Here is a 57,010-nt window from a genome sequence, read left to right as displayed (position 1 = left end):
GGCACGAAGAAGCGGCCTTGCGGTGCCATCACGTGGACCGTGTCGCCCGGCTTGAGGTGCTCGTTGATCCAGTTGGAGAACACGCCCCCGCGCACCTTGCGCACGCCCACGCGCAGTTCGCCGTCGTCGACGCCGGCGCAGATCGAATACGACCGCCGCAGGTCCTGGCCGTCGATCTCCTTGCGCAACGTGAGGTACTGGCCCTGCGTGAAGCCGAACACCGGCTGCAACTCGGGCGGCACCTCGAACGCGACGACCACCGCCTCCTGCGTGTCAGGCTGGATGGAGCGGACTCTGAGCTGGTGGAAGAGCGGTGTGCTCATTGGCGATCCAGGAAGACGGACTCCCAAACACAGAAGTCGCAGAAGCGCACAGAAGTCACGGAAGAATCCATCTTGGAAATTCTTCTGTGACTTCTGCGCTTCTTCTGTGACTTCTGCGTTTGGGAGTTCATATCGGTTTGAAATACTCGAACGGTTCTCGGCAGGCGAGGCACCGGTACAGCGCCTTGCAGGCCGTCGAGCCGAAAGCAGACGTGCGCTCGGTGTGCGAGCTGCCGCAGTGGGGGCAGGCAATGGGGGGGTCGCGACGGACGATGCGGATGGGGACGCCGCCTTCGGGCAGGGTGGCGTGCGGCGGCGCGATGCCGTACTCGCGCAGCTTGCGCTTGCCGTCCTCGGTGATCCAGTCGGTCGTCCAGGCAGGCGCGCGGCGCAGCGTGGCGCGTGCGGGGCCGAGGCCTTCGGCTTGCAGCGCACCCAGCACGCTCTGCTCGATCACTTCGGTCGCCGGGCAGCCGGAATAGGTCGGCGTCAGCACCACCTCCAGTTCCTCGCCGTGGTCGATCACGTCGCGCACGATGCCCAGGTCGCGCACCGACAGCGCGGGCACCTCGGGATCGAGCACCGTGCCCAGCACTTCCCAGGCGCGGTCGACGCGCGGCGCGGCCATGGCGCTCACCACACGCCGCCGGGGTAGGCGCGCTGCAGGTGCTGCATCTCGGAGAGGATGAAGCCCATGTGCTCGCTGTGCACGCCGCGCTTGCCCGTCGAGCGGAACGGCGTCGCCTTCGGCACCTCGAGGCCCGCTTCGCCGAGCAGCGCGGCCATCTCGGCGTCCCACGCATCGGCCAGGTCGCCCCAGCGCGGGCCCAGGCCGGTGTGCGACGCGTGCTCGTCGACCGCGTCCTCGTCGAACAGCTCGGCGCCGTAGCGCCACAGCTGGTCGAGGGCGGCCTGCAGCCGGCGCAGCGATTCGTCGGTGCCCTGCCCCAGGCGCACGACCCAGTCGAACGCGTGCTGCTGGTGGTAGCGCACTTCCTTCACCGCCTTGCCGGCGATGGCCGCCAGCTCCGCGTCGGAGGACGTGCGCAGCTGCTCCCAGAGCAGCTTGAAGAAGCTGGACATCATCGCGTTGCGCAGCACGGTCACCGCGAAGTCGCCCCGCGGCAGCTCCACCAGCGTCACGTTGCGAAAGTCGCGCTCCTCGCGCAGGAACGCCAGCTGGTCCTCGTCGTGGCCAGCCCCTTCGAGCTCGCCCGCGCGCGTGAGCACCGCGCGCGCCTGCCCGAGCAGGTCGAGCGCCATGTTGGCCAGCGCGATGTCCTCTTCCAGTTGCGGGGCGTGGCCGGTCCACTCGGCCAGGCGCTGCGCGTGGATCAGCGCGGTGTCGCCGATGCGCAGCAGGTACTGGACGGCGGGGTCCTGCTTGACGGTGATGCTCGCGACGGCCATTACATGTGGTCCACGGAAGGCGGCAGCTTGAAGAACGTCGGGTGGCGGTACACCTTGTCCTCGGCCGGGTCGAAGTACATGTCCTTGTCGCCGGGGTCGCTGGCCACGATGTGGTCCGACCGCACGACCCACACGCTGGTGCCTTCCTGCCGCCGCGTGTAGACGTCGCGCGCCATCTGGATGGCCATCTTCGCGTCCGCGGCATGCAAGCTGCCGCAATGCTTGTGGTCCAGCCCGCTCTTGCTGCGGACGAACACTTCCCACAGCGGCCACTCGCGTCCTTCGGACGCCGTGGCCTGCGGCCGCGCTGGGCTCGACCCCTCTCCAACCCTCCCCTCACCAGGGGAGGGCTTTCCTTTGGTCGACGACGTCATGCAGCCTCCTTCATCGGTTCCTGCTTCGCGGCATAAGCCAGCGCAGCCTCGCGCACCCACGCGCCGTCGTCCCACGCCTGCACGCGTTCGGCCAGGCGTTCCTTGTTGCAGGGGCCGTGGCCGTTGACGACGTTCCAGAACTCGGTCCAGTCGATGGCGCCGAAGTCGTGGTGCCCGCGCTCCTCGTTCCACCGCAGCTCGGGGTCGGGCAGCGTCACGCCCAGCACCTTGGCCTGTTCGGCGGTCGCGTCGATGAAGCGCTGGCGCAGTTCGTCGTTGGACACGCGCTTGATGCCCCAGCGCATCGACTGCGCGCTGTTGGGCGACTGGTCGTCGGGCGGGCCGAACATCATGATCGACGGCCACCACCAGCGGTTGACCGCGTCCTGCACCATCGCGCGCTGCGCGTCGGTGCCCTTGTCCATCATCGTCAGCAGCGACTCGAAGCCCTGGCGCTGGTGGAAGCTCTCCTCGCGGCAGATGCGGATCATCGCGCGCGCATACGGCCCGTACGAGCAGCGGCAAATCGGCACCTGGTTCATGATCGCCGCGCCGTCCACCAGCCAGCCGATCACGCCGACGTCGGCCCAGGTGAGCGTCGGGTAGTTGAAGATCGAGCTGTACTTCGCCTTGCCGGTGTGCAGCGCATGCAGCATCTCGTCGCGCGAGGTGCCCAGCGTCTCCGCGGCGGAATACAGGTAGAGGCCGTGGCCGCCCTCGTCCTGCACCTTGGCCAGCAGGATCGCCTTGCGCTTGAGCGTCGGCGCTCGCGAGATCCAGTTGCCTTCGGGCAGCATGCCGACGATCTCGGAATGCGCGTGCTGGCTGATCTGCCGCACCAGCGTCTTGCGGTAGTGCTCGGGCATCCAGTCCTTGGGCTCGACGAACTCGCCCGCGTCGATGCGGGCGTCGAAGCGCTCCTGCAGTTGCACTTCCTGGGCCGAGCGCACCGGCTTGGCGGCCTCGCCCTTCATGGTGTCCATCGCCTGCGTGTACATGCGGTCTCCTGCGGGCCGGTTTATTGCCGACCGATTGGTCGATCATAGGCCAAGCCGCGCCCCTGCGGCAAGCGCGACGGCAGCCGATCAGAACAGCAGGTTGGGGAGCGCGAGCGTGATGGCCGGCACGTAGGTGACCACCACCAGGAAGCCCAGCAGCACCATCATCCACGGCAGCGCGGCGCGCGCCACGGCCGTGATGGGCATGCCTGTGATGCCCGACGCGACGAACAGGTTGAGCCCCACCGGCGGCGTCACCATGCCGATCTCCAGGTTCACCACCATGATGATCCCGAGGTGGACGGCGTCGATGCCCAGTTGCTGCGCGATCGGGAACAGGATCGGCGCCAGGATCAGGATGATCCCGGTCGGCTCCATGAACATGCCGGCCACCAGCAGCAGCAGGTTCACCACCAGCAGGAACTGCCAGGCCGGCATGCCCCAGCCCACGATCGTTTCGGCGATGGCCTGCGGGATGCGCTCCGTGGTCAGCACGTGCGCGAACAGCAGCGCATTGGCGATGATGAACATCAGCATCACCGTCACCCGGCCCGAATCCAGCAGCACGCCCGGCACGGCGGACAGCTTCAGGTCACGGTAGACGAACACGGCGACGAAGAAGGCGTAGACCGCCGCCACCGCGGCGGCCTCGGTGGGCGTGAACACGCCGCCGTAGATGCCGCCCAGGATGATCACCACCAGCAGCAGGCCCCACAGCGAGTCACGGCCGGCGCGCAGCACTTCCGGCAGGCTGGCGCGCGGCTGGCGCGGGATGTCGAGCGTGCGCGCGCGGATGGCGATGGCCACCATCAGCAGCAACCCGAGCAGGATGCCGGGCACCACGCCGGCCATGAACAGCTGGCCGACCGACGTCTCGGTGGCGGCGCCGTAGACCACCATCACGATCGACGGCGGGATCAGGATGCCCAGCGTGCCGGCGTTGCAGATCACGCCGGTGGCGAAGTCCTCGCGATAGCCCGCGCGCACCATGCCGGCGATGACGATCGAGCCGACCGCCGCGACGGTCGCGGGCGACGACCCCGACACCGCGGCGAACAGCATGCAGGCGAACACCGAGGCCATCGCCAGGCCGCCGCGGAAGTGCCCGAGCAGGGCGTTGGCGAAGCGGATCATCCGGCGGGCGACGCCGCCGGTGGTCATGAACGAGCCGCCGAGGATGAAGAACGGGATCGCCAGCAGCGTGTACGCCTCCGACGTCTCGTACAGCTTGAGCGACAGCGACGCAAGCGAGTCGTGGGCGAACACCAGGATCGTCAGCAGCGACGACAGCCCCAGCGCCACCGCGACCGGCAGCCCCAGCGCCATGAAGATGAACAGCAGCAGGAACAGGGCGGCGATCGTCACTCGGCCAGCCCCGTCGTGCCGGTTTCCTTCAGCTTCAACGCGTCCTGGCTCTCGTCGCTGATCATGTGCACCGCTTCACCGCGCGCCGCCGCCACGAGGACCTGCGTGAACCGGAATGCCAGCAGCAGGAACCCCGCGGGCAGGATGGCGCGCGGCCACCACTGCGGGATGGGCACGTCCTGCATGAGGATGCCGACCTCGTGCATCTTCAGCACGTACTGCAATCCGCCCCAGGCGAGGACCAGCGAGTAGCCGATGCACAGCGCCGCGGCGACGCAGCCAACCACGCGCGCCGCGCCCGGCCGCAGGTTGCGCACCAGCAGGTCGACACCGATGTGGGTGCCGATGCGCACGCCGTAGGCCATGCCGACGAAGATCAGCCACGCGAACATGACGCCGATGACTTCGAGCGCCCACACGAAGCTGTAGTTGAAGACGTAGCGGGCGACGACCTGCGCGAAGGCGAGCAGCGTCATGCCCGCCATGAGCACGACGACGACGGCTTCCTCGAACCGGTCCAGCCAGCGCATGGGGCGCTCAGGCCGCCTTGCGTGCCGCGTCGACCAGGTCCTTGCCGATCTCGCCCTCGAACTTCTTCCAGACCGGCTCCATCGCCTTGCGCCACGCGGCCACGTCGTCCTTGGACAGCTTCTGGATCCTGGCCTTGCCGGCGGACTCGATCTTCTTGCGGTCGTCCTCGTTGAACTCGCCGGCCAGCTTGTTGCCGTGGGCGGTCGCCTCGGCCATCGCCTCGGACAGCCCCTTGCGAATGTCCGCGGGCAGGCCGTCCCACCACTTGGCGTTGGTCACGACCATGTAGTCGATGACACCGTGGTTGGTTTCGGCGATGGTCTTCTGCACCTCGAAGAACTTCTGCGAGTAGATGTTGGACCAGGTGTTCTCCTGGCCGTCGACCACGCCGGTCTGCAGCGCCTGGTAGACCTCGGAGAAGGCCATCTTCTGCGGATTCGCGCCCATCGCGCGGAACTGCGCCTCCAGGACGTCCGACTGCTGGATGCGGAACTTCAGGCCCTTGACGTCCTCGGGCCGCAACAGCTTGTCGCGGTTGGTGGACAGCTGCTTCAGGCCGTTGTGCCAGTAGGCCAGGCCGAGCAGGTTGCGCGCCTTCATGCTTTCCAGCAGCGCCTTGCCCTTGTCGCTGGCCTGGAAGCTGTCGACGGCCTTGACGTCGTCGAACAGGAACGGCAGGTCGAACAGCTGCACCTTCTTGGTGTAGCGGTCGAACTTGGACAGCGACGGCGCGATGAACTGCACGTCGCCGAGCAGAACTGCCTCGAGCTCCTTGGCGTCGCCGAACAGCTGCGAGCTCGGGAAGACCTGCACCTGCACCTTGCCGCCCAGCTTCTTCTCGGCGAGTTCCTTGAACTTGATGGCGGCCTGGCCCTTGGGCGTCTTCTCGGCCACCACGTGGCTGAACTTGATCACCTGCGGCGACTGCGCCGCGGCGAAGCGTGGCAGGCCGATGGCGGCGGCGAGGGAGACGCCGCTGACGAGGACTTGCCGGCGGGAGGATCGTGCTTGGACCATGGAGATCTCCTTGTGCGCGCGCAACCCCTGCGCGCCTTGGTGCATTGGCCCAAACATTGTCGGCCGCTGCCCGCGCCGGTGCGCTTCCTCTAGGGTTTGTCCCGGGGCGGACCTTCCCGGTACAGTCCCGGGCACCCATGAGCGCTGACGCCTTTCGCATTCGCCCCCTGCCCGCCGACGAAGTGGCCCGGCGCATCCCCGACCTGTCCGCGGTCCTGGTCGACTGCGTCGAAGGCGGCGCCTCGGTGAGCTTCATGCTGCCGATCGCCGCGGAGCGCGCCGACGGGTTCTGGCGCGCCGTGGCGGGCGGCGCGGCGGCGGGCGAGCGGCTCGTGCTGGTGGCCGAGGACGACGCCGGGATCGCCGGCACCGTGCAACTCGTGCTGGCCCAGCCCGAGAACCAGCCGCACCGCGCCGACGTGGCGAAGATGCTGGTGCACCGGCGCGCGAGGCGCCAGGGCATCGCGCAACGCCTGCTGGCGGCGGTGGAGGAGCAAGCCCGTGCGCACGGCAAGACGGTGCTGGTGCTCGACACGGTGACCGGCAGCGCCGCGGAGCGGTTGTATGCGCGCTGCGGCTGGCAGCGCGTCGGCCAGATCCCGAACTACGCGCTGATGCCCGATGGCGCGTTGTGCTCCACGACGTACTTCCACAAGCAGCTGGCTTGAACGCGGAAGGAGGCGGCTTCCCTGCCCCGCCTCCAGCAGCTAAGCTGCGACGACAACCAAGGAGACAACGATGCGCCACCTGATCGCCGCCCTCTCGCTCGCCGCCATCACCCTGCTGCCCGCCGCGCACGCGCAGGTTGCCCCGAAGAAGACCGACCACGGCCCGCGCGTGGACGCGATGATGTGGGTGGGCAACAGCTTCTTCTATTACAACAACTCGCTGCACAACCACTTCGGCAAGCTGTCGGAGTCGCTGGGTGACAAGCCGGCCGTGCGCGGGACGTCGGTGACGGTCAGCGGCTCCGGCCTGGACTGGCACGACATGGAATCGCTGGTGCGGCCGAACGGCATCGGCCGCTATTCGTTCGTCGGCGACAACCAGATCCGCTTCAACCCGCCGGGCAAGCAGTACGACACCGTCGTGATGATGGACTGCAGCCAGTGCCCCGTCCACCCGCAGCTGCAGCAGTCGTTCCACGAGACGGTGAAGAAGGACGCCGACATCCTGCGCAAGCAGGGCATCCGCCCGGTGCTGTTCATGTCGTGGGCCTACAAGGACAAGCCCGAGATGACCCGCCAGCTGGCCGACGCGTACACCAAGGCCGGCAACGACAACGACGTGCTCGTCATCCCCGCGGGCCTCGCCTTCGCCAAGGCGATCGAGCGCAAGCCGGACCTCGAGCTGTACGTCGCCGACAAGCGCCACCCCAGCCTCGCAGGCACCTACCTGGCCGCCTGCGCCAGCTACGCCGCGCTGATGCGCAAGACCCCGGTCGGCGCGACGTACACGGCCGGCCTGCCGCCCGAGACCGCCAAGCTGCTGCAGCAGGCCGCGTGGGACGCGGTGCAGGACTACTACACGGCGAAATGAAGGACCTGCGAGCTTTCGTGATCGGGGCCGCGGCCCTCGCGTTCGCGGTCGGCGCGGCGGCCCAGGCGGCCGGCCAACCCAAGCGGCCGGCGTCCGCGGCGGCGTCGACGCCACCCCTGGTCTTCGCCGACGAGAACGACCCGACGCTGCCCCGGCGCGGCAGCGAGGAAGACTGCCGCGCGTGGCGCGCCGAGTACGCGAAGAGCCAGGCCTGCTTCGCGCCCTACCGCACTGCCACGGGCGGCCTCAAGGCCGAAGCGTTCCTCGCGTGCGGCCCCGAAGTGCTGGACCCGTCGGCATCGGCGGAGTGCGGCATTCGCCGCGCCCGCTAGTCGCCCGCAGGCCGGCGCGCGCGCCGCGCCGGCTGCTTCCCGCGCGGCACCGCCAGCGGCAGCCGCGACTCGGACTTCACCTCCTTCAGCACCACGCTCGAGCGCACGTGCGTCACGCCCGGCAGCTTGAACATGGTGTCGTGCAGGAAGGATTCGTAGCGCTTGATGTCCGGCACCAGCACCTTGATCACGTAGTCGGCCTGGCCCGTGGTGGCATAGCAGCTGACGATGGCCGGCTCCGCGGCGACGGCCTGCTCGAAGCGGCGCACGTCGTCCTCGTTGTGCCGCGTGAGGTTGACCTCGGCGAGCACGCACAGCGACAGGCCGACCCGCTCGCGGTCGACCAGCGCCGTGTAGCCCTGGATGATCCCGGCGGCTTCCAGCTCCTTCACCCGCTTCCAGCACGGCGTGCTGGACAGGCCGACGGCGGCCGCCAGCTGCTGCACCGTCTGGCGCGAGTCGCGCTGCAGTTCGGCGAGCAGCAGCACGTCGTGGCGGTCGAGGTCGTTCATTCTTCGGATCCAGCATTTGGAAGAATTCCATTCTCCCGCATGTCGAGTGGGGCAGGAACCGAGAACCAATTTTTTCCGCGCCGCGCAGACACTTCATTCCCATGGAGACGACCACCCTCGCGCGCCCCGATTACCAGCTCGGCGACAGCCTCTGGGCCGGCAGCGGCGCCATCTTCCTGACCGGCACCCAGGCCCTCGTGCGGCTGCTGCTCATGCAGCGCCAGCGCGACGCGGCCGCGGGGCTGGACACGCAGGGCTTCATCAGCGGCTACCGCGGCTCGCCGCTCGGCATGGTCGACCAGGCCGTGTGGAAGGCCGGCAAGAAGTTCGACGAAGCGGGCATCCGCTTCCTGCCGGCGATCAACGAGGAGCTGGGCGCGACTGCGGTGCTGGGCACGCAGCGGGTCGAGGCCGATCCGGAGCGCACCTGCGACGGCGTGTTCGCCATGTGGTACGGCAAGGGGCCCGGCGTCGATCGCGCCGGTGACGCCCTCAAGCACGGCAACGCGTATGGCGCGTCGCCCCATGGCGGCGTGCTGATGGTGGCGGGTGACGACCACGGCTGCGTGTCCTCGTCGATGCCGCACCAGAGCGACCAGGCCTTCCAGTCCTGGCATGCGCCCATCGTGTCGCCGGGCAGCGTCGCCGAGTACCTGGAATTCGGCCTGTACGGCTGGCAGCTCTCGCGCTTCTCGGGCAACTGGGTCGGCTTCACGGCGCTCAGCGAAGTGGTCGAAAGCGCTTCGACCGTCGACCTGGACCTGGTGAACGCCCGCGTGGCCGCTTGGCAGGGCGGCGACACCGTGCGCGAACTCACCGGCTACGCACCTCCCGCTGGCGGCTTGCACTACCGCTGGCCGGACCTGCCGTCCCTGGTGATCGAGCAGCGCCTGCATGCCAAGCTGGACGCGGTGCGCGCTTTCGCCCGTATCAACAGCGTCGACCGGCACGTGGTGTCCAGCGACCACGCGACGGTGGGCATCGTCACCGCCGGCAAGGCGCACTACGACTTCATGGAAGTGCTGCGCCGGCTGGACATCTCGCCGGAGACGCTCGCGCAGCACGGCGTGCGCATCTACAAGCTGGGCCTGACCTACCCGATCGAGCCCACCCGCATGCGTGAATTCGCGCGCGGGTTGCGCGAGGTGCTGGTGATCGAGGAGAAGGGGCCGGTCGTCGAGGACCAGCTGCGCTCGATGTTCTACAACGAGGCGCAACGGCCGGTGATCGTCGGCAAGCAGGACGAGCAGGGGCGCGCGCTGGTGCCCGCGATCGGCGAGCTGCGTCCTTCGCGCCTGATCGAGCTGGTGGCGAACTGGCTGGTGCGGCACTTCGCCGACCTGGACCGGCGCCACCTGGTGCGCGACTTCACGCTGCCCGAGCTGCTGTCCAACGCCAGCGACAGCGTCAAGCGCCAGCCGTACTTCTGCGCCGGCTGCCCGCACAACACCAGCACCAGGGTGCCGGAGGGCTCGCATGCGCAGGCGGGCATCGGCTGCCACTTCATGGCCAGCTGGATGGACCGCGACACCGAAGGCCTGATCCAGATGGGCGGCGAAGGCGTGGACTGGGTGTCGCACGCGATGTTCACCAAGGTGCCGCACGTGTTCCAGAACCTGGGCGACGGCACCTACTACCACTCGGGCTACCTCGCCATCCGGCAGGCCGTCGCGGCGCGCAGCACGATCACCTACAAGATCCTGTTCAACGACGCGGTCGCGATGACCGGCGGGCAGCCGGTCGACGGGATCATCAGCGTCGATGGCATCGCGCGCCAGGTCGAGGCCGAAGGCGTGAAGCAGGTCGTCGTGCTGTCCGACGACATCGCCAAGTACGACGGCGTGAAGGACCGCTTCCCTGCCGGCACCGAGTTCCACGACCGCGACCAGCTCGACGCCGTGCAACGCCGCCTGCGCGAGATGCCGGGCGTCACGGTCCTGATCTACGAACAGACCTGCGCCGCCGAGAAGCGCCGCCGCCGCAAGAAGGGGCAGCTGGTCGATCCCGCGCGCCGCCTGTTCATCAACGACCGCGTGTGCGAAGGCTGCGGTGACTGCAGCGTGCAGAGCAACTGCGTCGCCGTGCTGCCGCTGGAAACGCCGCTCGGCCGCAAGCGCAAGATCGACCAGAGCAGCTGCAACAAGGACTACTCCTGCGCGAAAGGGTTCTGCCCGAGCTTCGTGGGGGTGACGGGCGCGACAGTCCGGAAAGGCGTCGGAGCGCTCACGAACAAGGCTTTGGACTTCCAGCGCCGAGTTGATGGCCTCCCCACCCCCGCTCCGCACACCTGGACCGCGCCCTACGACCTGCTCGTCACCGGCGTCGGTGGCACCGGCGTCGTCACGGTCGGCGCGCTGATCACGATGGCGGCGCACCTCGAAGGCAAGAGCGCCAGCGTGCTGGACTTCATGGGCTTCGCGCAGAAGGGCGGCTCGGTGCTGTCGTTCGTGCGGCTGGCCGACGTGCCCTCGCGCCTGAACCAGGTGCGCATCGACACCCAGCAAGCCGACGCGATCCTCGCCTGCGACCTCGTCGTCGGCGCGTCGCCCGACGCCCTGGCGACGGTGCGCCACGGCCGCACGCGCATCCTCGCCAACACGCACGAAGTGCCGGTGGCCGAGAGCCTGCGCAATCCGGACGCGAGCCTGAAGGTGCCGCAGCTGCTGGAGAAACTGCGCTTCGCCGCCGGCGCCGATCGCGTCGAGACGCTCGACGCGCAGGAGCTCGCCGAGGCCTTCGTCGGCGACTCGATCGTGTCCAACATCCTGGCGCTCGGCTTTGCCTGGCAGCGCGGGCTGGTGCCCGTCGGCGCCGCGGCCTTGCAGCGGGCGATCGAGCTCAATGGCGTCGCTGTCGACAGCAACAAGCTCGCGTTCTCGCTGGGCCGGCTCGCGGCGGCGGATCCGCAGGCGATCGCGCAACTGCTGCAAGGCCCGCAAGCCCCGCACGACGCCCCCGCGGCCGACACGCTCGAGGCCATCGTGGTGCGCGGCGTGCAGCACCTCACCGGCTACCAGGACGCGGCCTATGCGCGCCGCTACGCCGACTTCGTCGCCCGGGTGCGCACCCGCGAAGCGTCGATGGCCGCCGATCCGTCGCTGCCGTTCACGCGCGCCGTTGCGCGCTCCCTGCTCAAGCTGATGGCCTACAAGGACGAGTACGAGGTCGCGCGCCTGTACACCGACGGCGAGTTCCTGCGCACGCTGGAACAGCAGTTCGAAGGCGATGCGCAGCTGGAGTTCTACATGGCGCCGCCACTGCTCTCCCGCGGCAAGGACGGGCAACCACCGCGCAAGATGCGCCTGGGCGGCTGGCTGCTGCCGATGCTGCGCGTGCTCGCGCACGGCAAGAGGTTGCGCGGCTCGGTGCTCGACGTGTTCGGCTACACCGAGGAACGGCGGCTGGAGCGCTCGCTGGTGCGCGAGTACCGGCGCCGCATCGAGTCGCTGCTGCCCGCGCTCGCCGCGGACCGGCTGCCGATCGCGACGGAGATCGCCGCCGTGCCGCTGTCGATGCGCGGCTTCGGCCACGTCAAGCTCGCCAACGTCGCGCTCGCCCGTGCCCGCGAAGCGGAACTGCTGCACCGGTTCGATCCCGCGCAGTACCCGCGGCCTCCCGGCCCGCCGCAGGCCGGCCAACTGCGCGGCATCCGAGTCAGCGCCGCGGCCTGACGGCTGCATGTGGCGGCCCGCCGACGCGGCCGTGCCGCACTCGGTTTTCTGCCGAGGCATTCGACAACATCCTGTTACAGTCAGGGCGCAGCGAGACATGACGTGCCACCTTTGCGGCGCGTCCCCCTGCACCCTAGATGTCCACCGACCGCCAGGCCTACGATCCGAACCAGCGGCAACCCGCGGGCGTGCTGGCCTCATGGATCGAGCAGCTGCTGCAGAAGATGGCGGCGCCGCACACCGAGTGCCTGCTGAAGGTCGCGGTCGACCTCGGCGCCCGCGCCTACGACCGCCACGCCAACCAGCTCGCCGACGGCCTGCGCTCGCTCGAGACCTCGGTGCGTGACCTCGATTACGGCGTCGTCGTGGAACGCGAGAGCAGCGACGTCGCGGCCTTCCAGAAGGGCTGGTCCACCGCCGCGCGCGCCGCCAGGAAGTCCACCCTGCTCGGCCTGGAACTCGCGACCTGGTTGCAGAACCACGACCCCGGCGTGCGCCGCGCGATCGTCGAATTGCGCATGGAGCAGCAGCGGCTGCACGACGTGCTCCAGCACGGCGAAGGCTGGCTGGCGGACCTGTGGGCCGACCTGCGCCAGCGCCGCCCCGCCGAGGGCGACCCCGCCGGCATGGAGAAGTTGCGCGGCCTGGCGCACACCGCCGACACGCTGGGCACGCGCATGCGGCGCATGCGTGCGGCCGGCCGCGCGGTCGAGGAAGCTTGCGTGCTCGCCGAGCAGGTGCTCGCGCTGCGCCGCGCGCTGGTGCAGGAGATCGACGAGATCCTCACGCCGCGCCACGCCGCCTGGGAGCAGGCCGTGCTCAAGCTGCTGGACAACGCACAGGACAGCAACTGGTCGGTCGACATCGAGCCCGCGCAGCAGCAGGACGCGCAATTGCGCGCGGACTTGCAGCGGTGCATCGCGGGCTGCGACAAGCTGCGCCAGGAAGAGCGGGCCCTGCAGCGCTGCCTGGCGACCACCTGCGAGCAGTTGCGGGCCGCCTGAGCCGCAATCACCTGTTTGGGGGAGCGGCACGGGGCGCCGACCTCCCTAAGCTGCGCAGCGTGGAACAGATCGCCGGCCCCGTCTTCGGTTACTACCTCGCCTGCTACACGGTCGAGACCGGCGACGGCCACTTCGGCTACGCGCGCCTGTACGCCACCTGCCCGCGCGGCGTCTGGGACGACGACAAGCCGCTGCGCAAGATCGTCGCCGGGCCGTTCGGCGACGAGACCGCAGCCATGCAGGGCATCCTGGCCCGCAGCGAGCGCAAGCTCGCGCGCCGCGCCGCGCTCCGCAGCGACTGGGCAATGCTCGACTCGCAGCTGTCAGCGCTGCGCTGACACCCCCCATCGATCCGCCCAAGCCGGGCATCGGAGCCTTCGCCGGCGCCATATCGTACACATGTATATGATCTAGCGGCTGATGAAAACCGACCTGTCCGCCCGCTTCGGCTTCCTCGTGCGGGAGACCGCCACCCTCTATGGCCAGCAGTTCGACCGCCGCGCGCGCGAGGAGCTCGGCCTGTCGCAGGCCCAGGTGCGGCTGCTGTGGAAGCTGGCGAACCACGGCGACGAGCCGCCATCGCAGGCCGAATTGGCGCAATCGCTGGGCATCACGCCGATGGCCGTGGCCACCATGTGCGACCGCCTGGCCCTCGCCGGCTGGGTGGAGCGCCGTCCGCACGCGAGCGATCGCCGCGTCAACCAGTTGCACATCCTTCCGAAGGCGCGCGATGCGCTGGCGCATGCCGTGCAGATCGGTGACGAGCTGACGGCCGGCGTGCTGCGCGGGTTCAGCGCCGCCGAGCGCAAGCAGTTGCTCGCGCTGCTGGCGCGTGCGCGTGAAGGGCTGCTGGAGGCCGAGACGAAGGAGTCCACGTCGTGAGCCCGGTGCCCACCCCCGCCGCCGCGCAGGCCCACCGCGGCATGATCACCGTGTCGATCATGCTGGCGACGGTCATGCAGGCGCTCGACACCACGATCGCCAACGTCGCGCTCCCGCACATGCAGGGCAGCCTGCAGGCGTCGCAGGACCAGATCACCTGGGTGCTGACGTCCTACATCGTGGCCTCGGCGATCACGCTGCCGCTGACCGGCTGGCTGTGCTCGCTGTGGGGCCGGCGCAAGGTGTTCATCGTGTCCGTCATCGGCTTCACGGCCGCGTCCGCGCTGTGCGGGCTGGCGACGTCGCTGGGCGGCATCGTCGCGGCGCGGTTGCTGCAGGGCGTGTTCGGTGCCGCCCTGGTGCCGCTGTCGCAGGCCGTGCTGCTGGACATCAACCCGCGCGAGAAGGTCGGCCAGGCGATGGCCATCTGGGGCGCCGGCATCATGGTCGGCCCCATCCTCGGCCCGATGCTGGGCGGCTGGCTGACCGAGAACTTCGACTGGCGCTGGGTGTTCTTCATCAACGTGCCGGTGGGCGCGTTCGCCCTTTGGGGCATCGTGCGCTTCCTGCCGGAGAACAAGCCACGCACTTCGCCGCTCGACCTGTTCGGGCTCGTCACGCTGAGCCTGGCCATCGGCATGCTGCAGATGTTCCTGGACCGCGGCGAGCTGCTGGACTGGTTCGATTCGTGGGAGATCCGGCTGGAGGCGGCCGCGGCGATCGTCGCCTTCGCGTTCTTCGCCGTGCACACCGCCACGGTGCAAGGCCCGTCGTTCCTCGATCGCGACCTGCTCAGGGACCGCAACTTCGTCACCGGCTCCGCCTTCGGCTTTATCGTCGGCATGGTGCTGTACGGCACGATGGCGCTGCTGCCGATGTTCCTGCAAGGGCTGATGGGGTACCCGGTGGTCTACACCGGCATCGTCACCGCGCCTCGCGGCATCGGCACCATGCTGGCGATGATCGCCGTCGGCCGGCTGGTGCAGCGCGTGGACCTGCGTCTGATCATGGCCACGGGCTTCGCGCTCACCGCGTTCGCGCTCTGGCAGATGACGCACATCACGCTGGAGATGGACAGCCACCTGATCGTCGTCTCGGGCTTCATCCAGGGCCTGGGCATCGGCTTCACGTTCGTGCCCTTGTCGACCGCAGCGTTCGCGACCCTGGCCCCGCGCCTGCGCAACGAGGGCACGCCCATCTACAGCCTGGTGCGCAACATCGGCGGCGCGGTCGGCATCTCGATCGTGCAGGCGCTGCTGTCGCGCGGCGAAGCGCAGGCGCACGCGCAACTCGCGGCGCTGGTCGCGCCGGGCAACCAGGGGCTCGTCAACCTGCCGCCGGCCCTCGACCCCGCCACGCCGACCGGCCTGGCAATGCTCAACGGCCTCGTGACGAAACAGGCCGCGCTGGTCGCCTACGTCAACGACTTCTGGATCATGATGGCCATCACGCTGCTGACGATCCCGCTGCTGCTGCTGATCCGGCGCGCGCGCAGGACGGCCGATGGCGGTCCATCCGACGTGCCGCACTGAGACATCGGCTCTGCAGGCCAGGCACACCCGCAAGGGCCGACCTGGTGCATCACCGTTCGCGTCCCGCGCGACTGAGTAGGAGGGTCACGGGCTCCAGCAGGTACTGCAGCGGGGTTCGGTCCTCGCCCCGGATGAACACCTCGGCCGGCATGCCCGCCTGCAAGGTCAGTCGCCCGGCCTCCTGCAGCGAAGCAGGATCCGCTTCGACCAGGACCACGTAGTAAGGCTGCTGGGTGGTGCGGTCGACATTGCGGTCGGCGGAGACGTAGAAGACCTTGCCCTCCACCATGGGCGTCGTCAACGTGTTGAACGCGGTCAGCCGCATCCGGGCCACCTGACCGTGGCGCACACGGTTGATGTCCTCGGGGCGGATCTGCGCTTCCACGACGAGGCGCGGATCGGCTGGCACGATGTCCGCGACGGGCTCGCGCGGGCTGATGACGCTGCCGGGACTCGGGTAACGCAGGTTCATCACCTCGCCCGCCACCGGAGCCACGATCACCTGGCGCCTGGACGCGTCGGTCGACTTGCGCAGTTCCTGCTGGATTTCGGACAGCCGCACGGCCGCGACTTTCAGTTGGTCGCTCGCCTGCTGGCGGTAATCGCTTTCCAGCCCCTTCAGCCGCAGCTCGACGTCCACCATGCGCTGCTCGGCCCGCGCCAACTCGGAATGGCGCTCCTCGAGCTTCACCCCGTAGTCAGCGACAGTGGCTTCCAGCTGCGAAATCCGGGCACCGGAGATGAAGCCGTCCTTGAGCAACTGGCGATTGCGCTCCAGTTCCGCACGCTGGTGGCCCATGGACGACCTGGCCTGCTCGATCTGCGCCTTGAGCGAGGCGATCTCCCGCGAGATCTTGTCGCCCTGGCTGCGCAGCAGGGCGGTCTGGCCGCGCAGGGCGTCCCGCCGCGCGTTGAAAAGCGCGCGTTCCTTGACGATCTGCTCTGCCACGCGCGAATCGGTCGTGCCTGCCTGGACAAGGTCGGCAGGAAACACCGGCGTCCCGGCGCCGGCTTGCTCCGCTTCCAGCCGCGCGATGCCGGCCTGCTCGGTGAACTGCCGCAAGCCGAGGCGGTTGACGTCGGCATCCACGCCCACGTCGCCCAGCACCAGCAGCGGTTCGCCCTGCTTCACCCGCTGTCCGTCCCGGACCTTCACTTCCCGCACGATCCCGCCCTCGGCGTGCTGCACGCTGCGCCGGTCCAGGTCGACCTTCACGTGCGCCTGTGCGATGACCGCCGAAGACAGCGGCGCGAACGCCAACCAGCCGAGCAGCGGCAACAGGCCCAGCGCCAGGACCAGCGAGCCGCGCCGGGCCAGCCGGCGCGCTTCGTCGAATTGCGGCGCCAGGATCGGGTCCTGGCCGCCATCCAGCACTGCGGCGCTCATGCTCCCCTCCCCACGGCGCCGGCCGGGATCGGCATGGCCACCACGTTGTTGCCGGACGGCATTTGCGCCCTGGCCTGCATGGCCTTGAGCACCTCCCCCGTCGCTCCGTAGTGGACGGTCTTGCCCGCTTCGATGACCAGCATCTTGTCGACGTGCTGGACCAGCGTCGTGCGATGCGTGACCACCACGACGCTCACCTGCCCGCGCAGCGCCTTCAGCGCCTCGGCCAACGCATGTTCGCCGGCGCCGTCCAGGTTCGAGTTGGGCTCGTCCAGGATCAGCAGGCGCGGAGCGCCGTAGAGCGCTCGGGCGAGCGCGATGCGCTGGCGCTGGCCCGGTGACAGCAGCGCGGACGTGGGTTCGACGTAGGTGTCGTAGCCCTGCGGCAGCGCCTGGATCATCTCGTGCACACCGGCGCGCTGCGCGGCCTCCACCACCGCGTCCGCCGCGACTTCGCCCAGCCGGGCAATGTTTTCCGCCACGGTGCCGGGGAAGAGCTCGACGTCCTGCGGCACGTAGCCCAGCCAGGTACCCACGTGCTCACGCGGCCATTGGGACATGTCCGAGCCATCGAGGCGAACGACGCCGGCCGTGGGCTGCCATACGCCCGTGAGCAGGCGCAGCAGGGTCGACTTGCCGGCGCCACTGGGCCCGATGATGGCCAACGATTCGCCGGCGGCGAGTTGCAGCGAGACCCCGGCCAGCAGCACGCGTTCGGAGTTCGGCGCACGGTACACCAGGTTGTGGGCCAGCAGCTCCCCGCGCGGGGCTGGAAGCGGCATGCGTGGCGGCTCTTGCGCTGCCGCGTCCAGAAGATCGGCCAGGCGGCGGAACGCGGCGCGGCCTTCCGCCAGCAGCTTCCAGCTCCCGACGATCTGTTCCACCGGGGACAGCGCGCGGCCGAGCAGGATGGTGCAGGCGATGGTCACGCCCGGCGAGGCCTGGACGGTGATGACCAGCCACGCCCCGACGGCCAGCATGACGATCTGCACGGCCTGGCGCAGCGTGCGGGTCAGGGCCGCCATCGCCGCGATCTTGCGGGCGGTCGGCCCCTGGAGCTGGACCACTTCTCCGCTCTTGGCGCGCCAGCGCGCGATCAGGCTGTCGGTCATGCCGAGGGTGTGCGCGACCTCCGCGTTGGCCAGCGAGGTTTCCAGGTAGCGCGTCGCGCCGGCCCCGGACTTCTGCAGGGCTTCGATCTCCCGCCGCGTGACCTTGTCGTTCACGACCGCCAGCACCAGCATCAGGACCGCGGCGGCCAGGGCCGTCCATCCGAGCCAGGCATGCGCGACCCAGATCAGGGCCACGTACACCACCAGCCAGGGTGCATCGAACAGGGCCAGGAGCCCGTGCGCGGAGAACAGCATCTTGAGGGTGTTGACGTCGCGCAAGCCCTCGCTCGGGCCGCGCCCGCCCCGCTGCGCTCCCTGGGCCACCATGAGCTTGGTGACGATCGGTGAAAGCGCCTCGGAGACGATGTTGCCGGCCACGGCCTGCAGACGCGAGCGAACCTGGTCGAGTGCAAACAGGATCAGCAAGCCGATGCCCGCGCCGAGCATCAGCACCACGAGCGTGTCGGTGCTTCGGCTGACCAGGACCCGGTCGAACACCTGCAGCATGAAGATCGCGGGGATCAGCAGGAGCAGGTTGATGCAGAAGGAGAAGCCCGCCACGTGCAGCAGCGGTTGCTTGAGGAGTCGGAGCAGGGAATGCATGGCTTGCCTGGAGCGATCAGTGGCCGCGCCAGTCAGGCCAGCGGATAGGGCGTGATGTGCCCCATGAGCGTCCCGGGGTCCACGCCCGTCACCCCCTGGAGCAGGACCAGGTCGTGGAATTCGCCATGGCCGGTGGGATCGATGCTGACCATGGTTCCTCCTGCGGACTCGGTCACGTGGACGAACTGCGACAGGTCGGAGCCCGCGCTGTATCCGTTCAGCAGCGCGCCGATCGCCAGTACGTCGCCGTGCTCTCCGGCCGTGAAGTCCGTGATCGTGTCCACCGCGCCCAGCTCGCCGGCGTGCCACACGAAGGTGTCGCTGCCGGCGCCGCCGGTGAGGAAATCGGCGCCGCTCGTGCCCGCGATGACGTCGTCCGTGGACCCAGCCGTGTTCACGGCCGCGCCGGTGCCGGGCGTCGTGGGAGCGGTGTCAGGTGCAGCTGCCGCAACGGGAGCGTCCTTTGGCGCTGCGACCTGCTCGTTCGAGGCAGCTTGCCCGGCAGCGTTCCCGAGGGAAACCTGCGCGGTGGGCGCGCCGTCGGACGCGGCCGCCGTGCCGGTGGTGCCGCTCACGGTGCTGGTTGCGTCGGCGCTCGCGGTGCCCGTGCTGCTCGTGCTGCTCGTGCCCGCCGTGCCGTCCGTGCTGCTTGCAATGCTTGCGCCGCCCGTGGCGACGGTGGCGTCCGTGCTGCCGATGCCGCCGGTGCCGGACGGGTCGACGGCCACGGTGGCGCTGCCACTCGCTTCCACGGTGCCCGTGTTGGCCGTCGTTGTCTGGTCGCCAGCGGGCACCGTGCTGCCTGGGCTGGCCGCGACCACGGGTGTCGCAGTGTCGATGCCGATGACGTTGGAGCTGCTCTCTGGCGTAGTCACCTGCGCGCCATCCTGCGACAAGCTCGCATCCGACACCGGGACGGACACTGCGGCGGCCGGCGCGCTCGTTGCGACGCCGCTGTCCGGGGCAGGACTCGGCGGGAGGCCCGCCTCGATGGCGATGGTCGATGTGCCGCTTTCCAGGCTGGCCGCACTGGTTGGCGAGCCGGCCGGCGCGACCGGGGCACCGCTGGGCAGCAACGCGCCGGCTTGCGCGACGGGCGGATCGGAAGCGCCGTCGCTGGCACCAGTGGGCGCCACGGAGGGGGCGGGGGCGGGCGTCGAGGTCACCGGTGGTTCACCCGTCAGCGTTTCAGGCGAACTGCCGGATGCCAGCGGAACCGCATCAGCGTGGTCGGCGCTGTCGGCCGAACCCGTCGATGCGCTTGCGATGCCGGACAGCGGGACCTCCGGGTTGGTCGCGGGCGTGGCGCCGGCGTCGCTCACCGGGGCCGGGCCGGCGCCGGTGGCTGTGGCCGTGCCGGAGTTGACGCCCGTCGCCTGATCGTCGACGGATTGATCGCCGGGAAGCGTGCTGCTCGCGTCGACGACAGGCGTGGAGCTCGCAGCGTCGTTGCCGATGACCTCGGGGCTGCTGTCTGGCGTGGCGACCCGAGCTGCATCCTGCGGCTGCAGGCTCGCATCCGACGCCTGGAGCGGCGGCTGGGGCGCAGTGGGGCTCGTCTCGGCCCCGCCGCTGCTGCTCGTGGCACTGCCCGCCGGCAGGTCCGCGTCGGTCGCGGGGGTCGACGTGCCGGTCTCGACGCTGTCCGGCTGGGCGTCGGCCACGACGACGGGAGCGCCCGGATCCTGAGCATCGGCCTCCGAGGCCGCGGTGGTCGTTCCAGAAGCCGAGTCCTCGCTGGTCGTCGAACTCGCTGGCAGCCCCTTGTCAGCGATGGACACCCCGGTGATGCCAGTGGCGTCGCCAATGATGATGTTGTGGCTGTTGTCGGACGTGGCGACCTGCGTCGCAGCGCCCGACTCGGGGCTCACGACCGGCGCGGGGAGCGCCGTTTCTGCAGCCGTGGCGTCCAGCGCGTTGGCCCCGACGATGTCCACCGGGCCGGGGGGCGGCAAAGGCGCTTCGCTTGCGAGTGCCAAGGCGGCGGTGTCCGCGCTGGAGGGCTGCTCGTTCCAAACGGAACTCGAGGCGCTCGGGTCCTCGGCCTGGACGCCCAACAGCGCGGTCATGGAATCAGGAGATTCGCCGTCGCTGGTCGTCGAGTCCGTTGCAATCGGCTGGTCACCGGTGGGAACCAGCAAGTCGTCCTGCATGGCCAAGGCGGCGAATGCGAGGTTGACTGTTGTCGCGGTCAAGTTGTTGGACGGGTCCCGCCTGACCTCGACGCTGGCACCGCCACCGAGGTTGCCCGCCAGGTCGGTGTAGCTGCCGCTCGCCACGGACACCGTCAGGGGGCTGTTGCCTCCGGCGTTCCTGGTAACCAGCAGCGTGTAGGTGTCCGCGTCGACTTTCGTGAAGTTGGCTGCGGTAGCCGTTCCGGAATTGATGGTCACGTCCGCAAAGGTGAACCCGGAAACCGCCTCGCTGAACTGGAAGGTGACCGTCGTGGTATTGCCGCTGGGCACGTTCGGAGGGTTGGCGGTCATGTCGAGCGTCGGCGGCGTGGTGTCCGCGACGTCGTCGTTCAGGATCGTGCCGGTGGCGACGGCGGTGCCCAGGCTGATGGCCTGGCCATTGGTCGTTCCGCCGGTCAGGGTCATCACCACGGTCTCGTTCGGTTCGACGACCGTGTCCACCGTGGGGTCGACCGTCACCGTCGCGCTGGTGGCGCCCGCCGCGATGACGACCGAACCCGTGGTCGATGGCGTGTAGTCGCCCGGGTTCGTGGCCGTTCCGGACAACGTGAAGTTCACGGTCGTGGCGAACGCCGACGCCCGATTGAGCGAGACGGTGTAGGTCATCACCCCGCTCGCATCCTCGTTCATCGATGCGGGGGACACCGCCACCGACGCTGTGGGGACGGCGTCGTCGTTGGTGATCGTTCCGGTGGCGGACGAATTCGTGCCGCTCAAGCCGATGGCCTGGGAGTTGGTGGTGCCGCCGGTGAGCGCCAGCACGACCGTTTCGTTGGCTTCGTAGGTGGTATCGGCCGTCGGGTCGATCGTGACGGTGCCGGTGGTGTTGCCGGCGGCAATCACGATGGAGCCCGTGGGCGCCGCGTAGTCGGTTCCCGAGGTGGCCGTGCCGCCCATCGTGTAGTTCACCGTGGTGGCGAATGCGGAGGCGTGGTCGAGCGTGACGTTGTAGGTCAAGTTGGTCGCGCCGTCCTCCGTTACCGCATTGGGAGGCGGAATGGTCACGGATGCCGTGGGCACGGCGTCGTCGTTGGTGATCGTTCCCGTGGCGGAGGAGTTCGTGGCGCTGATGCCGATCGCCTGCGAGTTGGTGCTGCCGCCCGTGAGGCTCAGCACGACGGTCTCGTTGGCTTCGTAGGTGGTATCAGCCGTCGGGTCAATCGTGACGGTGCCGGTGGTGTCGCCGGCGGCAATCACGATGGAGCCCGTGGGCGCCGCGTAGTCGGTTCCCGAAGTCGCGGTTCCGCCCGTCGTGTAGTTCACGGTGGTCGCGAACGCCGAGGCATGGTCCAGGGTGACCGTGTAGGTCAGGTTGGTCGCACCGTCTTCCAGCACTGAAGCCGGGGACACCGCTACCGAGGCGGTGGGCACGGCGTCGTCGTTCGTGATCGTTCCCGTGGCGGACGCATTGGTGGCGCTCAGGCCGATCGCCTGGGAGTTGGTGCTGCCGCCGGTGAGGGCGAGCACGACCGTTTCGTTGGCTTCGTACGTGGTGTCTGCCGCCGGGTCGATGGTGATCGTGCCGGTGGTATCGCCGGCGGCGATCACGATGGAGCCGGTGGGCGCTGCGTAGTCGGTTCCCGACGTGGCCGTGCCGCCCATGGCGTAGTTCACCGTGGTGTCGAACGCCGAGGCGTGGTCCAGCGAGACGGTGTAGGTCAGGTTGGTGGCGCCGTCTTCCAGCACTGAAGCCGGGGCCACCGCTACCGAGGCGGTGGGCACGGCGTCGTCGTTCGTGATCGTTCCCGTGGCGGACGCATTGGTGGCGCTCAGGCCGATCGCCTGGGAGTTGGTGCTGCCGCCGGTGAGGGTGAGGACGACGGTTTCGTCGGCTTCGTAGGTGCCATCGGCCGTCGGGTCGATCCTGATGGTGCCCGTCGTGTCGCCCGCGGCAATCACGATGGAGCCGGTGGGCGCCGCGTAGTCGGATCCCGCGGTCGCCGTACCGCCCATGGTGTAGTTCACCGTGGTGTCGAACGCCGAGGCATGGTCCAGCGTGACGGTGTAGGCCAGGTTGGTGGCCCCGTCTTCCTGCACCGAAGCCGGGGCAACGGCCACGGAGGCAGTGGGCAAGGACGTCCCGGTGACGGTGATCGTCACGTCCTGCGTGACGGTGTCGCCGCTTTGGTCGTCGATCGTGATGCGGTGGACTTCCGTCGCGACCTGGCCATAGGCCAGTTGGTGTGCTGCAGTGTTGTCGATGTCATAGGTCCAATTGACGACACCACCGGTGCCCGTGCCGGTCGTGTCCGATGTTTCCAGCGTCGTGAACGTGCCGAGAGGCGTGCCGTAACTGCTCGACAAGACCGCCGAGGTGACCACGTGGTCGTCGGCCAGGTCGACGTCCGTGAAGTTCACCGTCCCGACGGCTTGCGCGGTGCCGTTCTCTTCGACCGCGCCCGTAGCGACTGCACCGCTGACCAGGACCTCGTCGTTCGTGCCGGTGATCGTGACGGTCACGTCCTGCGTCGTGGTGTCGCCGTTCTGGTCGTTGACGGTGATGGTGTGCACTTCGTGCACCGCCTGGCCGTTGGCCAGCGCCTGGGCCGCATCGTTGTCGATGGCGTAGCTCCAGCTGACCACACCGCCGGTGCCGCTGCCGGTGGTGTCGGCGGTCTTCTCCGCCGTGAAGGTCCCCATCGAGGCGGCGTAGTCGCTGGAAGTCTGGGCGGAGGTGACCAGGTGCACGTCCGTGAGGTCCGCGTCGGTGAAGTTCATGCTGCCGCTGGCGCTGGCCGTGCCGTCCTCGGCGACGGCGCCCGTGGCGACCGCGCCGGACACCAGCACGTCGTCGTTGACGCCGGTGATGGTGACCGTCACGTCCTGGGTGGTGGTGTCGCCGTTCTGGTCGTTGACGGTGATGGTGTGCACTTCGTGCACCGCCTGGCCGTTGGCCAGCGCCTGGGCCGCATCGTTGTCGATGGCGTAGCTCCAGCTGACCACACCCCCGGTGCCGCTGCCGGTGGTGTCGGCGGTCTTCTCCGCCGTGAACGTGCCCATCGAGGCGGTGTAGTCGCTGGACGTCTGGGCCGACGTCACCAGGTGGACGTCGGTGAGGTCCACGTCGGTGAAGTTCACCGTGCCGCTGGCGCTGGCCGTGCCGTCCTCGGCGACGGCGCCGGTGTCGACCGCGCCGGAGACCAGCACTTCGTCGTTGGTCCCCGTGATGGTGACGGTCACGTCCTGGGTGGTGGTATCGCCGTTCTGGTCATCCAGCGTGACGGTGTAGGTCTCGGTGACGGACTGGTTCGCGGCCAGGGACTGCGCGGACGTGTCGTCGAGGGTGTAGGTCCAGCGCACGGAACCCGTGGCGGCGTCGGCGGCCTCGCTCACCGCGCCCAGCGCGAACGTGCCCAACGCGGTGGTGTTGCCTGCAGCCGCGACAAAGGCGGCCTGGTGGGTGTCGCTCAGGTCCACATCGGAAAAATCGATCGCGCCGCTTGCCACGTGGCCGGCCGGGGTGTCCTCGAACACGGTGCCCGCGGTGACGCTGGAGGCCGAGACCAGCACTTCGTCGTTGGTGCCGGTGACCGTGATTGCGACGTTCGAGTTGCTGGTGCCACCGTGACCGTCGCTGATGCTGTAGCTCACGACGACGTCCGCGGACTCACCGTCAGCCAGGTAGTTGTACGCAGTACCGGGGTTGTAGGTGACGCCGGCCCCGTCGGTGGTCGCACTGCCTAGCCCTGTCGTCACGCTGGCGCTCGTCACGGTCAGCGAGTCGCTGGTGTCCGGGTCGGTGTCGTTGGCCACCACGTTGACGGTGACGCTGTTGTCCTCGTCCGTCGAGCTGGTGTCGGCCACGGCCGTGGGGCCGTCGTTGGTGCCGGTGATCGTGATTGCGACGTTCGAGTTGCTGGTGCCACCGTGACCGTCGCTGATGCTGTAGCTCACGACGACGTCCGCGGACTCACCGTCAGCCAGATAGTTGTACGCAGAGCCGGGGTTGAAGGTGACGCTGGCCCCGTCGGTCGTCGCGCTGCCCAGGCCCGTCGTCACGCTGGCGCTCGTCACGGTCAGCGAGTCGCTGGTGTCCGGGTCGGTGTCGTTGGCGAGCACGTTGACGGTGACGCTGTTGTCCTCGTCCGTCGAGCTGGTATCGGCCACGGCCGTGGGGCCGTCGTTGGTGCCGGTGATCGTGATTGCGACGTTCGAGTTGCTGGTGCCACCTTGACCGTCGCTGATGGCGTAGCTAACGACGACGTCCGCGGTCTCGCCCACAGCGAGGTAGTTGTACGCAGTACCGGGGTTGAAGGTGACGCCGGCCCCGTCGGTCGTCGCGCTGCCCAGGCCGGTCGCCACGCTGGCGGCCGTCACGGTCAGCGAGTCGCTGGTGTCCGGGTCGGTGTCGTTGGCGAGCACGTTGACGGTGACGCTGTTGTCCTCGTCCGTCGAGCTGGTGTCGGCCACGGCCGTGGGACCGTCGTTGGTGCCGGTGATGGTGACCGTCACGGTCGAGTTCGATTGCGCCCCGTGCTCGTCCTGCATGACGTAGGTGAGCGCCACCGTGGTCGTCTCGCCCACCGCAAGTTGGTTGAAAGCCGTGCCCGGGTCGAAGACGACCTTGCCATCCACGATGTTCGCCGAGCCCCGGCCGTCCGGCGCCGTGACGGACAGCAGGGTGAAGCTGTGACTCGCATCCGCATCGACGTCGTTGGCCAGCACGTCGATGGTCACCGCGTGATCCTCCGTGGTCGTGGCGGAGTCGGCCTTCGCGCTCGGCCCGTCGTTCTGCCCCTGGAGGTTCAGGTTGACGGTGGCCCAGCTGACAGCGCCGTTTGCCATCTGGATCGCGTAGCGGAAGCTATCCAGGTACGCGTCACCCTGGTCCAGGGCGTTCAGGTCCACGCCGGCCCCGAGCTTGTATTCGATCTTTCCAGCGTTGATCCGAATGAGGTTGCCCTCCGCCGTGGACTCCCACGCGGTCACCAGGCCGGGGTCGCGCGTCAGCAGGTCCGCCAGGACATCGCCGTTGTCGATCGAATAGAGGGTCTTGGCCTTGCCGCCCAAGTCGTTGGCCATGACGTCCAGCACGAGGACGTTGCCGGCGCTGAGCTGGTCCTCCAGGAAGGCATAGCTGTCGTCACCGGCTTGCGGCGTGTTCGCGAAGGAAATCGGATTGATCGGCATGGCGGCCACCTGGGATGAAGGTGACCGCAGGGTGGCGGCGATCCGCCGGCTTCGCATTCCACGAAGCTACCGAACCGCATGCTGCCCTTGTCCGGGGCCGGGCGGGACAAATGTCCCGATCAGTTGGGAGCGGCCCGCCGGCCCGGCGGACCGGCCCTCAGATATGCAGCGCGTGTCCCAGCGCCCGCAGCGCCGATTCCTGCACCGCCTCGCCCAGCGTCGGGTGCGCGTGGATGATGCCGCCGACGTCTTCCAGCCGCGCGCCCATCTCGATGGCATAGGTGAACGCGGCGCTGAGCTCCGACACGCCCTGCCCCACGGCCTGCCAGCCCACGACCTGGTGGGTGTCCTTGCGGGCCACCACGCGCACGAAGCCCTCGGCGCCTTCCATGCTGAGCGCACGGCCGTTGGCGGCGAACGGGAACTGCGACACGAGCACGTCGAGGCCCTTGGCTTGCGCTTCCGAAGGCGTCATGCCGGCCACCACCAGCTCGGGGTCGGTGAAGCACACGGCCGGAATCGCCATCGGCGCGAAGCGGCGCTTCTTGCCGGCCACGATCTCCGCGACCATCTCGCCCTGCGCCATCGCGCGGTGCGCCAGCATCGGCTCGCCGGCCAGGTCGCCGATGGCCCACACGTTGCGCATCGAGGTGCGGCACTGCTCGTCGATCTTCACGGCGCGGCCGGCCATGTCCAGCTGCAGCGACTCCAGGCCGAAGCCCTCGGTGCGAGGCTTGCGGCCGACGGCCACCAGCACCTTGTCGGCGGGCAGCACGAATTCGTCGGCGTTGCTGCTGCGCGCGCGCAGGCCGTCGCCCCTCTCGGTCAGCCCTTCGGCCGTCGTGTTCAGGTGCAGCGTGATGCCCAGCTTGCGCAGCGACGCGAGGACGGGCTTCGTGAGCTCCTCGTCGTACGTGGGCAGCACGGTGGCCGCCGCCTCGACGACGGCGACGTCCACGCCCATCTTGCGCCAGGCGATGCCCAGTTCCAGGCCGATGTAGCCGGCGCCGACCACCACCAGGTGCCTGGGCTTCTGCGTCAGCGCCAGCGCTTCGGTCGACGTCACCACGTTGCCGCCGGCCGGCAGGTGCGGCAGGTTCACCGGCACCGAGCCGGTGGCCAGCAGCAGGTGCTCGCACTGGATGCGCAACGGCTCGCCTTCCTTCGTCTTGACTTCGACGGTCTTGCCGTCGAGCACGGTGGCCCAGCCCTGCACCACCTGCACGCCGTTCTTGCGCAGCAGCGCACCGACGCCGCCGGTGAGCTTGCCCACCACCCCGTCCTTCCACTTCTGCGCCTTCACCAGGTCCAGCGCCGGCTCCTGCACGCGGATGCCCAGCGGGTTGTCGCCGGTGAAGCGGCAAGCTTGCGCGAACTCGTCGGCGAGGTGGATCAGGGCCTTGGACGGGATGCAGCCGATGTTGAGGCAGGTGCCGCCCAGCTTGTCACCTTCGACCAGCATCGTCGGCACGCCCAGTTGGCCGGCACGGATGGCGGCCACGTAGCCGCCGGGACCGCCGCCGATGACCAGCAGCGTCGTTTGCTTCACTTGCATCCGGCGATCACTCCACGAACAGCATCGCGGGCGTCTCGAGGAGCGCCCGGACGGTCTGGATGAACTGCGCCGCGTCCATGCCGTCGACCACGCGGTGGTCGAACGACGAGGACAGGTTCATCAGCGCGCGCTTGACCACCGCGTCGCCCTGGAACACCGGGCGTTCGACGATCCGGTTGACGCCGATGATGGCGACCTCGGGATGGTTGATCACCGGCGTCGTGACGATGCCGCCCAGCGGGCCGAGGCTGCTGATCGTGATCGTCGAGCCCTGCAGCTCGTCGCGCGAAGCCTTGCCGGAGCGGGCAGCTTCCGCGACGCGCGTGAGTTCCTTCGCGAACGTCCACGGGTCCATCGCTTCGGCATGCCGCAGCACCGGGACCATCAGGCCCGAGTCGGTCTGCGTCGCGATGCCGAGGTGCACGGGCTGGTAGCGCGTGACCACGCCGGCGTCGTCGTCGAAGCGCGCGTTCATCTGCGGGAAGTCCTCCAGCGCGAGCACCACGGCGCGCGCGATGAAGGGCAGCACCGTCAGCTTGCCGCGACTGGCGCCGAACTTCGCATTGAGCTTGGCGCGCAGCGCTTCGAGTTCGGTGACGTCGACTTCCTCGACGTAGCTGAAGTGCGGGATGCGGCGCTTGGCCTCCTGCATCTTCTGCGCGATCTTGCGGCGCAGCCCGATCATCGGCAGCTGCTCCTCGCCGTCCTTCTGGCGCATGCGCGCGGGCGTCGCCTGCTGCGGCTGGCCGCGCGAGGCCAGGTAGACCTCCAGGTCGCCGTGCTCGATGCGGCCCGCGGGGCCGCTGCCGTGCACGTACTGCAACTCGATGCCCAGCTCCCACGCGCGGCGGCGCACGGCGGGCGAGGCGATCGGTTTGTCGCCGGGCGCGCGGCGCGGCGCAGGCGTGACCGCCGGCGGTTTCGCTCCCTCTCCCGCTGGCGGGAGAGGGTTGGGGTGAGGGTGGCTGGCCGGGCGCGCTGGTTCCACCGACTTGTTCTCGACGGTGATGTCGTCCTTCTGGTCCGGCGACAAGGTCGAAGCAACGGCAGCCTTCGCCGGCTTCGCGGCCCCCGCCTTCACGTTCCCCTCGCCCGCCACTTCCAGGCGAATGAGTTCCGACCCGACGGCCATCAGCTGGCCGGGCTGGCCCCCCAGCTCCATCACCTTGCCCGCGACCGGCGACGGGATCTCCACCGTCGCCTTGTCGGTCATCACGTCGGCGACGACCTGGTCTTCCTTGACCTCATCGCCGGGCTTCACGCGCCACTCGACGAGTTCGACTTCCGCGATGCCTTCGCCGATGTCGGGCATCTTGATTGCATAGATCCCCATGGCTTCAGCCCTCCATCACGCGCTTGAGGGCCGCGCCGACGCGATCGGGGCCCGGGAAGTACGCCCACTCCTGGGCGTGCGGGTACGGCGTGTCCCAGCCGGCGACGCGCTCGATCGGCGCTTCCAGGTGGTAGAAGCAGTGCTCCTGCACCAGCGCCGACAGCTCGGCGCCGAAGCCGCTGGTCTTGGTCGCTTCATGCACGATGACGCAGCGGCCGGTCTTCTTGACCGAGTTGATCACCGTGTCCAGGTCCATCGGCCAGATCGAGCGCAGGTCGATGATCTCGGCGTCGATGCCGGTCTCCTGCGCCGCGCACTCGGCCACCCACGTCATCGTGCCGTAGGTGATCACGGTGACCTGCGAGCCGGCGCGGGCCACGTTGGCCGAGTCGAGCGGCACGCGGTAGTAGCCCTCGGGCACGTTGCCCTTCTCGTGCTTGGACCACGGCACCACCGGGCGGTCGTGGTGGCCGTCGAAGGGGCCGTTGTAGAGGCGCTTGGGCTCCAGGAAGATCACCGGGTCGTTGCACTCGATCGCGGAGATCAGCAGGCCCTTGGCGTCGTACGGGTTGCTGGGCATCACGGTGCGGATGCCGCACACGTGCGTGAACAGCGCCTCGGGCGACTGGCTGTGCGTCTGGCCGCCGTAGATGCCGCCGCCGCAGGGCATGCGGATCACCATCGGGCAGGTGAAGTCGCCGGCGCTGCGGTACCGCAGGCGCGCGGCCTCGGACACGATCTGGTCGCTGGCCGGGTAGAAGTAGTCGGCGAACTGGATCTCGGCGACCGGCTTGAGGCCGTAAGCCGCCATGCCCACCGCGACGCCGACGATGCCGCCTTCGCTGATCGGTGCGTCGAAGCAGCGGCTCTTGCCGTACTTGGCCTGCAGCCCTTCGGTGACGCGGAACACGCCGCCGAAATAGCCCACGTCCTGCCCGAACACGACGACGTTGTCGTCGCGGTCCATCATCACGTCCATGGCCGAGCGCAGGGCCTGGATCATCGTCATCGGCCTGGTCGCGCCGGCGCTGCTTTCCACTTGGGCGTCCTTGGTCTTGGTCAGCATCGTCACACCCCCAGCTGCTGGCGTTGCGCGCGAAGGTGCGCGGGCATCTCGGCGAACACGTCCTCGAACATGGTCGCGGCGCTCGGGATCTGGCCGTCCAGCAGCGTGCCGTACGACTCGGCTTCCTTCTGCGCGGCGATCACTTCGGCTTCGAGTTCCAGGCGCACTTGTTCGTGTTCCTGCTCGCTCCAGGCGCCGAGGCCGATCAGGTGCGACTTCAGGCGGTTGATCGGGTCGCCGAGCGGGAAGCGCTCCCAGTCGTCGGCGGGCCGGTACTTGCTCGGGTCGTCCGAGGTCGAGTGCGCGCCCGCGCGGTACGTCACCCACTCGATCAGCGTCGGTCCCAGGTTCATGCGCGCGCGCTCGGCGGCCCATTTGCTGGCGGCGTACACGGCGAGGAAGTCGTTGCCGTCGACGCGCAGCGAGGCGATGCCGCAACCCACGCCGCGCGCGGCGAAGGTGGTCGACTCACCGCCGGCGATGGCCTGGAACGTCGAGATCGCCCACTGGTTGTTGACCACGTTGAGGATCACCGGCGCGCGGTACACGTGCGCGAAGGTCAGCGACGTGTGGAAGTCGCTCTCGGCCGTCGCGCCGTCGCCGATCCACGCCGACGCGATCTTCGTGTCGCCCTTGATGGCCGAGGCCATCGCCCAGCCCACGGCCTGGATGAACTGCGTGGCCAGGTTGCCCGAGATCGTGAAGAAGCCGGCCCGCTTGAACGAGTACATCACCGGCAACTGGCGGCCCTTGATCGGGTCCTTCTCGTTGCTCATGAGCTGGCACATCATCTCGACCATCGAGATGTCGTCGCGCGAGAGCAGCAGGCCCTGCTGCCGGTAGGTCGGGAAGCACATGTCGCCGGCCTCGATGGCGGCGGCGTGCGCGCAGGCGATGGCTTCCTCGCCCAGGCACTGCATGTAGAAAGAGATCTTGCGCTGGCGCTGCGCGATGGTCATGCGCGCGTCGAAGATGCGCGTCTTCATCATCGACCGCAGGCCCTTGCGGAGCTGCGCGGTCGAGATCTCCGGTGCCCACGGCCCGACGGCCTTGCCGTCGCGGTCGAGCACGCGGATCAGCGAATACGCCAGGTCCTGGGTGTCGAAGTGGGGGGTGTCCACCGGCGGCCTGCGGACGGCGCCGGCCTCCGAGACGTGGAGGTACGAGAAGTCGGTCGCACAACCCGGCCGTCCGGACGGCTCGGGCACGTGCAGCCGCAGGGGCTGGTGCTCGCTCATGGATGCAATCGCTCCGCGCACGGGTGGGTGCGCTGCCAGGTTTGCGGGCGGAACGCGACAACGGGTGGCCGTCGCGCTCCACGGGCCTGCACCGGGGTGTGGTGCAGGTGCTCCGAGTGTAAGCGGCCGAGGTGGGCGGGAGGTCCCGGGGGAACCCAGTCGACCCTGTCATTCCGGCGAAGGCTGCCGACTTGTCATCCGGCCAAGGCCTCAGCCTTGTCATTCCGGCGAAAGCCGGAATCCATCCTCATGCGCCACCGACCGTCGCCCCAGCGCCCTTCGCCCCCGGGCTCGCGCCCTGCCGGAAGAAGCCGCGGGCGAAGCGCGATCCGGCGAGCGTGTCAGGGGGTGCCGCCGGGCCCGATCTTCGATGGTCGAGTGCCGCCTGATGCGCTCGCCGGCTCGCGCGAGCACTCTGGTGGCCAACACGAGCGTGGATTCCGGCCTTCGCCGGAATGACAAACCTAGTGGTGATGCCCACCGGAGCCGTGCGCATGCCGATGCTGGATCTCGTCCTGCGTGGCGGCTCGTACCGACACCACCTTCACGCTGATCTTCACGGCCTTGCCGGCGAGCGGGTGGTTGCCGTCGAGGTGGACGGTGTCGCCCTTGATCTTCATGACGTTGAAGAGCACGGGCTGGCCGCTGTCGCTGGTGCCCTCGAGCTGGCCGCCCACCTTCACGCCGGGCGGGAACTCGCTCTTGGGGATCGTGCGTACCAGCGCCTCGTCGCGTTCGCCGAATGCATCGGCGGGCTCGAGCTGCAGCGACACCTGGTCGCCGGGCTGCTTGCCCTCCAGCGCGGCTTCCAGCTTTGGGAAGGTGTTGTCGTAGCCCCCGTGCAGGTAGGCCGCCGGCTCCTTGCCGCCTTCGAGCAGGCGGCCGAGCGCGTCGGCAATGCGGTAGGAGATGGTGACGACGGTGTCCTTGGCGATCTGCATCCCGGCATTGTCGTTCACGCGGCGCAGGGGCCACGCCGGGGCGGCGCAACTGCCTCTGGCGAACGTCCTACACACCGCATCCCGGCCGTGCGGGAGAGTCCGCGCATGGCCAAGGAAGACGTCGCATTCAACGACCAACTCAACGATGCGCTGCGCTCGAGGCAGCAGCCGGACACGGCCGAGCGCCTGAGCCTGGCGCGGCAACTGCCGCGGCAGACCGTGGCACTGGTGCTCGCCGGCGGGCGTGGGTCCCGCCTGCAGGAGCTGACCGACCGCCGGGCCAAACCGGCGGTGTACTTCGGCGGCAAGTTCCGCATCGTCGACTTCGCGCTGTCGAACTGCCTGAACTCGGGCATCCGGCGCATCGGCGTGCTGACCCAGTACAAGTCGCACTCCCTGCTGCGCCACCTGCAGCGCGGCTGGAACTTCCTGCGCGGCGAAGCCAACGAGTTCATCGACCTGCTGCCGGCGCAGCAGCGCGTGAACGAAGCCGACTGGTACCGCGGCACGGCCGACGCGATCTACCAGAACATCGACATCCTGCGCAGCTACGACCCCAAGTACATCCTGGTGCTGGCGGGCGACCACATCTACAAGCAGGACTACTCGCTGATGCTGCTCGACCACGTCGAGAACGGCGCCAAGTGCACGGTCGGCTGCATCGAGGTGCCGCGCATGGAAGCCACCGCGCTCGGGGTGATGGCCATCGACGAGAAGCGCCGCATCACCAACTTCCTCGAGAAGCCCGCCGACCCGCCCGGCATGCCCGGCAAGCCGGACCGCGCGCTGGGCAGCATGGGCATCTACGTCTTCGACGCCGAGTTCCTGTACTCGCTGCTCGACGAGGATTTCAAGGACGCCGCTTCGCAGCGCGACTTCGGCAAGGACGTGATCCCGCGCCTGGTGCGTGCGGGACAGGCCTTCGCGCATCCGCTGAACCTGTCGAGCGTGCCGGCGGCGTCGCGCGACAATCCGTACTGGCGCGACGTCGGCACCGTCGATGCGTTCTGGGCCGCGAACCTGGACCTCGCGTCCAACCTGCCCGAGCTGAACATCTACGACCGCGACTGGCCGATCTGGACCTACCAGGAGCAGCTGCCGCCAGCCAAGTTCACGCCGGACGAGGGCGGCCGGCATGGCGAGATCGCCAACGTCATCGCGTCGGGCGGCTGCATCATCGAAGGCTCGGACCTCACCATGTCCGTGCTGTTCTCCAGCGTGCGCGTGCACTCGTGCTGCAAGATCAGCGAGACGGTGATCCTGCCTGGCTGCGTCATCGGGCGCGGCAGCCGGCTCTCGCGCGTGGTGATCGACCGCGGCTGCGAACTGCCACCGGGAACCGTCATCGGCGAAGACCCGGAAGCGGACGCCGAGCGCTTCCACCGGTCCCCCGGCGGCATCGTGCTCGTGACGAAGGAAATGCTGGACCGGCTCTAGCGCCTAGGCCCGCACGCCGTCGTCGACCACGACGTCGCCGTCTTCCTTGGTGAACGGCGGCACGCGATCGACCGGCAGCAGGCGCAGCACGCGCTCCGAAGGACGGCACATCGCGGTGCCGCGCGCCGTCCGCACGATCGGCCGCTGCAGCAGGACCGGATGCTGGCCGATGAACTCCAGCAATTGCTCGTCGGTCCACTTCGCGTCACCCAGCCCGAGCTGCTGGTACGTCGGCTCCTTGGAACGCAGCACGTCGCGCACGCCGACCTTCATGTCCGCGAGCAGCTGGCGCAACTGCTCCTTCGTCGGCGGCGTCTTCAGGTACTCGACCACCGTCGGCTCGAGGCCCGCATGGCGCAGCAGGGCCAGCGTGTTGCGGCTGGTGCCGCACGAGGGGTTGTGGAAGATCGTGGCGTCGCTCATGCCGTGATTGTGGCGGGCAAAAAAGAGGGCCCGCTTGCGCGGGCCCAAGTGGATTCATGAAGAAACTGGCACCCAACGACCCCTGGGTGCGATGCCAGCATAGCGCTTGCGGCGCGCCGTGTGTGTCGGCGGCGTCCTGCGCGCAGCACGCACGAACTGATCGGGCGTCGTGCACCGCTCGTGCACCGCCGGTGCACAAGCAATGAACCGCTTGCCCACAGGGTTGTCCACCGCCGCGCATGCCGCGCCGCAGCGAGATTCACGCCTGCGCGGCGCTCGGCTCCGCCGGCCGATGCCCTTGCGGGCGCTGCAAGGGCTGGTCGAGCACTGCCTCGAGGCCGCCGGCCACGGGGCGCTGCTCGCGAGCATGCCGCGCGAACAGCTTCGCGTAGTAGCCGCCCTGCGCGAGCAGTTGGGCGTGCGTGCCGATGGCGTCGATGCGGCCGGCGCGCAGCACCACGATGCGATCGGCATCGACGATGGTCGACAGCCGATGCGCGACGACGAGCGTCGTGCGCCCGCGCGTCAGGCGCTGCAGCGCGTCCTGCACGAGGGCCTCGCTCTCGTTGTCCAGGGCGCTGGTCGCTTCATCCAGCACCAGCACGGGCGGGTCCTTGAGCAGCGCACGCGCAATCGCCAGGCGCTGCTTCTGCCCGCCGGACAGCCCCGCGCCGCGCTCGCCCAGCACCGTGTCATAGCCCTGCGGCAGCTTCTCGATGAACTCGTGCGCATGCGCCGCGCGCGCGGCGTCCTCGGCCTGCTGGCGCGTCGCGCCGGGCGTGCCGTAGGTGATGTTCGCCAGGATGGTGTCGTGGAACAGGTGCACGTCCTGCATCACGGTGCCCACCTGGCGCCGCAGTGATGTCGCCGTGCAGCCGCGCACGTCGACGCCGTCGACCAGGATGCGGCCGGCGGTCGGCGCATGCAGGCGCTCGAGCAGCGCCAGCAGCGTCGTCTTGCCGCTGCCGCTGGGGCCGACCAGCGCCACGGTCTCACCCGGCGCTACGCGCAGCGAGACGTCCTGCAGCACCGGACGGTCGTCGGCGTACGCGAACGACACGCCCTCGAACGTCACCTCGCCCTGTGTGACCACGAGATCTGGTGCATCGGGTGCGTCCGCAAGCGGATCGGGCGCGTCGAGGATGGACGACACGGTCTCCAAAGACACACGCGCGCGGCGCACCGTGGCGTACACGCTGGTGAGCCCCTGGATCGGGCCGAACAGGCCACCGACGTATTGCAGCGCCGCGACCAATGTGCCGACGGTGCCCTCGCCTTGCAGCACGAGCCACGCACCGAGTGCGGCCACCGACACGCGCGCAGCGGCGGCCGACAGCCCCTGCCATGCGGCCGTGCGCGCATCGCGCCGCGCACCTTCGGTCTGGCGCGCATTGCCGGCGGCGACGGCGGAGAGGAAGCGGCGTTCCTCCTCGCGCTCCATCGCGAAGCCCTTGACGGTGCGGATGCCGCCCAGCACCTCGGTCCAGCGGCCGAACGTGGCGGTCCAGTGCTTGAGCAGGTCGCGGTCGCGACGCGTCTGCTCGCTGGCGGCGCCCATGCCGATCAGGGCCGGCAGCGGCGCGAACACGCACACGGCGATGGCCAGGCGCCAATCCAGTTGCACCAGCGCGGCCAGTGCCAGCACCAGGTACGCGATCGCGGGCAGCACCTTGAAGCCGATCTCGCCGACCGCACTGACGAAGCCGTGGATCGAGGTGTTGACCTTGTTGACCGTGCCGCCGACCGTGTGTTGCTGGTGCCACGACAGCGGCAACTGGTGCAGGCGCTCGGTGACCCGCTGGCGCAGCGAGAAGTCGAGCGCCAGGCGCACCCGCCAGCTGCGCGTTTCCAGCAGCTTGGAGAGCCACACCTGGCCCAGCTCGGCGCCCGCGACCAGCAGCAGGGCGACGCCGATCGAAAGCAGTGCGCTGGCGGGCATGGAGCCGGGACCGGCGAGCCGCTGCGCCGCGAACTGGCCGAGCGCATCGACCAGCCGCATCACGGCCAGCGGTGCCGCGGCCGACACGGTCGCCAGGACCAGCGCCAGCGCCAGCACCTTGCCGATCGGGCGGCCGAAGCCTTGGAGCCACTGGCTCGCATGCCGGACCCACGCGAGGGTGCTGCGCACGGGCGGCTGCTGCACGGCCGGGGTGCCGTGGGCGGAATCGGGGGACATGGAGGAAGGAGGGACTGCTGGAGGACTTCGCGGCCCAGGCGGGCTTCTCCAGCAACGCAGGCGCCACTCTACCCGTTGACGGATGAGCTCGAGGCCGCACCGATCCTGTCCGGGAAGATGTCACGCTGCCGATTGCGAAAGCGCGATCGGCGCGCGTCAGGCGTGCACCGGGCGTTGCGCGCGGCGGCGTTGCAGCGCCTCGAGCACGTCCTCGAACGGCGTCGGCTTGGTCAGGTGCGCATCGAAGCCGGAGGCGCGCGTGGCCTGCAGGTCCGATGGCCGCCCCAGGCCCGTCAGCGCCACCAGCAGCACGTCGGCGCCACGCTCCGAGCGCAGCGCCCGCGCGACCTCGTGGCCGTCGAGCCCGGGCATGTCCAGGTCGAGCAGCGCGGCCGTCGGCGGCGAACGCCGCGCGAGTTCGAGCGCCCGCTCGCCGTCGTGCGCGACCAGGACCTCGAAGCCCTCCTCGCGCAGCAGCGCGGCGAGCGAGTCGGCGGCGTCGACGTTGTCGTCGGCGACGAGCACCCGTCGTGGCCCGGCGGGTGCGGGCAGCGCAGGCATGCCGGGAGCGTCGTTCGCCGCCACGGGCTGGGCCAGCATCGGCAGCCTGACGGTGAATGTCGCGCCGGAGCCCTGCCCTTCGCTATACGCACACACCGTGCCGCCGTGCATGTGCACGATCGAGCGCACGATGGCGAGTCCCAGCCCCAGGCCGGACACCGCCTTGCTGCGGCTGGTGTCCAGCTGCGTGAACATCTCGAAGATCCGGTCGCCCTCGTCCGGCTCGAAGCCGACGCCTTCGTCGCGCACGCGCAGGACCAGCTCGCTGCCTTCGGCGAGCGCCTCAACGCGCAGGTGGCCGCCTTCGGGGGTGAACTTGGATGCATTGGTGAGCAGGTTGCTCAGCACCTGCGCCAAGCGCACGGAATCGCCACGCAGCGAGAGCGCCGCGGCCGGCGACCGCACCTCGAGCCGCTGGCGCCGCGCCTCGATCGCGGGGCGGACCGCCTCGACCGCCGCACGCACCATGTCGGCCACGTGCACCGTGCCGAGCTCCAGTTGCAGCTTGCCGCGCTCGATGCGGCTGACGTCCAGCAGGTCGTCGATCAGGCGTGCCGCGTGCGCGACCTGGCGTTCCATCATCGCTTCGACGTCGGAGCGCCGGCGCGGATCGGCCGTGCGGCGCAGGATGGCGATGCCATTGCGCAGCGGGGCGAGCGGGTTGCGCAGTTCGTGCGATAGCATCGCGAGGAACTGCGTCTTCTTGGCGTTGGCTTGCGCGAGTTCCTCGGCGCGCTGCTGCAGCTGCGCGTCGCGCTGCGTCACGGCACCGGCTGCGCGGTCGAGGGCGCTCGCCAGTTGTTGCACTTCCTCGATGCGCGAATCGACGCCGGCCCGCACCGGGACGCCGTCGCCCCAGCGGCGCGCGGCGGTGGCGAGCTGCGACATCGGCCTGGAGACGACACGTCCGAGCAGCAGCGCGAGCAGGCCGCCGGCGATGACGGACAGCGCCATGCCGGCGCCCATCACCCAGGCCGCGCCCTTGACGCCCTTGTTCAACACCTGCGCCGACACCGAATAGCCCAGGCTCCAGCCCGTCATGCCGGAGCGCAGGAAAGCGGTGTAGTCGTCCTCGCCGCCCATGCCGGGGCCGCGGTACCAGCCGTCGGTCGCGCCTTGCACGCGCGTGAGGTATTCCGGCGAGGCCGCACTGCCGACGCTCACGGGAGGCACGCGCGCCAGCACGCGGCCATGGCCGTCCACCAGCGCGCCGACCCACCCCGGCGCGAGGTTCTGCTGCTCGAGCAACCGGCGGAACGGCTCGGCGCTGAGGGTCGCGGTGAGCACGTAGCGCACCACGCCTTCGTTCAGCACCGGCACCCGCACGGTGACGCCGAGTTCGTTGTCGGGCAGCCCATCGCGCTGCAGGTCACCGACGACGGGCTCGCGCGTCCGCAGCAGGCGCTCGAGCGAGGTGGGATCGGAAGGATGGGCGGGCAGCGGCGCACCCCAGGGCACGCGCGCGTTGACCAGCTGCTGGCCGCCGCTGGTCATGAGGGAGATGTTGCGCCAGGACGGCTGCGTGACGAGCACGGCCTGCGCGTCCGCATGGAAGGTGCGCAGGTCGTTGCGCCCGAGGCTGCTCGCGCCGGCGAGCGCCTGCAGCGTCGCGGTGACACCGCGCAACTCGGCGTCGACGGCACTCATGGTCGCCGAGTTGCGCGCCATCGAGGTGTTGACGAGGTTCTCGTCCTCGGCCTGCACCACGTAGCGGGCGGCGATCAATGCGAAGGCCAGGATCGGCACCGCGGCCAGGGTGGCGAGGAGGAACAGGCTCGTACGCAGGCGCATCGAGTGGCACCGTAGCACAGCAGTAAGCCGTGCCGGTGACCAAAAGCTCATGCGTGCGACGAGGCGTATCAGCGGCCCCTGCGGGCCGCTTCCGTGCTAGTCGCGTGAACGGGAGGGGCCGTTCATCCCATCTGGATCTGCTTCTTCAGCGACGACGCCTCCTGGTGCGCGCGTTGCACCGCCTGCTGCAATTTCTGGTCGACATTGCCGGCCTGGCGGCATGCCTGCATCGCCTGGTCGGCCGCCTGTTCGAGCTGCATGATCGGCTCGCGCAACTGGTCCTGCCCCATCTGCTGGCCGCTGCCGGCCTGCTGCTGCGCCTGCTTGGCGCGCTGGTGCAACGACTCGACGCTCTGGCGCAGCTGCGGGTTCACCGACCCGGACTGCAACGCGTCCTTGGCTTCGTCCGCGCACTCCTCGATGCTGTCGATGCGCTGCTTCAACTGGTCTGCCTGCATGAAGGCTCCTCTCGTCATGGTGGAAGGGGAACGCCCCGTGCGGGGCGTCCATGCCATCCCATCGCAACGCCGCGGTGGCGTCGACCGGGCCTGCGCCCGCATTGCTGTCATCCGCAACCGACTGGGCCGTGCTCGCGCACGACCATCATCAAGCGCCTACAGACAGCGCGCACCGCGCGCCGGAGCATGGCCGCATGACACCTTTCCCCACGACGGAGAACCCGCCGCCCGCCGGCGCACGCGAACGGGCGATGGCCGACGAGGCCTTGCGGCCGGACGAGCAGGCGCCGCTCGGCGCCGAACCCTCGTACGACGACCTGCTGGACGTCGCCGTGCAATACACCTTCCCCGCCAGCGACCCGATCGCGGTCGACCAGTGCTGCACCGGCCATCCCGAGCGCGAGGAAGGCGCGCCGAAGGGACCGGGTACCACGCCCGGTCATGGCAACTTCATCGAGCTGTGAACCGTCAGCCGGGCACGCCGGCAACCGCCTCGTAGTGCGACACCACCGGGAACGGCTCGTAGAAGTGATGCAGCAGCCGCTTCCAGTCCTGGTACGCCGCTGACTGCCGGAAGCCGACGGTGTGATCCTCCAGCGTGCGCCAGCGCACGAGCAGGAGGTACTCGGACGGCCGCTCGGTGCAGCGGTGCAGCTCGTGCGACAGGTAGCCCGGCGACGCCGCAATGATGCGCTGCGCCTCGCGAAAGGCCGCCTCGAACGCGGCCTCCTGGCCGGGACGCACGGAGAGGGGAGCGGCTTCGAGGATCATGCGCCGCATTCTCGTCATTCCCGCGAAGGCGGGAATCCATCGCTTGCTGACCGGGCTGAGTGGGAGCGATGGGTCCCCGCCACCGCGGCGACGACGCGGTGCGGCCAGAATGCAGCCCATGAGCACTCCCGCCTCTCCCCTGCCCCCGTTTCGCACCATCAGCGACGTCGTGCGCGAGCACGCGGCCGCACGGCCGCAGCACGCGGCGCTCGTGCAGGGCGAGCGGCGGATCACGTGGGGCCAGATGGACGCGCTGGCCGACCGCGTGGCGGCGGCGCTGCAGCGCGACGGCGTGCAGCCGAAGCAGGCAATCGCGATCAGCGGTGCCAACGGCATCGAGTACGCCGTGCTGTTCCTCGGCGGGCTGCGGGCCGGCGTCGCCGTCGCGCCGCTGCCCACGGGTGCGACGCGCGAGCAGCTGGCGGGCATGGTGCGCGACAGCGGGGCGCGGCTGCTGTTCGCCGACGCCACGGTGCCGGCGCTCGACCTCGACGTGCCGCGCATCGCGATGGACGATGCGAAGGCACTGCAAGCCTGGCTCGCGCCGGTGGGCTCGAAGGCGGCGCCGGTCGACGTGCAGCCCGACTGGCCGTTCAACATCATCTATTCGTCCGGCACCACCGGCACGCCCAAGGGCATCGTGCAGCCGCACGGCATGCGGTGGGCGCACGTCGCGCGCGCGGAAGCGGGCAAGTACGGTGCGGACTCCGTCGCGATCCTCGCGACGTCGCTGTGCTCGAACACGACGCTGGTGTGCTTCTTCCCGGCGCTGTCGCGCGGCGGCACGGTGGTGCTGATGCAGGGGCGCTTCGATCCCGAGGCCTACCTGCAAACCGCGCAGCGTGAACGCGCCACGCACACGATGCTGGTGCCGGTGCAGTACCAGCGGCTGATGGCGCATCCGCGCTTCGACACCTTCGACCTGTCGTCGTTCGTGATGAAGTTCTGCACCAGCGCGCCGTTCGCGGCGGCGCTGAAGGCCGACATCCTCCAGCGTTGGCCCGGCGGGCTGACGGAGTACTACGGCATGACCGAGGGCGGCGGCACCTGCATCCTGGCCGCGCACGATTTCCCGGACAAGCTGCACACGGTGGGCAAGCCGTCCGAGGGCCACGACATCCGCCTGATCGACGAGGATGGCCGCGAAGTGCCACCGGGCGAGATCGGCGAAGTCGTCGGCAAGTCGGGCGCGATGATGACCCACTACCACCAGCAGCCGGGCAAGACGCGCGAGGCCGAGTGGTACGACGCGCAGGGCAACCGCTTCATCCGCACCGGCGACGTCGGCCGCTTCGATGCCGATGGGTTCCTGCAGCTGATGGATCGCCGCAAGGACATGGTGATCAGCGGCGGCTTCAACATCTACCCGAGCGACCTCGAAGCCGTGCTGCGCCAGCATCCGGCGGTGGCCGACGCGGCCGTCGTCGGCATCCCGTCCGCGGAATGGGGCGAGTCGCCCGCAGCCTGGGTGGTGGTGCGCCAAGGTGCGCCGGAGCCGGACGCGCTGCGCGCGTGGGCCAACGAGCGCTTGGGCAAGACGCAGCGCCTGGCCGGCGTGCGCTACATCGCCGAACTGCCGCGCAGCGACATCGGCAAGGTGCTCAAGCGGCAGCTGCGCGAGCAGTGGACCGCCGGCGCAGCCGCATCCTGAGGCGCTCGGGCGCCATCACGAACGCGAACACCTCGCGCGGATCGCGCCCGCGCAGTGGTTCCACGGACTCGACCTCGAAGTTGGCCAGCAGCATCGCGGCGGCCAGCTTGATCTCGGCCAGCGCGAGGTAGCGGCCCGGGCACATGCGTGGCCCGGCACCGAACGGCATCGTCGCGCGCTTGGCCGACGCGAACGAGTGGCCCGCCTCCTTCGCATCGAGCCAGCGCTGCGGATCGAATGTCTCCGGTTGCGGGAACAACCCCGCGTTCATGCCGCCCGGCCGCATCAGGCACACCACGGCGGCACCCCGGGGCACGTGCACGCCGGCCACCAGGGTGTCGTGCAGCGCCTGCGCGATGACGAAGGGCGCGACAGGCTTCAGGCGCATCGTCTCGTGCGCGCAGGCCTCGACCACGTCCAGGCGATGCAGCTGGTCGATGCTGGACAGGGTGCCGGCGCCGCCCAGCACCTCGTCGATCTCGGCACGCGCGCGCTGCGCGGCCTGCGGATGGCGGTGCAGCAGCCACACCATCCACGCCAGCGTGTTGGCCGTGGTGTCCTCGCCGGCCAGCAGCATGGTGAACACGTTGCCCGCGACGTCGGCATCGGTCACGCCGCTGCCTTCGCGGTCGCGCGCGGCCACCATCGCCTGGATCAGGTTCTGCGGGTGCTCGCGCAGCGACGGGTCGGCCTGCAGCTGTGCGCGCGTCGACGCGATGAAGCCGTTGACAGCGTCGCCCAGCACCTGCAGGTGCGGGCGCAGGCTGCGCTCGCGCCAGCGCCGCAGCCAGGCGGGCGGCTCCACCGGCGACAGGATGCGGCGGATCAGCGAAGGCAGCACGACGTTCAGGTGCTTCTGGATCGTGTCGTCGCCGTCGGCTTCGAGCGTGCGCAGGTCCTGCCCGAAGGCCAGCGCCGTCGTCACGTCCACCGTGAACCGCATCAGGTCGGCCTGCAGGTCCACCGGCGTGCCGCTGTCGGCCGCGCGCTCCCAGCGGCGCTGCAGCCGCTGCGTCACGTCCAGCAGCGCGGGGAAGAACTGGCGGATGTGGGTCGGGTCCAGACCCGCCAGCACCATCGGCCGCTGGCGGCGCCAGGTGTCACCGTTGGCGGAGAAGAGGCCGAGGAAGCCCAGCTCGCGGGACGCGGTCTCCACGCGTTCGTTGCGGCGGAAGCCGTCGGGCCGCGCGCGCAGCACGCCCTGGATCACCTCCGGGTCGGCCACGACCATCAGCTTGCGCGCGTCGATGCGCACCACGTACGGCGTGCCGAACTCGCCCGCCCAGCCTTCCAGTTGCTGGTGGAAGCGCTCGCGCTGGATCTGCAGGGCGTTGCCCAGCCAGGGCATGGGCCGCGGCCCGGGCAGGTCGTCCAGGGTGCGGGCCTCGGGAGCGGCGGCAGCGGCGGTGTGCATCGGGGCAGCCTAGCGCAACTGCCGCGCCGCCCCAAGGGCGCTGCTTCCACCTCTTGCCCGATGCGGCCGGCGCAAATCCGCACCGCAGCGGATGGGTTGGCCGCCGGTGCATGATGGAGGCTGAGAGCAATCTGGAGCGCCCCGATGATGGAAACCCCCCACGAACACGACGAACCGAACGGCCAGCCGTCCACGGCCGAGCCGCGCAACGCCTTCCTGGAAGAGAAGGCCTTCAAGTCCCGCACCGTGATGCTGTTCGGCGAGGTGAGCGACCGCTCGGCCGCCGACATCGCGCGTCGCCTGATCGCGCTGGACGCCGAATCGGACAAGCCGATCGACATGATCGTCAGCTCCCCCGGCGGCCACCTGGAGTCGGGCGACGCGATCCACGACATGATCAAGTTCATCGCCTCGCCGGTGTGGATGATCGGCACCGGCTGGGTCGGCAGCGCGGCCACGCACCTGTACCTGGCCGTGCCGCGCGAGCGCCGCGTGTGCACGCCCAACACGCGCTTCCTGATCCACCAGCCCAGCGGCGGCGCCGGTGGCCCGGCCAGCGACATCGCGATCCACGCCAAGGAAATCATCAAGGCGCGCGAGCGCATCGCGCAGACCATCGCGCGTGAGACCGGCAAGCCTTACGACAGCGTGCTGCAGGACATCGAGCGCGACCGCTGGCTGTCGGCCGAGGAAGCGATCGACTACGGCCTGGTCGGCCGGATCGTGCAGAACAAGGCCGACTTGCGGAAGTGAGCCCCGCCAAATAAGAAAAGCCCGGCATTGCCGGGCTTTTTCATGGGCGCGATGCGCCCGCGCGATCAGGAAGTCTTGGTCGACTTCTTGGCGGCCTTCTCGTCGGCCTTGGCGCGCTTGACGTCGGCTTCCGCCTTCTCGTGCGCAGCCTTGGCGTCCTTCTCGCAGGCCTTCTTCTCGTCGCCCTTCATGGGCTTGCACTTGGCCTTGGCGGCCTTGTAGTCGGCCTTGGCCTGCTTCTCCATGGCCTTGCTGTCGCCGCCGGCGCTGGCCGACGAGGACGCGCTGGGCGTGCTGGTGGAGCCGCTCGACGCGGCAGGCGTGCTGGTGGACGAGCTCGGTGCGGTGGCGGACGAGCCCGCGCTGCCGCCGGTGGAACCGGCCGACGAGCCGCTGGTCTGGGCCATGGCGACGCCGAAGGACAGGGCGGCGGCGAGGGCAATGAGGGTCTTGTTCATCAGAGATTTCTCCTGGTTGACATGGTCTGGGACGCCGAGAAAGCAACCCGGCCTCCATCCAACGCGTGAGGATCCTTCCGGGTTGTAGGACAACTCCGCTTCAGGGGACTCGACCATTCGACGCTGGCCGAGCGGCGCGTTCGCATGGGAAACGTTCCCAGAAATGCGTCCACGCACGAGCCCGCGCACGGCTGTTGCGCATCGAAGTTCGCATCGACTTGTAAGGACTGTGTCGCGCACGGCCGTTGCACGCAGGCGTGACCAATCGCACAGCCGAGCAGTGGTGGCTCTGCCATTCGTGAACTGTGTGGCTCAGGCATGGGCGGCTTCGCGCGCATGCAGCGGTTGGCTCATGCATTCCGCCTGCTCGTCCTTGGCAAAACGCGTCCTCGCGTGCAACACGCGACCCATCCCGTTACGAACGTCAGCGGCGACGCCGGTGGCATGTCGGACTTCTCCTACTAGAGTCGCGCCTCCTGCCGAGGCTGAGCTGTGTGCAGCGTGCCGCGACAGCGGACTTCGGTCCCCTGCCGCCTCGCCCCCACCTGCCCTCGGTGCCGTGCAACGCGCCGCGGTCCCCCCGTCTCCACGACGTCGGGACGACGGCGCTTCTTACAAGTGGTTGTTCATGAAAAGGCGCATCTTCATCACCTCCGGCTCGGCCGCCATGGCTTCCGCGCTCGCCGCATGCGGCGGGGGCGGCGGCGGCGCCGCGGCCACTGCCGATGCAGGCACCGGCGTGAGCACCGCGACGCTCGGCGCGTCGACGCCGACCACGCCGGTGACGGGCGGCGCGAGCGCGCCGCCGGACACTGGAACGTCCCAGCCTCAGCCGCAGCAGCCGGCCCAGGGCACGAGCAACGTGCCCGGCATCGCCTACCCGTTCGGCTCGCGCCTGCAGGCCTACGTGGCCGGCATCGTGCCGAACAACGTGAGCAATGCGCAGATGGACGCGTCGATCCGCTCCGCGTACGACGCCTGGAAGGCCAACGGCATCGTCGACGTGCCGACCGTGCCGGGCGGCAAGGCGCTGCGTTTCGCCAGCAACTACATCACCGTGTCCGAAGCCATGGGCTACGCCATGCTGATCACGGTGGTGATGGCCGGCCACGACCCGCAGGCGCGCAGCATCTTCGATGCGCTGCTGAAGACCGTGCGGGCCCGCCCGGCGTACAGCATTCCCGGCGTGGGCTCCGCCCTGATGGACTGGCGCCTGGAGGCCAACGGCTCGTCGAGCGATGCAGCCGGCGGCGGCTGGAACGCCATGGACGGCGACCTCGACATCGCGCTGGCGCTGCTGATGGCCGACAAGCAGTGGGGGTCCGGCACCGGTGCCTGGAACTACAAGCAGGAAGGCATCAACACCATCAACGCCATGAAGGCGTTCAACATGAAGCCGGACGGCACCACGAAGGGCATGGCGACCGCCAACGTGAGCCGCACGTCCGACTACATGATCGGCCACTTCCGCGCCTTCGCGAAGGCGACCGGTGACAGCTACTGGAGCACGACGGTCATCGACCGCTGCTATGCGCTGATCAACCGCATGCAGACCGTGTACTCGCCTTCGGCCGGCCTGATGCCCGACTTCATCGTGGCCACCGACACGGCGACGCCCTACCCCTCCCCGGGCGGCATGGGCGACTTCACCAACACGGAGATGAACTACTTCGCCAACGCGCAGCGCAATCCGTGGCGTTGGGGTTGCGACTACGTGCTGTCCGGCGACGCGCGCTGGAAGTCCGTGTGCAACAAGCTGATGAACTTCTTCAAGGCCGACACCGGCGGTGACCCGGCGCGCACCGCGATCGGCTACGAGATGAGCGGTAACGCCCTGCTGCGCCCGTACCCGGCCTGGACCCCCAAGGGCATGATCGGCCCGCAGCTGTGCGGCGCGATGGTCGACGGCGCCCACCAGGCGTACCTGAACTCGCTCTGGTCGTACAACGCGAACAACTTCAGCAACCAGTACTACGACGCCGAACTGCAGCTGCTGCCGATGCTGGTGGCTTCGGGCAACTGGTGGACCGCGTGATGAAACGACGCGTCTTCCTGCACACCGCCCCGGCGGCGGTGACGACGGTGGCCCTGACCGCCTGTGGCGGCGGCGGCTCCGCCGAAACGGTGGCCGACGCCGGCGGCGTCGAGGCCGAACAGCTCGCCAAGGGCGGCACGCCCGGCAAGCCGACGCCGAAACCGACGGCGGCACCGACCCCCGCACCGACCGCGGCTCCGGCACCTGCACCGACGGTCGCACCGACGCCCGCTCCCACGCCGGCGCCGACGGCTGCTCCCACGCCGGCTCCGACTCCGGCGCCGACGGCGGCTCCGACGCCTGCGCCCACGCCCGCACCGACGGCTGCCCCCACGCCGGCACCGACCGCCGCGCCGACACCGGCGCCGACGCCTGCACCGGCCCCGGCGCCTGCGATCTCCTATCCGTTCGGCTCGCGCCTGCAGCCCTACGTGGCCGGCATCCTGCCGACCAGCGCGAGCGCCGCGCAGATGGACTCGACCATCCGCGCGCTGTACGACCGCTGGAAGTCCAACGGCATCGTCGACGTGCCGACGGTCGCCGGCGGCAAGGCCCTGCGCTTCGCCTCCGACTACATCACCGTGTCCGAGGCGATGGGCTACGGCATGCTGCTGTCGGTCGTGATGGCCGGCCACGACGCGAACGCCCGCGCGTTGTTCGACGGCCTGCTGACCACCGTGCGTGCGCGACCCGCGTACAGCATCCCCGCATCGAGCGGCGGCCCGTACCTGATGGACTGGCGCCTGACCGCCAACGGCTCGTCGACCGACGCGGCCGGCGGCGGCTGGAACGCCATGGACGGCGACCTCGACATCGCGCTGGCGCTGCTGATGGCGCACAAGCAATGGGGCTCGAGCGGCCGCTGGAACTACCGCCAGGAAGCGCTGAACACCATCGGCGCCCTCAAGTCCTGGAACATGAAGCCGGACGGCACCACCAAGGGCATGGCCACGCCCAACGTGAGCCGCACGTCCGACTACATGATCGGCCACTTCCGCGCGTTCGCGAAGGCAACCGGCGACAGCTACTGGAGCACCACGGTCATCGACCGCTGCTACGCGCTGCTCAACCGCATGCAGACCGTGTACTCGCCGTCGGCAGGCCTGATGCCCGACTTCATCGTCGCGACGGACACGTCGACCCCGTACCCGTCCCCGGGCGGCATGGGCGACTTCACCGACACGGAGATGAACTACTTCGCCAACGCGCAGCGCAACCCGTGGCGCTATGGCACCGACTACGTGCTGTCGGGCGACGCGCGCTGGAAGGCCGTGTGCAACAAGATGATGGCGTTCTTCAAGGCCGACACCGGTGGCGACCCCGCGCGCACGGCGATCGGCTACGCGATGAACGGCACCCCGATGCTGCGCCCGTACCCGAACTGGACCCCCAAGGGCATGATCGGCCCGCAGCTGTGCGGCGCGATGGTCGACAGCGCGCACCAGGCCTACCTGAACTCGCTGTGGACCTACAACGCGAACAACTTCAGCGTGCAGTACTACGACGCGGAGTTGCAGCTCATCCCGATGCTGGTTGCCTCTGGCAACTGGTGGAGCGTGTAAGGCGCGGCCCCCGCTCCGTCATTCCCGCGAAGGCGGGAATCCATCGCTTCCGCCTTCAACCCGGCACGTGAAGAAAGCGGTGGGTCCCCGCCTCCGCGGGGACGACGACACGGTGGCGGTGCAGCGCGCGATCGACGGTGCGGATCAGTGCAGCGCCTCGACGATCGTGACATTGGCCATGCCGCCACCTTCGCACATCGTCTGCAGCCCATAGCGGCCCTTGCGCTGTTGCAGCACGTGCAGCAGCGTCGTCATCAGCTTCGCGCCTGACGCACCCAGCGGGTGGCCGAGCGCGATGGCGCCGCCGTTGACGTTCAGGCGGGCTGGATCCGCGCCGGTGGCTTGCAGCCACGCCAGCGGCACGGGCGCGAACGCCTCGTTCACCTCGAACGCATCGATGTCCTGCGCGGACAGGCCGGCCTTCTTCAAGGCAGCGATGGTGGCGGGCACCGGCGCCTCCAGCATCACGACCGGGTCGTGGCCCATCACCGACAGGTGGTGGATGCGCGCGAGCGGCTTCAGGCCGAAGGTCTTCAGCGCCTTCTCGCTCACCACCATCACGCCAGCCGCGCCGTCGGCGATCTGGCTGGCGCTGGCGGCGGTGATCACGCCGCCTTCCTGCAGCAGCTTGACGCCCGCAATGCCTTCCAGCGACGCGTCGAAGCGGATGCCTTCGTCGACCGTGTGCAGTTCGCCCGACGCGACTTCCTCGCCTTGCTTGCGAACGGCAACGGGCAACACCTCGGCGTCGAAGCGCCCCGCCTGCGCGGCGGCCTTGGCACGCTGGTGGCTTTCGAGCGCGTAGGCATCCAACGCATCCTTCGTGAGCCCGTACTTCTTCGCGATCAGTTCGGCGCCCATGAACTGGCTGAACTCCACGCCGGGATAGCGCGCGCGCACCTGCGGGCTCATGTAGGAACCCAGGCCGTTCTTGCGCGCCAGTTCGGTGGTCGAGAACATGGGCACCCGCGTCATGCTCTCGACACCCGCAGCGATCACGACGTCCTGCGTGCCGGACATGACCGCTTGCGCGGCAAATTGCAGCGCCTGCTGCGACGACCCGCACTGGCGGTCGATCGACGTCGCCGGCACCGATTCCGGCAGCTTGCTGGCCAGCACCGCATTGCGGGCCACGTTCATGGCCTGCTCGCCGACCTGGCTGACGCAGCCCATGAGCACGTCGTCGACCGCCGCGGGATCGATGCCCGTGCGGTCCACGAGTGCATCGAGCACCTGCGCGGCGAGGTCGGCGGGATGCCAGCCGGACAGGCGGCCATTGCGGCGGCCGGTGGCGGTACGAAGGGCGGCAACGATGTAGGCTTGCATGGCTTCATTATTCCCCGGCGGACCACGGCATCATCGGCACATGGCTTTCAGCATCAACGTCACGCCCATCGAGTCGCGCCTGCACGTCGTCGCCAACGGCGACGCCGGGCTCCCGGAATTCATCGGGCTGGCGGACCTGGTCGGGGCCATCGCCCGCGGCAATCGCCTTCGCAAGGTGCTGATCGACCTGCTGGGCGTGCATCCGCAACTGGCGTTCACCGAGCACCTGCAGCTCGGCACGCACCTGGGCCGGCTGGCGGAGGATTTCGATCGCGTCGCCACCGTGGTGCCCGCTTCGCGGCGCACGGGCGCGAGCGAGAAGGCGGCGCAGAAGACCGGCATCGGCCTGCGCACGTTCACCGACCCCGGTGCGGCGATCGACTGGCTGAACGGCGACTGACAGCGCCGTGGCCGGCGCCCGACAGGTGTAGGCCCCTCCCGACCTGAGCAAGCGATGCAGGCGCTCAGCGCCGCCCCGGCCTGCTGCCTATGGTGACTCCCATAGCAACATTCATCGGGAGAAATCCATGCCCATCATCCTCTGGCTCCTTGGCGTGCCGCTCGGCATCGTGGTCCTGCTCTGGCTGTTCCACGTCATCTGACCGCCATGGCCGCACCGATCCCGTGGCGCGAGCCCGACACCGCGACGGTCCTCTCCGAGGACGGCAAGCGCTACCGCGCCAAGGTCGCGGGCGCCCCGTTCACGACGATCTCCGGCGTGGTGGGCGCGACGATGAGCTGCTGGGTGTGCGGCCGCCATGCGCTGCGCCAGCTCGGCGGCTTCCGCCGTCTCCTGGGCGCCAAGCGCTTCGTGTGCCCGGACCACGTGGGACGAACCGCGGCCCACGCATGACATGAAAAAGGGGGCGTGCACGGCGTGCACGCCCCCGAACTCCCGACGCGGTGCATCGCCGCGCCAGGCCAAGCCCTCCAGGTCAGGGCGAGAAAGTGATCGGCACCACCTTGTCGGCCGTCGACACGTCGGCGTCCGCGCCGATCGTGGTCCGGCTCGGCGCCGAGGCTTCGATGCGGTACTTGCCGGCCACCGCCGTGTCGGCGGTGAAGTTCAGCGCCGTGCCGGCCGCGAACGGCGACTTCACCGGCGCCGCCGCAGGCAGGCGCAGCGTGTAAGCCGCGGTGGACGCGTCCACCGTCGTGTGGGCGACTTCCACGGTCGGGCCGCCGGTCAGCGCCTGCGTGGCGCGCACCGAGGCGTCGGTCACGAGCGTGGCCGTCCCGGTGCCGACGGACGTCGTGCCGGTGACCTGTTGCATCGTGGACGCCGGCGGCAGGATCGCGGTCGCGGTGCCATTGAGCGTCACGCTTTGGGTCGCCGTCACGGGCACGCTGGGCACGACCGCGGTGCTGCGGCCGTCGGACGTCACGACGATGTCGTAGCTCCCTGCGGGCAGCGACGGCAGCGTGAACTTGCCGGCGGTGTCCGGTTGGCTCGAGCGGATCACGGCGCCGTTCTGCTGCGCCGTCACCAGGGTGCCGTTCAGCGTCAGCGTGGTGCTCACGTAGCCCTCGATGCCGGTCGACACGCGCGGCGTCACCGAGACCACGGGCTTGAGGATGTAGTTGCCGGAATTGCCAGCGCGCACGACCGAGCGGCACGCATCGAAATCCAGCAGCAGGTCCGCCGTCTGGCCGCCCTGCACCTCGAAGTTGGTCTTCAGCTTCAGGCCGCTCTGCTGCGCGCTCGGCGTGGCCAGCGCGACCAGCGCGCCGCCGGTGGGCTGCACGGCGTTCGCCAGCTGGTTGGTGCCGTTGTTGTCGACCAGGACCAGGCGCACCTGCGTGTACGAACCGGCCGGCAGTTGCGTCGAACCGAGCTCTTCGAGCACGCCATTGGTCAGCGTGAGCAGGTCGATGCGCTTGGGTGCGGCGAGCGCGATCTCGCTCCAGCCGGCATCGCCGTCCGCGGCGCCGCCGTTCTGGTGCACGCGCACGCGGTCGACGGTCACGTAGACGTGGTCGTAGCCGCAAGCGGGCGCGTCGGTCATCGCCATGCGCAGCGTGCCCGTCTGGGCGGTCGTCGTGCCGCCGCCACCGCCGCCGCCGCCGCAGGCCACCACCAGTGACGCGGCGAGCGCCACGCCGGCATAGCCGGTCCAGGCGAGCGTCCGGCGGTTGATTTCCTGTCGCATTCGTATCCCTCGATGTTGAAGAGGGTGCGATGCTGAGGACCCGTCGGGTCATTGGCTGTGCCGAGACGTAACCTGTGCTGCTACAAGCCTCCTGGCAGCGCGCCGACTTACGAATGGTTGCGACTGGATGGGCAAATTTCCCATCCGTGCGACGCGTTCAGGCCATCTCGCCCTGGAGGAACAGGTCCGCTTCGCGCGACACCTCGCGCAAGCGGTCGTGGTCGAAGAACGCCGCGACGGGCAGGTCCGCGAGCAGCCGCCCGCGTTCCAGGTAGACGACGCGCGTGGCCAGGCGCTTGACCTGCCCCAGGTTGTGGCTCGCGAACACCATGGTCGTACCCGCCTCCGCGAACGTGGCCATCAGCGATTCGATCTCGCGCTTGGCCGGCGGGTCCAGGCTGGCCGTGGGTTCATCGAGGAACAGCAGGTCGGGACGCAGCGCCCACGCCCGCGCGAACGCGACGCGCTGCTGCTGCCCCACCGACAGGTGGCGCGCATGGCGCTCGCCGATGTCGGCCAGGCCGACACGCGCAAGCGCATCCGGCACGCGCGCCGCGATCTCGTGCGGCGGCACGCCCGCGAGCCGCAGCCCCAGCGCCAGGTTGCGCGCGACGGTCGTGCGCAACAGGAACGGGCGCTGGAACACCATCGCCTGGCGCGCGCCGAACGCGGTCGATTGCAGGCCGCGCACCGGCTTCAGCAAGCCGTGCAGCGTGCGCAGCAGCGTGCTCTTGCCGCTGCCGTTGGCGCCGATCAGCGCGACACGGTCCTCGCGCTGCACCTGCAGCTGGATGCCGCGCAGGATGGTGGCGGGCCCGATGGCGACGTCGACGTCCACCAGCTCCAGCAGCACCGTCATGCGACGCCCTCCAGCGCGGGCGTGCCGCGCTGCGCGTGCACAAGGCGCCAGCGGCGCAGCATCGAGACGACGGCGTTGAGCACCAGCACGATCGCCAGCAGCACGAGGCCCAGCGCGACGGCCAGCGGCAGGTCGCCCTTGCTCGTCTCGAGCGCAATCGCGGTCGTCATCACGCGCGTGAAGCCGTCGATGTTGCCGCCCACGATCATCACGGCACCGACTTCCGAGATCGCGCGGCCGAAGCACGCGAGCAGGACCGTGAGCATCGCGTAGCGCTCGTCCCACACCAGCAGCATCCCGCGCAGCAGCGGCCCGGCGCCGAGCGACGACAGCTGCTCGCCATGCGACTGGTCCACGTCTTCGACCACCTGCCGGGTGAGCGCCGCGGCGACCGGCAGCACGAGCAGCGTCTGCGCCATCACCATCGCCGGGAACGAGAACAGCCAGCCGAGGCTGCCCAGCGGGCCCGAGCGCGAGAGCAGCAGGTACACCAGCAGGCCGACGACGACCGAGGGCACGGCGAGCAACGTGTGCAGCACCGCCAGCACGCCGCCGCGTCCATGGAAGCGCGCCACGGCCAGCCAGGCGCCGAGCAGAGCGCCAGCAAACGCGCCGAGCGCGGTCGACGTCGTGCTGACGGCCAGCGAACGGCCGACGATGGCCATCAATTGCGGATCGGTGCCCGAAAGCAGCGACCACGCCGTGCTCGCGACCTCAGCAGTGGTGGACATGGGCGCGATTGTGACGCGCTGGCGCGCTATGCCTCAACGCAGAGGACGCAGAAAGGAGCCAGAAGCCGCAGAAGAAAACCTCGAATGGGTTGTCCTTCTGTGTCTTCTGGCCCCCTTCCGTGGATTCTGCGTTGACAGATTCAGCCGAGCGCCGCCTCCGGCGCGACGGCGCCCGTCCCGTAGCCGGCGGGCGCACGCGGCGTGCCACCGGGGGTGACGCGCACGGCGCAGTACTTGAACTCGGGGATCTTGCCGAAGGGGTCGAGCACCGGGTTGGTCATCAGGTTCGCAGCCGCCTCGTAGTACGCGAACGGGATGAACACCGCGCCCGTCGGCGTGCCGTCGTCGCGGCGCAGGTGGATGGCCACTTCGCCGCGGCGCGAGGCCACGGTGATCACGTCGCCGGGCTGCACGCCCAGGCGCTGCATGTCGGCGCCGTTCATGGACGCCGTGGCCATCGGCTCGATCGCATCGAGCACGGTCGCGCGCCGCGTCATGCTGCCCGTGTGCCAGTGCTCCAGCTGGCGCCCGGTGATCAGCACGAACGGGTACTCGGCGTCGGGCCGCTCGTTGGCCGGGATGATGTCGGCCGGCACCAGCTTCACACGGCCTGTGGGCGTGGGGAAGCTCTCCTGGAACACGATCGGCTGGCCGGGATCGTCCTCGGACAGGCACGGGTAGGTGACACTCGAATCGCGCTCCAGCCGCTCCCACGTGATGCCGGAGATGGCCGCGTGCATCGCCTGCCGCATCTCCTCGTACACCGCCGCCACGCCGCTTTCCTCGCCCGGGTAGGTCCAGTCCAGGCCGATGCGGCGCGCGATGTCCTGGATGATCCAGAGGTCCTGTCGCGCTTCGCCCGGGGGCTCGATGGCCTTGCGGCCCAGCTGCACCATGCGGTCGGTGTTGCTCACGGTGCCGGTCTTCTCGGGCCAGGCGGATGCGGGCAGCACGACGTCGGCCAGCCACGCGGTCTCGGTCATGAAGATGTCCTGCACGACCAGGTGCTCCAGGCTCGCCAGCGCATGGCGCGCGTGGTTCAGGTCGGGATCGGACATCGCCGGGTTCTCGCCCATCACGTACATGCCGCGGATCTTCAGCGGATCGCTGTCGTCGGCCAGCGCCTTGTGCATGATCTCCACGACCGTCAGGCCGGGGCGGTCGTCGAGCGGCGTGTTCCAGAATTTCTCGAACCACTGGTGCGCCTGCGCGTTGTCCACGCGCTGGTAGTTCGGGAACATCATCGGGATCAGGCCGGCGTCGCTGGCGCCCTGCACGTTGTTCTGCCCGCGCAGCGGGTGCAGGCCGGATCCCGGCTTGCCGATCTGGCCGCTGACGGTGGACAGCGCGATCAGGCAGCGCGCGTTGTCAGTGCCGTGCACGTGCTGGCTCACGCCCATGCCCCACAGGATCATCGAGCCCTTGGACGTCGCGAACGCGCGCGCGACCTCGCGCAGCGTCTGCGCAGGGATGCCGCAGATGGGCGCCATCGCCTCGGGGCTGTAGCCCTTGACGTTCTCGCGCAGCGCCTCGAAGTTGCTGGCGCGCTCGCTCACGAACTTCTCGTCGGCCAGGCCTTCCTCGATCACCACGTGGATGAGCGCATTGAGCATCGCGACATCGGTGTCGGGCTTGAACTGCAGCACGCGCCAGGCCTGCCGGCCCAGTTCGGTGCCGCGGGGGTCGGCGACCACGATCTTCTTGCCGGCCTTGGCCGCGTTCTTCATCCAGGTGGCCGCCACCGGGTGGTTGGACGTCGGGTTGGAGCCGATGACGAAGATGAGCTCCGCGTTCTCGACGTCGTTGACCTGGTTGCTGACCGCGCCCGAGCCGACGCCTTCCAGCAGCGCTGCCACGCTGGACGCGTGGCACAGGCGCGTGCAGTGGTCGACGTTGTTGCTGCCGAAGCCGGTGCGCACCAGCTTCTGGAACAGGTAGGCCTCCTCGTTGCTGCCCTTGGCGGAGCCGAAGCCGGCCAGCGACTTCTTGCCGTGCGTGTCGCGCAGTCGCTTCAGGCCGCCGGCGGCGAGTTCGAGCGCTTCCTCCCAAGTCGCTTCGCGGAACACCTCGCTCCAGTGGCCCGAGTGCTCGCCGATCTCCTTCGGGATGCCCGGCTTGCGGATCAGCGGCTTCGTGAGGCGCTGGTCGTTGTGCACGTAGTCGTAGCCGAAACGGCCCTTCACGCACAGGCGGCTGTGGTTGGCCGGACCATCACGGCCGTCGACGCCGACGATCTTCTCGTCGCGCACGTTGTACGTGATCAGGCAGCCGACGCCGCAGAACGGGCAGACCGAGTCGACCTTGCGGTCCACGACCTGCGAGCCGACCATCGTCTTGGGCATCAGCGCGCCAGTGGGGCATGCCTGCACGCACTCGCCGCACGCCACGCACGTGCTCTCGCCCATCGGGTCGTCGAGGTCGAACACGATCTTGCTGTCGAGGCCGCGGAACGCGTAGCCGATGACGTCGTTCACCTGCTCCTCGCGGCACGCGCGCACGCATCGCGTGCACTGGATGCAAGCCTCGAGATTCACGTCCATCGCGGGATGCGAGATATCGGGCAGCGGCTCGGTGCGGCGCAGCGCGACGAGTTCGGGGCGCGGGGTGATGCCCAGGCGGTCGGCCCACATGGACAGCTCGCCGTGCTGGCCCGGCGTCTTGCTGCCTGGAGTGACGGGCGCGCCGGTGGCCGGATCGGCATCCGTCCACTTGAACCCCCGCTCCGGCACGTCGGCCAGCAGCATCTCGACGACCATCTTCTGGCTCTTGCGGGCGCGCTCGCTGGTGGCCTTGACGTCCATGCCGGGCGTCACGTTGCGGCAGCAGCTCGGCGCCAGCACGCGTTCGCCGGCGATCTCGACGACGCAGGAGCGGCAGTTGCCGTCGGGACGGTAGCCGTCCATGTAGCAAAGGCGCGGGATTTCCACGCCCAGGCGGTCGGCCGCCTGCAGGATGGTCTCGCCCTCGATGGCCTGCACGTCGCGGCCATCGAGCTTGAACCCGATGACGGGAAGATCAGATTTCATGGGGGAAGTACTTCTCGACGCAGCGAATGGGGTTGGGGGCGGCCTGGCCCAGGCCGCAGATGGACGCGTCGCCCATGACCTGCGAGAGGTCCTCGAGCGTGGCGGTGTCCCAGCGCGGCGCTTCCATCAGCGCCGCCGCCTTGGCGGTGCCCACGCGGCACGGCGTGCACTGGCCGCAGCTTTCGTGGGAGAAGAAGCGCATCACGTTCAGCGCCGCGTCGCGGGCCCTGTCCTGGTCGGACAGGACCATGACGGCCGCGGAGCCGATGAAGCAGCCGTGCGGCTGCAGCGTGTCGAAGTCGAGCGGGATGTCGGCCATCGACGCCGGCAGGATGCCGCCCGAGGCACCGCCCGGCAGGTACGCATACAGCTGGTGGCCGTCCTGCATGCCGCCGCAGTACTCGTCGACCAGTTCCTTCAGCGTGATGCCGGCCGGCGCCAGCTTGACGCCCGGGAGCTTCACGCGGCCGCTGACGCTGAACGAACGCAGGCCCTTGCGGCCGTTGCGACCGAAGCCGACGAACCACTGCGGGCCGCGTTGCACGATGTCGCGCACCCAGTACAGGGTCTCGAAGTTGTGTTCCAGCGTGGGCCGGCCGAACAGGCCGATCTGCGCGATGTAGGGCGGCCGCATGCGCGGTTCGCCGCGCTTGCCCTCGATGCTCTCGATCATCGCGGACTCCTCGCCGCAGATGTACGCGCCCGCGCCGCGCCGCAGCTCGATGTGAGGCAACGGGCACGGCGGGTCGGCCAGCAACTTCTTCAACTCGTGTTGCAGCAGAACGCGCACGTCGGAATATTCGTCGCGGAGGTAGATGTAGACGGCTTCCGTGCCGACCACCTGCGCGGCCACCAGCAGGCCTTCCAGGAAGCGGTGCGGGTCGCGCTCGAGGTAGGTGCGGTCCTTGAACGTGCCGGGCTCGCCCTCGTCGATGTTCACCGCCATCAGCCGCGGCGCGGGCTGCTCGCGCACGATGCGCCACTTGCGGCCGGCCGGGAAACCGGCGCCGCCCAGGCCGCGCAGGCCGGACGATTCCATCGCCTTGATCACGTCCTCGTGATCGAGCTCGCCGCGCGCAATGGCCTGCGGGACCGAGTAGCCGCCGTGCTGGCGGTAGGTGACGTAGTCGACATACGCGGGGCGCTCGGTCACTTGGGCCTGCGGCGGCGACACGCTCTTTTCCGCCAGGGCAGCGGGTTCGAACGTCGCGCCCGCATGGGCCAGTTGCGCGTTGCAGGCCTTGCGGTCCTTCGCGGCCGCGGCGACCTTCTCCGGCGTCGCGAACGGCACCGCGCGCTGGTGCACCGCCACGGCCGGCGCCTGCTCGCAGCGGCCAATGCAGGGCGCCGCTTCCACGCGCACGTCGGTGCCCAGGAT

At 69.5% G+C, this 57,010-nt stretch carries 46 protein-coding genes (2 of these 46 cut by a window edge); 16 read left to right on the top strand and 30 right to left on the bottom strand.

Annotation, left to right across the window (positions count from 1 at the left end):
* The 8 genes from paaE to I8E28_RS07470 form a co-directional block, all read right to left on the bottom strand.
* Positions 1 to 323: the 5' portion of a 1,2-phenylacetyl-CoA epoxidase subunit PaaE gene (gene paaE, locus I8E28_RS07505; protein WP_200787369.1), read on the bottom strand. It extends 766 nt beyond the left edge of the window; 323 of the gene's 1,089 nt are visible here — the first part of the coding sequence; it begins with the start codon at positions 321 to 323; its stop codon lies beyond the left edge, outside the window.
* Positions 324 to 450: 127 nt separating this feature from the next.
* On the bottom strand, positions 451 to 951 hold the full coding sequence (gene paaD / locus I8E28_RS07500) for a 1,2-phenylacetyl-CoA epoxidase subunit PaaD (protein ID WP_200787368.1): 501 nt from the start codon (positions 949 to 951) through the stop codon (positions 451 to 453).
* A gap of 5 nt (positions 952 to 956) precedes the next feature.
* Positions 957 to 1,733 (bottom strand): 1,2-phenylacetyl-CoA epoxidase subunit PaaC, encoded by a 777-nt coding sequence (gene paaC, locus I8E28_RS07495; protein ID WP_200787367.1) that lies wholly within the window; start codon positions 1,731 to 1,733, stop codon positions 957 to 959.
* Positions 1,733 to 1,999: a 1,2-phenylacetyl-CoA epoxidase subunit PaaB gene (gene paaB, locus I8E28_RS07490; protein WP_200790327.1), complete on the bottom strand. Its 267-nt coding sequence runs from the start codon at positions 1,997 to 1,999 to the stop codon at positions 1,733 to 1,735. The genes paaC and paaB overlap by 1 nt, the downstream gene beginning before the upstream one ends.
* A gap of 104 nt (positions 2,000 to 2,103) precedes the next feature.
* The gene (gene paaA, locus I8E28_RS07485) at positions 2,104 to 3,105 is read right to left on the bottom strand and encodes a 1,2-phenylacetyl-CoA epoxidase subunit PaaA (protein ID WP_200787366.1); all 1,002 of its coding nucleotides are present in this window, start codon (positions 3,103 to 3,105) and stop codon (positions 2,104 to 2,106) included.
* Positions 3,106 to 3,192: 87 nt separating this feature from the next.
* Complete coding sequence (locus I8E28_RS07480) at positions 3,193 to 4,470, bottom strand: TRAP transporter large permease subunit (protein ID WP_200787365.1); 1,278 nt, start codon at positions 4,468 to 4,470, stop codon at positions 3,193 to 3,195.
* Complete coding sequence (locus I8E28_RS07475; RefSeq protein WP_200787364.1) at positions 4,467 to 5,000, bottom strand: TRAP transporter small permease; 534 nt, start codon at positions 4,998 to 5,000, stop codon at positions 4,467 to 4,469. Before I8E28_RS07475 ends, I8E28_RS07480 begins: the two co-directional genes overlap by 4 nt.
* 7 nt (positions 5,001 to 5,007) lie before the next feature.
* Positions 5,008 to 6,018, bottom strand: a complete 1,011-nt coding sequence (locus I8E28_RS07470) for a TRAP transporter substrate-binding protein (RefSeq protein WP_200787363.1) — start codon at positions 6,016 to 6,018, stop codon at positions 5,008 to 5,010.
* Between the two features lie 137 nt (positions 6,019 to 6,155).
* Between I8E28_RS07470 and I8E28_RS07465 the strand changes: the two genes are divergently transcribed.
* From I8E28_RS07465 to I8E28_RS07455, 3 genes are all read left to right on the top strand, one after another.
* A complete protein-coding gene (locus tag I8E28_RS07465) occupies positions 6,156 to 6,686 on the top strand; it encodes a GNAT family N-acetyltransferase (RefSeq protein WP_200787362.1) in 531 nt (176 codons plus the stop codon).
* A gap of 70 nt (positions 6,687 to 6,756) precedes the next feature.
* Positions 6,757 to 7,557, top strand: a complete 801-nt coding sequence (locus I8E28_RS07460) for a DUF4886 domain-containing protein (RefSeq protein ID WP_200787361.1) — start codon at positions 6,757 to 6,759, stop codon at positions 7,555 to 7,557.
* On the top strand, positions 7,554 to 7,889 hold the full coding sequence (locus I8E28_RS07455; RefSeq protein ID WP_200787360.1) for a hypothetical protein: 336 nt from the start codon (positions 7,554 to 7,556) through the stop codon (positions 7,887 to 7,889). The genes I8E28_RS07460 and I8E28_RS07455 overlap by 4 nt, the downstream gene beginning before the upstream one ends.
* Here the strand turns inward: I8E28_RS07455 and I8E28_RS07450 are convergent.
* The gene (locus tag I8E28_RS07450) at positions 7,886 to 8,401 is read right to left on the bottom strand and encodes an Lrp/AsnC family transcriptional regulator (RefSeq protein WP_200787359.1); all 516 of its coding nucleotides are present in this window, start codon (positions 8,399 to 8,401) and stop codon (positions 7,886 to 7,888) included. The two genes, I8E28_RS07455 and I8E28_RS07450, sit on opposite strands and share 4 nt — an antisense overlap.
* Positions 8,402 to 8,502: 101 nt before the next feature.
* On the opposite strand from I8E28_RS07450, the gene I8E28_RS07445 reads away from it, so the two are divergent.
* The 5 genes from I8E28_RS07445 to I8E28_RS07425 all read left to right on the top strand — a co-directional run bounded on the left by I8E28_RS07445 (position 8,503) and on the right by I8E28_RS07425 (position 15,490).
* On the top strand, positions 8,503 to 12,072 hold the full coding sequence (locus I8E28_RS07445; protein ID WP_200787358.1) for an indolepyruvate ferredoxin oxidoreductase family protein: 3,570 nt from the start codon (positions 8,503 to 8,505) through the stop codon (positions 12,070 to 12,072).
* Between the two features lie 137 nt (positions 12,073 to 12,209).
* Entirely contained in the window at positions 12,210 to 13,076 is an 867-nt protein-coding gene (locus I8E28_RS07440; RefSeq protein WP_200787357.1) for a hypothetical protein, read from the top strand.
* 59 nt (positions 13,077 to 13,135) lie between these two features.
* Entirely contained in the window at positions 13,136 to 13,414 is a 279-nt protein-coding gene (locus I8E28_RS07435; protein WP_200787356.1) for a hypothetical protein, read from the top strand.
* An 82-nt stretch (positions 13,415 to 13,496) separates the two neighbouring features.
* Positions 13,497 to 13,958 (top strand): MarR family winged helix-turn-helix transcriptional regulator, encoded by a 462-nt coding sequence (locus I8E28_RS07430; RefSeq protein WP_200787355.1) that lies wholly within the window; start codon positions 13,497 to 13,499, stop codon positions 13,956 to 13,958.
* Between the two features lie 41 nt (positions 13,959 to 13,999).
* The gene (locus I8E28_RS07425) at positions 14,000 to 15,490 is read left to right on the top strand and encodes an MDR family MFS transporter (protein ID WP_200790326.1); all 1,491 of its coding nucleotides are present in this window, start codon (positions 14,000 to 14,002) and stop codon (positions 15,488 to 15,490) included.
* A gap of 49 nt (positions 15,491 to 15,539) precedes the next feature.
* Here I8E28_RS07425 and I8E28_RS07420 read toward each other — a convergent pair whose 3' ends face one another.
* The 8 genes from I8E28_RS07420 to I8E28_RS07385 form a co-directional block, all read right to left on the bottom strand.
* Positions 15,540 to 16,877 (bottom strand): HlyD family type I secretion periplasmic adaptor subunit, encoded by a 1,338-nt coding sequence (locus tag I8E28_RS07420; RefSeq protein WP_200787354.1) that lies wholly within the window; start codon positions 16,875 to 16,877, stop codon positions 15,540 to 15,542.
* A complete protein-coding gene (locus I8E28_RS07415; protein ID WP_200787353.1) occupies positions 16,874 to 18,592 on the bottom strand; it encodes a type I secretion system permease/ATPase in 1,719 nt (572 codons plus the stop codon). Before I8E28_RS07415 ends, I8E28_RS07420 begins: the two co-directional genes overlap by 4 nt.
* A gap of 32 nt (positions 18,593 to 18,624) precedes the next feature.
* A complete protein-coding gene (locus tag I8E28_RS07410) occupies positions 18,625 to 25,917 on the bottom strand; it encodes a VCBS domain-containing protein (RefSeq protein ID WP_200787352.1) in 7,293 nt (2,430 codons plus the stop codon).
* A 157-nt stretch (positions 25,918 to 26,074) separates the two neighbouring features.
* Positions 26,075 to 27,472, bottom strand: a complete 1,398-nt coding sequence (lpdA, locus tag I8E28_RS07405; RefSeq protein WP_200787351.1) for a dihydrolipoyl dehydrogenase — start codon at positions 27,470 to 27,472, stop codon at positions 26,075 to 26,077.
* A 7-nt stretch (positions 27,473 to 27,479) separates the two neighbouring features.
* Positions 27,480 to 28,805: a dihydrolipoamide acetyltransferase family protein gene (locus I8E28_RS07400; RefSeq protein WP_200787350.1), complete on the bottom strand. Its 1,326-nt coding sequence runs from the start codon at positions 28,803 to 28,805 to the stop codon at positions 27,480 to 27,482.
* Positions 28,806 to 28,809: 4 nt separating this feature from the next.
* On the bottom strand, positions 28,810 to 29,871 hold the full coding sequence (locus I8E28_RS07395; protein ID WP_239027345.1) for an alpha-ketoacid dehydrogenase subunit beta: 1,062 nt from the start codon (positions 29,869 to 29,871) through the stop codon (positions 28,810 to 28,812).
* A 2-nt stretch (positions 29,872 to 29,873) separates the two neighbouring features.
* Positions 29,874 to 31,109 (bottom strand): 3-methyl-2-oxobutanoate dehydrogenase (2-methylpropanoyl-transferring) subunit alpha, encoded by a 1,236-nt coding sequence (locus I8E28_RS07390; protein WP_200787349.1) that lies wholly within the window; start codon positions 31,107 to 31,109, stop codon positions 29,874 to 29,876.
* 464 nt (positions 31,110 to 31,573) lie between these two features.
* Positions 31,574 to 32,050, bottom strand: coding sequence for an FKBP-type peptidyl-prolyl cis-trans isomerase (locus tag I8E28_RS07385; protein WP_200787348.1), 477 nt, complete (start codon positions 32,048 to 32,050; stop codon positions 31,574 to 31,576).
* A gap of 105 nt (positions 32,051 to 32,155) precedes the next feature.
* On the opposite strand from I8E28_RS07385, the gene glgC reads away from it, so the two are divergent.
* Complete coding sequence (glgC, locus tag I8E28_RS07380) at positions 32,156 to 33,487, top strand: glucose-1-phosphate adenylyltransferase (RefSeq protein ID WP_200787347.1); 1,332 nt, start codon at positions 32,156 to 32,158, stop codon at positions 33,485 to 33,487.
* A 3-nt stretch (positions 33,488 to 33,490) separates the two neighbouring features.
* Here the strand turns inward: glgC and arsC are convergent, their stop codons facing one another.
* From arsC to I8E28_RS07360, 4 genes are all read right to left on the bottom strand, one after another.
* A complete protein-coding gene (gene arsC, locus I8E28_RS07375) occupies positions 33,491 to 33,910 on the bottom strand; it encodes an arsenate reductase (glutaredoxin) (protein WP_200787346.1) in 420 nt (139 codons plus the stop codon).
* Between the two features lie 259 nt (positions 33,911 to 34,169).
* Entirely contained in the window at positions 34,170 to 36,086 is a 1,917-nt protein-coding gene (locus I8E28_RS07370; protein WP_200787345.1) for an ABC transporter ATP-binding protein, read from the bottom strand.
* Positions 36,087 to 36,242: 156 nt separating this feature from the next.
* Positions 36,243 to 38,438, bottom strand: a complete 2,196-nt coding sequence (locus I8E28_RS07365) for a hybrid sensor histidine kinase/response regulator (protein WP_200787344.1) — start codon at positions 38,436 to 38,438, stop codon at positions 36,243 to 36,245.
* Positions 38,439 to 38,560: 122 nt separating this feature from the next.
* Positions 38,561 to 38,896 (bottom strand): hypothetical protein, encoded by a 336-nt coding sequence (locus tag I8E28_RS07360; protein WP_200787343.1) that lies wholly within the window; start codon positions 38,894 to 38,896, stop codon positions 38,561 to 38,563.
* A 194-nt stretch (positions 38,897 to 39,090) separates the two neighbouring features.
* Between I8E28_RS07360 and I8E28_RS07355 the strand changes: the two genes are divergently transcribed.
* The gene (locus I8E28_RS07355) at positions 39,091 to 39,360 is read left to right on the top strand and encodes a hypothetical protein (RefSeq protein ID WP_200787342.1); all 270 of its coding nucleotides are present in this window, start codon (positions 39,091 to 39,093) and stop codon (positions 39,358 to 39,360) included.
* A 4-nt stretch (positions 39,361 to 39,364) separates the two neighbouring features.
* On the opposite strand, the gene I8E28_RS07350 is transcribed toward I8E28_RS07355, so the two are convergent.
* Complete coding sequence (locus I8E28_RS07350) at positions 39,365 to 39,667, bottom strand: antibiotic biosynthesis monooxygenase family protein (protein ID WP_200787341.1); 303 nt, start codon at positions 39,665 to 39,667, stop codon at positions 39,365 to 39,367.
* 109 nt (positions 39,668 to 39,776) lie between these two features.
* Here I8E28_RS07350 and I8E28_RS07345 point away from each other — a divergent pair, with 109 nt between their 5' ends.
* On the top strand, positions 39,777 to 41,318 hold the full coding sequence (locus I8E28_RS07345) for a class I adenylate-forming enzyme family protein (protein ID WP_420850209.1): 1,542 nt from the start codon (positions 39,777 to 39,779) through the stop codon (positions 41,316 to 41,318).
* Here the strand turns inward: I8E28_RS07345 and I8E28_RS07340 are convergent.
* Entirely contained in the window at positions 41,269 to 42,732 is a 1,464-nt protein-coding gene (locus tag I8E28_RS07340; protein WP_200787339.1) for a cytochrome P450, read from the bottom strand. The genes I8E28_RS07345 and I8E28_RS07340 overlap by 50 nt on opposite strands.
* Positions 42,733 to 42,879: 147 nt before the next feature.
* Between I8E28_RS07340 and I8E28_RS07335 the strand changes: the two genes are divergently transcribed.
* On the top strand, positions 42,880 to 43,485 hold the full coding sequence (locus I8E28_RS07335; protein ID WP_200787338.1) for an ATP-dependent Clp protease proteolytic subunit: 606 nt from the start codon (positions 42,880 to 42,882) through the stop codon (positions 43,483 to 43,485).
* Positions 43,486 to 43,550: 65 nt separating this feature from the next.
* On the opposite strand, the gene I8E28_RS07330 is transcribed toward I8E28_RS07335, so the two are convergent.
* Positions 43,551 to 43,943, bottom strand: coding sequence for a hypothetical protein (locus tag I8E28_RS07330; RefSeq protein ID WP_200787337.1), 393 nt, complete (start codon positions 43,941 to 43,943; stop codon positions 43,551 to 43,553).
* A 628-nt stretch (positions 43,944 to 44,571) separates the two neighbouring features.
* Between I8E28_RS07330 and I8E28_RS07325 the strand changes: the two genes are divergently transcribed.
* Together I8E28_RS07325 and I8E28_RS07320 are read left to right on the top strand one after the other, a co-directional pair.
* Positions 44,572 to 45,978, top strand: a complete 1,407-nt coding sequence (locus I8E28_RS07325) for a glycosyl hydrolase family 8 (RefSeq protein WP_200787336.1) — start codon at positions 44,572 to 44,574, stop codon at positions 45,976 to 45,978.
* Positions 45,978 to 47,540, top strand: a complete 1,563-nt coding sequence (locus I8E28_RS07320; protein WP_200787335.1) for a glycosyl hydrolase family 8 — start codon at positions 45,978 to 45,980, stop codon at positions 47,538 to 47,540. Before I8E28_RS07325 ends, I8E28_RS07320 begins: the two co-directional genes overlap by 1 nt.
* A 144-nt stretch (positions 47,541 to 47,684) precedes the next feature.
* Here I8E28_RS07320 and I8E28_RS07315 read toward each other — a convergent pair whose 3' ends face one another.
* The gene (locus I8E28_RS07315) at positions 47,685 to 48,866 is read right to left on the bottom strand and encodes an acetyl-CoA C-acetyltransferase (protein ID WP_200787334.1); all 1,182 of its coding nucleotides are present in this window, start codon (positions 48,864 to 48,866) and stop codon (positions 47,685 to 47,687) included.
* Between the two features lie 40 nt (positions 48,867 to 48,906).
* Here I8E28_RS07315 and I8E28_RS07310 point away from each other — a divergent pair, with 40 nt between their 5' ends.
* Both I8E28_RS07310 and I8E28_RS07305 read left to right on the top strand, forming a co-directional pair.
* The gene (locus I8E28_RS07310) at positions 48,907 to 49,266 is read left to right on the top strand and encodes an STAS/SEC14 domain-containing protein (protein WP_200787333.1); all 360 of its coding nucleotides are present in this window, start codon (positions 48,907 to 48,909) and stop codon (positions 49,264 to 49,266) included.
* A 207-nt stretch (positions 49,267 to 49,473) separates the two neighbouring features.
* Positions 49,474 to 49,719: a hypothetical protein gene (locus I8E28_RS07305; RefSeq protein ID WP_200787332.1), complete on the top strand. Its 246-nt coding sequence runs from the start codon at positions 49,474 to 49,476 to the stop codon at positions 49,717 to 49,719.
* A gap of 82 nt (positions 49,720 to 49,801) precedes the next feature.
* Here the strand turns inward: I8E28_RS07305 and I8E28_RS07300 are convergent, their stop codons facing one another.
* From I8E28_RS07300 to I8E28_RS07280, 5 genes are all read right to left on the bottom strand, one after another.
* Positions 49,802 to 51,016 (bottom strand): DUF4382 domain-containing protein, encoded by a 1,215-nt coding sequence (locus I8E28_RS07300; RefSeq protein WP_200787331.1) that lies wholly within the window; start codon positions 51,014 to 51,016, stop codon positions 49,802 to 49,804.
* A 157-nt stretch (positions 51,017 to 51,173) separates the two neighbouring features.
* Complete coding sequence (locus I8E28_RS07295) at positions 51,174 to 51,875, bottom strand: ABC transporter ATP-binding protein (RefSeq protein WP_200787330.1); 702 nt, start codon at positions 51,873 to 51,875, stop codon at positions 51,174 to 51,176.
* A complete protein-coding gene (locus I8E28_RS07290; RefSeq protein WP_200787329.1) occupies positions 51,872 to 52,606 on the bottom strand; it encodes an ABC transporter permease in 735 nt (244 codons plus the stop codon). Before I8E28_RS07290 ends, I8E28_RS07295 begins: the two co-directional genes overlap by 4 nt.
* Positions 52,607 to 52,746: 140 nt before the next feature.
* Positions 52,747 to 55,632 carry a formate dehydrogenase subunit alpha gene (fdhF, locus tag I8E28_RS07285; RefSeq protein ID WP_200787328.1) on the bottom strand — a complete coding sequence of 962 codons (2,886 nt, stop codon included), beginning with the start codon at positions 55,630 to 55,632 and terminating at the stop codon, positions 52,747 to 52,749.
* Positions 55,622 to 57,010, bottom strand: the 3' portion of a protein-coding gene (locus tag I8E28_RS07280; protein WP_200787327.1) for an NAD(P)H-dependent oxidoreductase subunit E. The gene runs 420 nt beyond the window's last position; the window shows 1,389 of its 1,809 coding nt (coding positions 421-1,809); its start codon lies beyond the right edge, outside the window; its stop codon occupies positions 55,622 to 55,624. The genes fdhF and I8E28_RS07280 overlap by 11 nt, the downstream gene beginning before the upstream one ends.

This window comes from Ramlibacter algicola, assembly GCF_016641735.1.
In the GTDB taxonomy this organism is placed as follows: domain Bacteria; phylum Pseudomonadota; class Gammaproteobacteria; order Burkholderiales; family Burkholderiaceae_C; genus Ramlibacter; species Ramlibacter algicola.
The sequence above is the reverse complement of the archived record's forward strand: the minus strand, read 5'-3'. Positions and strand labels throughout refer to the sequence as shown.

What these genes read in the sequence shown, in the direction of transcription:
- I8E28_RS07470 (WP_200787363.1), bottom strand. Translation starts at nt 6,018, where the DNA reads ATGGTCCAAGCACGATCCTCCCGCCGGCAAGTCCTCGTCAGCGGCGTC.
- I8E28_RS07330 (WP_200787337.1), bottom strand. Translation starts at nt 43,943, where the DNA reads ATGAACAAGACCCTCATTGCCCTCGCCGCCGCCCTGTCCTTCGGCGTC.
- I8E28_RS07400 (WP_200787350.1), bottom strand. Translation starts at nt 28,805, where the DNA reads ATGGGGATCTATGCAATCAAGATGCCCGACATCGGCGAAGGCATCGCG.
- I8E28_RS07340 (WP_200787339.1), bottom strand. Translation starts at nt 42,732, where the DNA reads ATGCACACCGCCGCTGCCGCCGCTCCCGAGGCCCGCACCCTGGACGAC.
- I8E28_RS07315 (WP_200787334.1), bottom strand. Translation starts at nt 48,866, where the DNA reads ATGCAAGCCTACATCGTTGCCGCCCTTCGTACCGCCACCGGCCGCCGC.
- paaC (WP_200787367.1), bottom strand. Translation starts at nt 1,733, where the DNA reads ATGGCCGTCGCGAGCATCACCGTCAAGCAGGACCCCGCCGTCCAGTAC.
- I8E28_RS07320 (WP_200787335.1), top strand. Translation starts at nt 45,978, where the DNA reads ATGAAACGACGCGTCTTCCTGCACACCGCCCCGGCGGCGGTGACGACG.
- I8E28_RS07390 (WP_200787349.1), bottom strand. Translation starts at nt 31,109, where the DNA reads ATGAGCGAGCACCAGCCCCTGCGGCTGCACGTGCCCGAGCCGTCCGGA.
- I8E28_RS07385 (WP_200787348.1), bottom strand. Translation starts at nt 32,050, where the DNA reads ATGCAGATCGCCAAGGACACCGTCGTCACCATCTCCTACCGCATTGCC.
- I8E28_RS07465 (WP_200787362.1), top strand. Translation starts at nt 6,156, where the DNA reads ATGAGCGCTGACGCCTTTCGCATTCGCCCCCTGCCCGCCGACGAAGTG.
- glgC (WP_200787347.1), top strand. Translation starts at nt 32,156, where the DNA reads ATGGCCAAGGAAGACGTCGCATTCAACGACCAACTCAACGATGCGCTG.
- I8E28_RS07450 (WP_200787359.1), bottom strand. Translation starts at nt 8,401, where the DNA reads ATGAACGACCTCGACCGCCACGACGTGCTGCTGCTCGCCGAACTGCAG.
- I8E28_RS07440 (WP_200787357.1), top strand. Translation starts at nt 12,210, where the DNA reads ATGTCCACCGACCGCCAGGCCTACGATCCGAACCAGCGGCAACCCGCG.
- I8E28_RS07455 (WP_200787360.1), top strand. Translation starts at nt 7,554, where the DNA reads ATGAAGGACCTGCGAGCTTTCGTGATCGGGGCCGCGGCCCTCGCGTTC.
- I8E28_RS07310 (WP_200787333.1), top strand. Translation starts at nt 48,907, where the DNA reads ATGGCTTTCAGCATCAACGTCACGCCCATCGAGTCGCGCCTGCACGTC.
- I8E28_RS07475 (WP_200787364.1), bottom strand. Translation starts at nt 5,000, where the DNA reads ATGCGCTGGCTGGACCGGTTCGAGGAAGCCGTCGTCGTCGTGCTCATG.
- lpdA (WP_200787351.1), bottom strand. Translation starts at nt 27,472, where the DNA reads ATGCAAGTGAAGCAAACGACGCTGCTGGTCATCGGCGGCGGTCCCGGC.
- I8E28_RS07430 (WP_200787355.1), top strand. Translation starts at nt 13,497, where the DNA reads ATGAAAACCGACCTGTCCGCCCGCTTCGGCTTCCTCGTGCGGGAGACC.
- I8E28_RS07325 (WP_200787336.1), top strand. Translation starts at nt 44,572, where the DNA reads ATGAAAAGGCGCATCTTCATCACCTCCGGCTCGGCCGCCATGGCTTCC.
- I8E28_RS07350 (WP_200787341.1), bottom strand. Translation starts at nt 39,667, where the DNA reads ATGATCCTCGAAGCCGCTCCCCTCTCCGTGCGTCCCGGCCAGGAGGCC.
- fdhF (WP_200787328.1), bottom strand. Translation starts at nt 55,632, where the DNA reads ATGAAATCTGATCTTCCCGTCATCGGGTTCAAGCTCGATGGCCGCGAC.
- I8E28_RS07415 (WP_200787353.1), bottom strand. Translation starts at nt 18,592, where the DNA reads ATGCATTCCCTGCTCCGACTCCTCAAGCAACCGCTGCTGCACGTGGCG.
- I8E28_RS07360 (WP_200787343.1), bottom strand. Translation starts at nt 38,896, where the DNA reads ATGCAGGCAGACCAGTTGAAGCAGCGCATCGACAGCATCGAGGAGTGC.
- paaD (WP_200787368.1), bottom strand. Translation starts at nt 951, where the DNA reads ATGGCCGCGCCGCGCGTCGACCGCGCCTGGGAAGTGCTGGGCACGGTG.
- I8E28_RS07370 (WP_200787345.1), bottom strand. Translation starts at nt 36,086, where the DNA reads ATGTCCCCCGATTCCGCCCACGGCACCCCGGCCGTGCAGCAGCCGCCC.
- I8E28_RS07460 (WP_200787361.1), top strand. Translation starts at nt 6,757, where the DNA reads ATGCGCCACCTGATCGCCGCCCTCTCGCTCGCCGCCATCACCCTGCTG.
- I8E28_RS07445 (WP_200787358.1), top strand. Translation starts at nt 8,503, where the DNA reads ATGGAGACGACCACCCTCGCGCGCCCCGATTACCAGCTCGGCGACAGC.
- I8E28_RS07295 (WP_200787330.1), bottom strand. Translation starts at nt 51,875, where the DNA reads ATGACGGTGCTGCTGGAGCTGGTGGACGTCGACGTCGCCATCGGGCCC.
- I8E28_RS07395 (WP_239027345.1), bottom strand. Translation starts at nt 29,871, where the DNA reads ATGCTGACCAAGACCAAGGACGCCCAAGTGGAAAGCAGCGCCGGCGCG.
- I8E28_RS07305 (WP_200787332.1), top strand. Translation starts at nt 49,474, where the DNA reads ATGGCCGCACCGATCCCGTGGCGCGAGCCCGACACCGCGACGGTCCTC.
- I8E28_RS07410 (WP_200787352.1), bottom strand. Translation starts at nt 25,917, where the DNA reads ATGCCGATCAATCCGATTTCCTTCGCGAACACGCCGCAAGCCGGTGAC.
- I8E28_RS07335 (WP_200787338.1), top strand. Translation starts at nt 42,880, where the DNA reads ATGGAAACCCCCCACGAACACGACGAACCGAACGGCCAGCCGTCCACG.
- I8E28_RS07425 (WP_200790326.1), top strand. Translation starts at nt 14,000, where the DNA reads ATGATCACCGTGTCGATCATGCTGGCGACGGTCATGCAGGCGCTCGAC.
- I8E28_RS07300 (WP_200787331.1), bottom strand. Translation starts at nt 51,016, where the DNA reads ATGCGACAGGAAATCAACCGCCGGACGCTCGCCTGGACCGGCTATGCC.
- I8E28_RS07290 (WP_200787329.1), bottom strand. Translation starts at nt 52,606, where the DNA reads ATGTCCACCACTGCTGAGGTCGCGAGCACGGCGTGGTCGCTGCTTTCG.
- I8E28_RS07345 (WP_420850209.1), top strand. Translation starts at nt 39,777, where the DNA reads ATGCAGCCCATGAGCACTCCCGCCTCTCCCCTGCCCCCGTTTCGCACC.
- I8E28_RS07420 (WP_200787354.1), bottom strand. Translation starts at nt 16,877, where the DNA reads ATGAGCGCCGCAGTGCTGGATGGCGGCCAGGACCCGATCCTGGCGCCG.
- arsC (WP_200787346.1), bottom strand. Translation starts at nt 33,910, where the DNA reads ATGAGCGACGCCACGATCTTCCACAACCCCTCGTGCGGCACCAGCCGC.
- I8E28_RS07365 (WP_200787344.1), bottom strand. Translation starts at nt 38,438, where the DNA reads ATGCGCCTGCGTACGAGCCTGTTCCTCCTCGCCACCCTGGCCGCGGTG.
- I8E28_RS07355 (WP_200787342.1), top strand. Translation starts at nt 39,091, where the DNA reads ATGACACCTTTCCCCACGACGGAGAACCCGCCGCCCGCCGGCGCACGC.
- paaA (WP_200787366.1), bottom strand. Translation starts at nt 3,105, where the DNA reads ATGTACACGCAGGCGATGGACACCATGAAGGGCGAGGCCGCCAAGCCG.